The following is a 56,891-nucleotide window of genomic DNA, read 5'->3' on the forward strand; positions in this document are numbered from 1 at the left end:
CCGCGCGGATCGAGATCTTGGAGTCCTCGGCCTTGGTCTTCGCGACCTTGATGTAGTCGCGACGGCGCTCTTCGGTGAGGTCGGGGAAGTTCACCCGGATGATATTGCCGTCGTTGCTCGGGTTCACGCCGAGGTCGGAGTCGCGGATGGCCTGCTCGATGTTGCGCAGGGCCGTCTTGTCGAACGGCGTCACGACGGCCATCCGGGGCTCGGGCACCGAGAACGAGGCCAGCTGGTTGATCGGGGTCAGCGCGCCGTAGTAGTCGGCGACGATCTTGTTGAACATCGCCGGGTGCGCACGGCCGGTGCGGATCGCGGCGAAGTCCTCTTTCGCGACCACGACGGCCTTCTCCATCTTCTCCTCGGCCTCGAGGAGGGTTTCTTCGATCACCACGTGCTCCTGCGTGTCTTGAGTGGGCCCGGCGTGCTCGGGCCCGGCGGGTCCTGCGTCGCGTCCTCACCTGCACGGTGTCCGACCGGCAGGCCGTTGTCCATCCTTCGGGCCCCTACCGCGGGCCCCGGGAACCCACCGGGTCTCCCCGGCCGGGCCCCCCTGGTTCTCAGGCCCGGGTACTCCGGTCGCTCACGAGCGAACCGATCTTCTCACCCTTGACGGCACGGGCGATATTGCCCGCGGTCGTCAGCTCGAAGACGAGGATCGGCAGCTGGTTGTCACGGCAGAGCGTGATGGCGGTGGCGTCGGCGACCTTGAGGTCACGGGCGAGCACCTCGCTGTACTTCAGCGCGTCGAACTTCACCGCTCCGGGGTTGGTCTTCGGGTCGGAGTCGTAGACCCCGTCCACACCGTTCTTGCCCATCAGCAGCGCCTCGGCGTCGATCTCCAGGGCGCGCTGGGCCGCGGTGGTGTCGGTGGAGAAGTACGGCATGCCCATACCGGCGCCGAAGATGACGACGCGGCCCTTCTCCAGGTGCCGTACGGCGCGCAGCGGGATGTACGGCTCCGCGACCTGGCCCATGGTGATGGCGGTCTGGACGCGGGAGTCGATGCCTTCCTTCTCCAGGAAGTCCTGGAGTGCCAGGCAGTTCATGACCGTGCCGAGCATGCCCATGTAGTCGGACCGGGCCCGGTCCATACCGCGCTGCTGGAGCTCGGCGCCGCGGAAGAAGTTGCCGCCACCGATGACGATCGCGATTTCCGCGCCGTCCCGGACGACCGCCGCGATCTCGCGTGCGATGGCGTGCACGACGTCGGGGTCGACACCGAGACCCCCGCCGCCGGCGAACGCCTCTCCGGACAGCTTCAGCATGAAGCGTCCGGCCACCTTGCCGTCGTCGCGCCTGTGGTCACCTGTTGCGGCGTCCGCGCCCTTGTTCATGGAGATTCTCCTCGTGCACATACGAAGAAGGCCATTGCCGGTGGGTCCTGTGTCCCTCAGCGGCAATGGCCTCCTCGTCAGATCTGCGGTCGTACGGCGGTGTGCGGCCGTCGACTGCACCAGACCCTATCGGGGTCCACCGTTTTTCGCGGACGGACTCAGATGCCGACCTTGATGCGCGAGAAGCGCTTCAGGGTGACACCGGCCTCGTCCAGGACCTTCTGGACGGACTTCTTGTTGTCCAGCGCATACGGCTGGCCGAGGAGGGTGGCCTCCTTGAAGAAGCCGTTGACGCGACCCTCGACGATCTTCGGGAGCGCGGCCTCGGGCTTGCCCTCGGCGCGCGTGGTCTCCTCGGCGACACGACGCTCGGTCTCGACGATCTCGGCCGGGACGTCCTCGCGGGAGAGGTACTTCGGCGCGAAGGCGGCGATGTGCTGGGCAAGGCCCTTCGCCAGGTCGGCGTCGGCCTTGTCGAGCTCGACCAGGACACCGATCTGCGGCGGCAGGTCGGGCATGGTGCGGTGCATGTACACGGAGACGTAGGCGCCGGTGAACTGCTCGAAGCGGTCCAGGACGATCTTCTCACCGAGGTTGGCGTTGGCCTCGTCGACGTACGCCTGAACCGTCTTGCCGGCCTCGATCTCAGAGGCGAGCAGCGTGGTCAGGTCGGCCGGGGAGGTGGCGGCGACGTGCGCGGCCAGCGCGTTGGCGACAGCCTGGAACTTCTCGCCCTTGGCGACGAAGTCCGTCTCGCACTTCAGCTCGAGCAGGACGCCGGAGGTGTTGTCCTCGGAGATGAGGGAGACAACGGCGCCGTTCTCGGCAGAACGGCCCTCGCGCTTGGCGACGCCCTTCTGACCCTTGATACGAAGGGCCTCGACGGCACCTTCGACGCTGCCATCGGCCTCGTCGAGCGCCTTCTTGCAGTCCATCATGCCGGCGCCGGTGAGCTCACGGAGCTTCTTGACGTCAGCGGCGGTGTAGTTCGCCATGAGTCTGTATTTCTCTCTCGAAGTCTGAAAGATCTACGGGTGAACGGCGGGGGCGGTGCCTGTGTGGCACCGGCCCCCGCCGTCGTCAGCCGTGACGGGTGTCAGGCCTGCTCGCCGTCCGCGGCCGGGGCCTCGGCGGCGGGTGCCTCGACGGCCGGCGTCTCGGTGGCGGGCGCCTCAACGGCAGCCTCGGCGGCGGGCGCCTCAGCGGCAGCCTCGGCGGCGGGGGCCTCAGCGGCCTCCGCGTCCGCGACCTTCTCGGTCTCGGCGGAGGTCTGGACCTCGGCGTCGGCCTTCTTGTCGCCCTCGAGCAGGTCACGCTCCCACTCGGCGAGCGGCTCGCCGGCGGCCTTCTCGCCCGGCTTCGAGTCGCCGGTCGCAGCGCCGGAGCGGGCGATGAGGCCCTCGGCGACGGCGTCGGCGATCACGCGGGTGAGCAGGGTGACGGAGCGGATCGCGTCGTCGTTGCCCGGAATCTTGTAGTCGACCTCGTCGGGGTCGCAGTTGGTGTCGAGGATCGCGACGACCGGGATGTGGAGCTTGCGCGCCTCACCGACGGCGATGTGCTCCTTCTTGGTGTCGACGATCCAGACGGCGCTCGGCACCTTCTGCATCTCGCGGATACCACCGAGGGTCTTCTCCAGCTTGGCCTTCTCGCGGGAGAGGACCAGGAGCTCCTTCTTGGTGAGGCCGGAGGCGGCCACGTCCTCGAAGTCGATGAGCTCGAGCTCCTTCAGACGCTGAAGGCGCTTGTAGACGGTGGAGAAGTTGGTGAGCATGCCACCGAGCCAACGCTGGTTGACGTACGGCATGCCGACGCGCGTCGCCTGCTCGGCGATGGCCTCCTGGGCCTGCTTCTTCGTACCCACGAACATGATGGAGCCGCCGTGGGCGACGGTCTCCTTGACGAACTCGTAGGCGCGGTCGATGTACGACAGCGACTGGAGCAGGTCGATGATGTAGATGCCGTTGCGCTCCGTGAAGATGAAGCGCTTCATCTTCGGGTTCCAACGACGGGTCTGGTGACCGAAGTGGACGCCGCTTTCCAGCAGCTCCCGCATCGTGACGACGGCCATGGCCGTACTCCTTGAGGTACTCGGTTATCGCGACCGCAGGTTTGCTGTCGCGCCTGACGCCCCGACGCGCCGTGCCACGAGGGACCGAGGAGCGCGGCCACCTCCGTTGAGAGGGAGATGGCGGGGCGTGCGAAGTCGACCCGGTGACCCGGATCGCCAAAAGAAGTGTACGGGACCCGTCGAGTGCCGGGTGACGGCGCTGTCCACAACCGGCCGGTACTCCACAGATCCGGTCCATGATCCCCCGCGGACCGGGTCGCCGGGGGACGGTTGTGCCATGCGAATCACATCTGACCAGGACGGATCCCGGGTCCGGCCCGCAGGCCGCCGTGGACGGGGCGGTGCGCCGGGGCGTCCGGTGCGGGCGGTGTCGGCGGTGGCCGCAGCGGCGGTCCTCGCGGCGGCGCTTCTCGCGGCGGGGTGGTGGTGCGGGACGACGGCCGTCGCGGCGGACCGGTCGCCCGCACCCGTGACCGCGCCGGTGCCCGCGCCCGCCCCGGCCGATCCGCCGCCGGACCGCGCACGCGTCTGGCCGCTGGCCGGCCGGCCCGTGGTCGTACGGGGATGGGAGCCGCCCGCCACGGACTACGGACCGGGGCACCGCGGGGTGGACCTAGCCGCCGCACCGGGCACGGAGGTGCTCGCGGCCGCCTCCGGCCGGGTCTCGTTCGCGGGCGGGGTCGCGGGACGGGGGGTGCTGGCCATCGAGCTCGCGGGGACGGGCGATCCGCCGCTGCGGACCACGTACGAGCCGGTGCGCCCGATGGTCGCGAAGGGGGACGAGGTCACCGCGGGACAGGTGGTGGCGGTGATGGCGCCGGGGCCCTCCCACTGTGAGTCCGGCTGCCTGCACTGGGGGCTGCGCCGCGCGGCGGCGTACCTGGACCCGCTGTCGCTGCTGCCGCCCGCGCTGTTGCGGCGCGGGCCCTCCCGGCTGCTGCCGGTGACCGGCGTGCCCGAACCCGCACCGGCGCAGAGCGGGAATCCGGCGAAGCCGCAGGACGGCGGGGACCCAGTCATGCTGCCGGACGGCGGGGCGGCCGCCGCCCTGCTGACGGGTGTCGCGGTGATGCGCCGGGGTCAGGCCCGCGCGCCGGGGAGGCCCCGGACACCGCCCAGGACCATGGCGACCGCGGTGTCCGCGATCACGGACGGCTCCTCCGCCACGCTGAGTTCGATACGCCGGACCGCGGCGTCCACCGAGCCCTGCAGCAGCATCGCCGCCAGCCGGGGCTGCTCGTGGCCGAGGTCGCCGAGCGCCTCGACGATCATGGCGATCAGACCGCCGTGGGCCGCGCGGATCTTCTCCCGGGCGCCGGCGTCCAGCTCACTCGCGGAGATCGCGACGACGGCGCGGTGGCGCCGATCCCCCACGAGATCGAGCTGCCGTCGCACGTACGCCTCGATCTTCTCCTCCGGCGTCCCGGCCCGTTCCATCGCGTTCTCCACCTCGGCCGCCCAGACGGGGAAGTCGACGGTGCAGAGCTCCTCGACGACGGCGGCGCGGGAACGGAAGTACTCGTAGACGGAGGACCGGGCGAGGCCCGTGCGCTCGGCGAGGGCGGGGAAGGTCAGCGCCTCCGTGCCTCCCTCGGACAGCAGGGAACGCGCTGCGTCCAGGAGGGCGCCGCGCTGCATGGTCCGGTGCTCGGCCACGGAGGCCGCTCGAATCCTGGGCACGCCTCCACTGTACGGCGGCGGGTGCCCAGGAGGGAGCGGGTGGCCCCGATCGGTGGCCGAGGCGGCCGAGGGCGGTCTGCGCAGGGGGGCGCCGGCCGCCGCAGCAGGCGGTCTCAGCGCCCGGCGTCGGCCAGTTTCGCGCGCAGCTGCAGCACGGACTTCGTGTGGATCTGGCTGACCCGGCTCTCGGTGACCCCGAGGACGTTGCCGATCTCGGCGAGGGTGAGGCCCTCGTAGTAGTAGAGCGTGACAACCGTCTTCTCGCGGTCCGGGAGGGTGTTGATCGCCCGCGCGAGCAGCCTCCTGAGCTCACGCCCCTCGGCCACCTCCACCGGATTGTCGGCTGCGGTGTCCTCCAGCGTGTCCATCAGGCTCAGCCGGTCGCCGCCCTCGCCGCCCACATGGAGCAGCTCCTCCAGCGCGACCACGTTCGCCAGCGACAACTGGCTGAAAACCGCGTGCAGTTCCTCCAGTCCGATCTCCATCTCCGCGGCGACCTCCGCCTCCGACGGGGTGCGCCGCAGCCGCGCCTCCAACGTGGCGTAGGCGCGTTCCACCGCCCGCGCCTTCTGGCGCACGGAGCGGGGGATCCAGTCCAGGGCCCGGAGTTCGTCGATCATCGCGCCGCGAATGCGGGTGATCGCGTACGTCTCGAACTTGATCGCCCGCTCGATGTCGAACTTCTCGATCGCGTCGATCAGCCCGAACACCCCCGAGGAGACGAAGTCCGCCTGCTCGACGTTGGACGGCAGCCCCACACTCACCCGGCCGGCGACGTACTTCACCAGGGGCGAGTAGTGCAGGATCAGCTGCTCCCGCAGCCGCTCGTCGCCCGTCGTCTTGTACGAACGCCACAACTCGTCGAGCGAGGAGGGGGCGGGAGGGCGCACAGTGCCACGCGCAGCCGGTGGTACTGCCGCGCGGTCAGACCCGGAGGTGTGCTGGGGCATGTGGTGCCTTGAGCCGTTCTGCTGTGAAGTGCTGGGGGATGTGCGTTCTGGGGCGGGATCCTTGTGAGCGTAGCGTGACTGAAGTGTCGCGGTGCGCGCAGGATATGGGATCGGAGCCGTCCGCTTCCGGAGGAACGGACACGTCACCGGTCGCGGGGACGGACGGGGTTACGGACGGGGCCACGGCCACGCTGACGGACACCGCGGACACGACACCTGACGCGGCGCCGGAGACGGCCGCGCACGCGGACACGGACATGACTGGCGTCGGGGCCGACGCGTCGCGCGCCGGCCCCGGAGGCGCTGCCGAACCATCCGCCGGGGTCATCGCCATCACCTTTTCACCCGAATGCTCCAGGTCAAGTACCGCCTCGCCGCGCGTCGTCATTGCAAGTCGGCCGCCGCGTCAACTGCCATCCATCGCCATGACGTTCGACGAACCCCAGTGAGTGCAGTTCGTACAGCCTGGCGAGGGCCTCGTCGGCGCTCGTTCCGGCGGTGCGGGCCACCTCGCGGCCGCCGACGGCGCCACGGGCCGGCAGCGCGTCGAGAACCCGGGCGCAGCCGGCGTCCAGCAGGTCGCGCGGCAGCACCCGCCCGCGTCGGTACGGGGCGAGTTCCCCCATGTCACCGACCAGTTCGACGACTTCCGAGGCATCCGTCACCAGCACCCCCTCTCCCCGCAGGAGTTCATGGACGCCTGCCGACAGACCGCTGGTGGCGGGCCCGGGAACACCCATCGTGAAGCGGCCGAGCCGCTGGGCGCAGCGTGCCGTGACCAGTGAACCGCTGCGGTACTCGGCCTCCACCACGACGGTCCCCCTCGTCAACGCGGCGATCACCCGGTTCCGGAGGATGAACCGGGTGCGGGTGGGGTGTTCGGCCGGCGGCAGTTCACCGATGACGAGCCCCTGTTCGACCACGCGCCCGATCAGTTCGGCATGTCCGCGGGGGTACGCGACGTCCACCCCGCAGGCCAGCACCGCCGCCGTCGCCCCGCCCGCGGCGAGGGCTCCCCGGTGGGCGGCCCCGTCGACGCCGAACGCCGCACCCGATACGACCACCCACCCCCGCTCCGCGAGACCGCCACCGAGGCTCGCCGCCATGTGGGCGCCGTACGGGGTGCAGGCACGGGCCCCGACCACCGCGACCGAACGCAGCGCCCAGAGCCGCAGATCGGGCCTCCCCCGCACCCAGAGCCCGGTCGGCCGGCCGTCGCCCAGGTCGTCCAGCTGGCTCGGCCACTCGCGGTCGCCCGGACAGACGAAGCGCCCGCCGACCTCGGCCACCGCCGCCAGGTCCCGGGCGGGTTCGGCCGCCTCCGCCCGCAGCCGGTAGCCGGCCAGTCGCCTCGCCGTCATACCGCTCAGCCGCTCGGCCGATCCGTCGCGGGCCGTGATCCGCCGCAGCAGTTCTCCGGCGCCGCACTCCCGGAGCCAGCGGCCGCCCCGTTCGTCCCCCGGTTCCAGGACCCGGCTCAACGCGGCCCGCGCCAGCCGCTCCCCCTCACTCACCCCACCGGCAGCCCGCACCGGCCGCTCTCCGTCGTTCGCCCCACCGGATACACACACCCGCCGCTCTCCGTCGTTCGCCCCACCGGATACACACACCCGCCGCTCCACGCCATTCGCCCCCGCTGCCGGCGGTTGTCCCTCGGCGCGCGGGCCGTACGCGGCGCCCGCCGCCCAGTGGCTCGCCCCGGACCCGTGCCCCGTCATGCCGCACCCGCCGTCATCGGGGCCCCGCGCGGGATCCCGGTGCGCAGCTCGAGCGCCACCGCGATGTCCGAGGCGTCCGGCCGGCCCGCGCCCCGCAGATCCGCGAGGGTCCACGCCACCCGCAGGACCCGGTCCAGGCCGCGCGCGGTGAGCAGGCCCCGTTCCATGTCCCGTTCGGCCGCCAGCAGCGCCCCCGGCGCCGCGACCAGCCGGGTCCTCAGCTCGTGGCCGGGCACCTCGCTGTTGCTGGTCCAGGGGGTGCCTGCCAGCCGCTCCGCCGCGCGGGCCCGCGCCTCCCGCACCCGGGCGGCGACCGTCGCCGTCGACTCGCCTCGGCCGCCCTGCCCCATCAGGTCCGCGCGCCTGACCGGTTCGACGGTCACCCGCAGATCCACCCGGTCGAGCAGCGGGCCGGAGAGCCGGGCCTGATAGCGCCGGACCGAGGCGGGCGGGCATTCGCAGCCGGCCCCGTTCAGGGTGTGCCGCCCGCACGGGCAGGGGTTGGCGGCCAGCACCATCAGGAAGCGGGCGGGCAGCCGCACCACGCCGGCGCTGCGCGCCACCACCACGTGCCCCGACTCCAGCGGCTGCCGCAGCGCGTCCAGGGCCCGTACCGAGAACTCCGGCGCCTCGTCCAGGAAGAGGATGCCGCGATGGGCCAGCGACACCGCGCCCGGCCGTGGCAGCCCGTTGCCCCCGCCGACCAGCGACTGCATGGTCGCGGAGTGGTGCGGTGCGCAGTAGGGCGCCCGGGAGACGAGCGGCTCGCCCGGCGGCAGGATGCCCGCCACCGAGTGCACCGCGGTCACCTCCAGGGACTCCTGCCTGGTCAGGGCGGGCAGGATCGCGGGCAGCCGTTCGGCGAGCATGGTCTTGCCCGCGCCCGGCGGCCCGGACAGCAGGAGGTGGTGACCGCCCGCCGCGGCGACCTCCAGGGCCTTGCGCGGCCGCTCCTGGCCCGCGACGTCCGCCAGATCCGGCCGGTGTCCGTCGCCCTGTGCCGGGCCCCGGGCGATGCCGGTGCCCATTCCGGCGCCGGGCACCATGAGACCGGCCAGCATCGTGTCGGGGCGCCCCTGGTCGTGGGGCTCCTGCTCCTCGGGCACCGGCTCGTCGCGGAGCACGGCGATCAGCTGCCGCAGGCTCCGCACCCCGAGCACGGAGACCCCGGGCACCAGCGCCGCCTCCCCCGCCGTCTGCTCGGGGACGACCACCTGGCGGTAGCCGGCCTCCGCGGCGGCCAGCACGGCGGGCAGCACCCCGCGCACCGGCCGCACCCGGCCGTCGAGCCCCAGCTCCCCGATCATCACGACATCGGCGATCGAGGCGGGGTCGATCCGCTCGGCCGCACCGAGCACCGCGCACGCCACAGCGAGATCGAAGCCCGAACCGCTCTTGGGCACCGAGGCCGGGGACAGGCCCACCGTGAGCTTCTTCTGCGGCCACTCCGCCCCGGAGTTGACCACCGCCGCCCGTACCCGGTCACGGCTCTCCACCAGGCTCTTGTCGGGCAGCCCCACCAGGGTGAACGCCGCCACCCCGGGCTCCAGGTCCGCCTGGACCTCCACCACCACGCCCTCGACGCCGACCAGCGCCACCGAGCAGGCACGCGCGAACGCCATCACGCCACCCCCCGGGCGTGCTCGGCCAGCGGCGCACCGCGCCTGGGCAGCACCACGCCGACCAGGTCGATCCGCACGCCACCGGGCGGCGGACCGCCGTGCCGGTCGAGCCAGAGTTCGGCCAGCCGGCGCAGCCGGTCCGCCTTGGCCGGTGTCACGGCGGCCATCGGGTGCTCGAATCCACCCGCCCTGCGCGTCTTCACCTCGCAGATGACGAGCGCGTCGCCGTCCAGCGCGACGATGTCGATCTCGCCGGTGCGACAGCGCCAGTTCCGCTCCAGTACGGACATGCCGGCGTCGGTCAGCAGCCGCGCCGCCAGATCCTCGCCGTACCGCCCGAGTGCCCCCCGTGCGTTCATATCGGCACCACCTCCGGCACCGACTCTGACGCGTCCGCCCGCAGCTAGTGGATCTTGGTGGACAAGCGGGCGGATGTGGACAACTCAGCCACCCGGAAGTTCGAGATCGCTCTTGTTGAGCTCCTCGATGTTGACGTCCTTGAACGTCAGCACCCGGACCTGCTTGACGAACCGTGCCGGCCTGTACATGTCCCAGACCCAGGCATCCGCCATGGATACCTCGAAAAACACCTCGCCCTGGACCGAGTGCACCTGCATCTCGTAGTCGTTGGTGAGGTAGAAGCGCCGTTCGGTCTCGATCACATATTTGAACAGACCGACGACATCGCGGTACTCCCGGTAGAGCTTCAGCTCCATCTCGGTCTCGTACTTCTCGAGGTCCTCGGCGCTCATTGGCATGTTCCCCTTCAGCCGTGCGTGCCCCCATTGTGCGCCAGGCCCGGCGCCCGGACGCTCAGGCGATTTCGGGAGCCAGAACCAACGGCGTACGCGGGGGACCCTCGTCGAGCAGCGTGTGCAGCAGCCCGGCGAGTCTGGTCGGGTACACCGTCTCACGCGTCGCCGACAGTTCGGCGGAGGTCCACCACCTCAGGCCCGCGACACTGCGCCGTTCCAGCCCGGTCTGCCCGCTGGTGTCCGTCAGGGTCTGCTCCGTGCGGGCGAGGAAGTACCACTCGTCCTGCTCCCAGCGCCGGCCGTCGAACGGAAAGGAGCACATCCGCTTCCAGAGGAGCGGGCCCAGCTCGACATCCCTGATCCCGGTCTCCTCGGCCAGCTCGCGCAGCGCGGCCCGCTCCCGGGTCTCATCGCCTTCCAGCCCCCCGCCCGGGGTGAACCACCAGGTGCTCGCGGGGTCCTCCGGTTCGAAGCCGTGCATCAGCAGAATGCGGTCGTCCGGATCAAGGAGTACCAGCCGGGAGACCTTGCGCTGCTCAGCGGACACCGGCAGCCGCCTTCCCCTGCTTGTTCCGCTTCGACCGGGAGGACCGGGCCGCGAGCGGTCCGTACACGGAACCGCCCAGAATGAGCAGCAAGCCCGCGATCACCGCTGCGAGCTGGAGCTTGAGCGGTCCGGCGGACGACACACCGCCGGGCAGGGCGGCGAAGGCCCCGGGCCGTTCGACCATGCTGCCCAGCGGCCAGGCCACGGCGTCCACCCGGGCCGTCACGGCGCTGCGGGGCACCGAGCCCTGCCCGCCGTCCTCCAGATGGACCCGGGAGTCCAGCGAGACCTGGCGGTCGTCGCCCAGGAGGAAGAGCTGTCCCTTCGGCACCTCGGCCGCGAAGCCGTTCGCCGAAGCGGGGTCCGTCGACTGCAGATACGGTTCCGCGACGGGTATGCCGTTGATCGTGAGCCGGCCGTCCTTCTGGCAGCAGGCGACCTTGTCGCCGCCGATGCCGACGACCCTTTTCACCATCGGCATGTCGCCCCACGCCGGATCGGTGAAGACCACGACATCGCCCCGGCGCACTTCGCTGCCGTCCACCCGTTGCGCGAGGACCCGGTCCCCGGCGTTCACCGTCGGGGTCATCGACTCCGTCGGCACCGTGTACGGCCGGTACACCACGGCGGCCCAGGCGAACCCGCCGAGGAAGAGCACACAGCCGACGGCCACCGCCAGCCCCGACAGCTTGCTGCCGAGCCGGCCGCGGCCGTCATCCGTACGTCCTGTTCCACTCATCCCAGCGTCCCCCATCGGAGATCGACAATCGCTGATCCGAGTCGGCACCCTACCCGGCGGTACGCCCGCCGGTCAGCCTCCGCCTGCGCAGAAGCACGATCGGCAGGGCGCCGGCGATGCCGAGCGCGCCGGGAGCCAGCGCGGCCGCGGTGTTGATCCCCGGCTGGTCGAAGGTGTCCGGGACCGACAGGGTCGCCCAGCGGTTGACCGGCCACGCGACCACGATGGCCCGGCCCACGACGTCGTCCACCGGCACGAAGCCCTTGTTCACGTCGTTCATGTGATAACGCGAGTCCGCGGAGTCCTGGCGGTGGTCGCCCATCACCCAGATCTTGCCGTCGGGCACCTTGAACGGACCGAAGGGCATGTCGTCACAGGCCGTGCCGCCGGGGAAGATGTACGGCTCGTCGAGCGGCTTGCCGTTGACGACGACCGGGCCGCCCTTCTTGCACGACACGGTGTCGCCGCCGACCGCGATCGTCCGCTTGATCAGGTCCTTCTCCTGCGACGAGGGCATCAGGCCGATGAAGCTGAGGAAGGTCTGCACCGCGTTCGACTCGGGCGTCGGCTCGCCGTCCAGCCAGCCGCTCGGGTCGTGGAAGACGACGACCTCGCCGCGCTCCGGCTCCGAACCGAACCACGGGGTCAGCTTGTCGACCAGCACCCGGTCACCCCGCTGAAGGGTGTTCTGCATCGAATCCGACGGAATCGAGAACGCCTGCACCAGAAACGTCTTGATCAGCAGCGCCAGAACCAGCGCGATACCGATGAGGAGCGGCAGCTCCTTCCAGAGGGGGCGGGGCTTCTTCGCCCGCTTGCCGCCCTGTTCCGGGATGCGCGCGGCCTCCGGCGCGGCCGGACCCGGTGTCCCTTCCACCGGGTCGAAGGCAGCGTCGGCAGGCTGCTCAACCCTCTCCGTGGACTGCCCGTGTCCGGATCGCGCTCCGCCTGCCACGTCGCTCACATTCATTCCTCACTCTGCGCCAACGGCCGCCCACCCGGGCCTGCCGATCACAAACCCACCCCCCGCACAACGAGCGGGGGTTCCCCGGGCTACTTCTGCCGCGCCGCCGCGGTCCTGCTCCGCCTGCGCCAGAGCACGAGGGGCAGCGCACCGGCGAAGCCGAGCGCACCGGGAGCCAGCCCGGCCGCAGCGTTGATCCCCGGCTGGTCGAAGGTCTTCGGCACGGGCAGGGTCGACCAGCGGTTGACCGGCCACGCGACCACGATGGCCCGGCCCACGACTTCGTCGTTGGAGACGGTGCCGCCACCCGGCAGCCCCTGGTGGTAGCGGGAGTCGAGGGAGTTCTGACGGTGGTCGCCCATCACCCAGATACGGCCCTTGGGCACCTTGACCGGGCCGAACGGCTCGTCGTTGCAGGCGGTGTTCCCCTTGAAGATGAACGACTTGTCGTCCAGCGCCTTGCCATTGACCTCGACCGGGCCGTTCGTCTTGCACTCCACCGTGTCACCGCCGACCGCGATGACCCGCTTGATCAGGTCCTTCTCCTCGGCGGACGGCATCAGCCCGATGAAGCTCAGGAACTTCTGCACCGCGTTCGGGTCGGCCGTCGGAGTGTTCTCCAGCCAGCCTCCCGGGTCGTGGAAGACGACGACCTCGCCGCGCTCCGGCTCCGAACCGAACCACGGGGTCAGCTTGTCGACCAGCACCCGGTCACCCCGCTGAAGGGTGTTCTGCATCGAATCCGACGGAATCGAGAACGCCTGCACCAGAAACGTCTTGATCAGCAGCGCCAGAACCAGCGCGATACCGATGAGGAGCGGCAGCTCCTTCCAGAATGAACGGGGCTTCTTCCGGTCCGTACTGCCACTGTCCGGGGCGTCGCCGTCACTCTCCGCCCGGTCCGCCGTCGTCCCGGCCGGCTCGGCGTTCTCCGGAATGTCCGGCCGGTCCTCGGGTTCGTCGTGTCCGGATCGTGCGCCCACCGCCAAATCCCCCACATCTGCTCCTTATTCCGTACCACCGCCTGCGCCCCAGCCGGTGCAGGCCAACCACTCCCATAACGAGCGGGAGTTCCGCAGGGGTCGGGAGCCGGATCATTCCGTTGGGATCCGGGGACACACTATTCGACGGTCCGGGGGCGGCCGCCGTCCCGGCGCGCGGGTCCGGGACCGAGGAGAACGCGGGACGTTCCTCCAGCTTCGACCAGTGCCCGAAGGGCCAGGCGATCACCACGGCCCGTCCCACTACGGCATCTTCGGAAACCGTGCCGTCGGCCGTCTTGTCCAGGTGGAAACGTGAATCGGCGGAATTGGAGCGATGGTCACCCATCACGAAGATTCGTCCGGCTGGAACCTTTACCTCGAATTTGATCGTGGAAGGGGGATTACCGGGATAGAGATAGGGCTCGTCGACCGCCTGGCCGTTGACCATGAGACGGCCGTCCGTGTCACAGCACTTCACCGTGTCGCCGCCGACGGCGACCACCCGTTTGATCAGGTCCTGTTCGTCGGCGGACGGCAGCAGCCCGATGAACGTCAGCGCCTCCTTCACCTGCTTGATGACGACAGGTGACTCCTTCGCCGCCACCGGATTCGGCGGCGGCCAGTCGGAGGGGTTCTTGAACACGACGACATCGCCGCGCTGCGGCCGCGAACCGAACCACGGGGTCAGCTTGTCCACGAGGACGCGGTCGCCGATCCGGATGGTCTGTTCCATCGATCCCGACGGGATGACGAAGGCCTGCACCAGGAACGTCTTGAGGACCAGCGCGATCACCACCGCCACGGTGATGAGGAGGGGTATCTCCTGGACGGCCGATCTGCGCCGCTTCCGCTTCACCTTGCGGGCCAGCCTGCGCCGCTCCGCCCGGGTGGGCAGCGAGCGGGACACCGGCCCGCCGCCGTCCGGCACCCCGGGATCGGCGGCGTCCTGCCGCCGCCCGTGGTTACCCACGCGTCGCCCCCGGCGCCGGTATGCCGTCGAAGGCCGCGGTGTCCGGGAGCGAGGCCACCCGCCCCAGCGGCCAGCCGATCCAGTCCACCCGGCCGATCACCTTGTCGACGGGCACCATGCCGCCGCCCGGTTCGCCCAGGTGGTCGCGGGAGTCCCGGGAGCGGCTGCGGTGATCGCCCATCATCCAGAGCGTGCCGTCCGGCACGACGATGTCGAACGGGGCCCTGGACGGCGCGTCACCCGCGAACAGGTAGCCCTCGTCCAGCGGCCGGCCGTTCACCTGGATCCTCCCCCGCTTGTCGCAGCAGACCACCCGGTCGCCCCCCACACCCACCACCCGTTTCACGAAGTCGGTCTCGGCGGGTTCCACGAGCCCCAGCGAAGCCGCCGCGCCGTGCAGCAGTCCGGTGACGGGGTTCACCGGCGGCGCCTCCTGCATGAACGAGCCGGTGCCGTCGAAGACCACCACGTCACCGCGGCGGGGTTCGGAGCCGAAACGGTACGCCAGTTTGTTGACCAGCACCCGGTCCCCGATCCGCAGCGTGGACTCCATCGAGCCGCTGGGAATCAGGAAGGGCTGCACCACGAAGATGCTGAAGAGCAGTACGAAGACCGAGCAGACGGCGCCGAGCGCGACCGTGCGCCGCCACGACATCGAAGCGGCGAAACGGTGCGTGATACGCGAAAAGCGCGACCCCTCCTCCGGCCCCGTGGGGGCTGCGGAGGAGCGGTCGCGCTCCGTGGTTCCTGCTTCCGTGTCCATCGGGGCCAGAGCTTATCCGGCCGTGCTGTGGACCTGGGAGTCAGCTCAGCGGTCGCGCTTCTCCTTGATCTTCGCGGCCTTGCCGCGCAGCTCACGGAGGAAGTACAGCTTGGCGCGACGGACGTCACCGCGGGTGACGAGCTCGATCTTCTCGAAGATCGGGCTGTGCACCGGGAAAGTGCGCTCGACGCCGACGCTGAAGGAGACCTTGCGGACCGTGAAGGTCTCGCTGATGCCCGCGCCCTGGCGGCGGATGACGATGCCCTTGAACTGCTGGATACGGGAGCGGTTGCCCTCGATCACGCGGACGTGAACGTTGACGGTGTCACCGGCGCGGAACGCCGGGAGGTCGCTGCGCAGCGAGGCGGCGTTGACGCCATCGAGCAGGGAAGTCATGATGTCTGCTTTCTTCGCCGATGCCACAGGTCATCGACGGGAGAGTGATGAGTTCGGGGTGCTGATCGCGTCGGGCGGGCGTCTTTCCCCCTGTGGCAGGGGCGCGCGTCGGACGTACAGCAGCGGCCTATTCTTCCACGTCCTCGGGCCTGCGCCAAAATCGGCCCCCCGGCTCGGGTGACCAGCCGAGGATCGAGAGCATCTCGCGGTCCTTCTTGTCGAAGCCCGCCGCCTCGCAACGCTCGATCAGATCGGGCCGGTTGAGCGCGGTACGGCGGAAGGCCTCGTCCCGGCGCCAGCGCGCGATCCGGCCGTGGTGGCCGCTGAGCAGCACGTCCGGGATCCCCCGGCCGCGCCACTCGGGCGGCTTGGTGTAGACGGGCCCCTCCAGCAGATCGGCCATCGCGCCGGGGGCGAAGGAGTCGTCCCGGTGCGATTCGGCGTTGCCGAGCACGCCGGGCAGCAGCCGGGCCACCGCCTCCGTGATCACCAGCACCGCGGCTTCCCCGCCGGCCAGCACGTAGTCACCGATGGACACCTCGACGACCGGCATCCGGGTGGCGTACTCCTCGGTCACCCGCCGGTCGATGCCCTCGTAGCGGGCCGGGGCGAAGATCAGCCAGGGCCGCCCGGACAGCTCGACGGCGAGCTCCTGGGTGAACGGCCGGCCGCTCGGCGTCGGCACCACCAGAACCGGGGAGTGCGCACCGGACTCGTATCCGCCGGCCAGGGCGTCGTCCAGGGCGTCGCCCCACGGCTCGGTCTTCATGACCATGCCGGGGCCGCCGCCGTAGGGGGTGTCGTCGACCGTGTTGTGGCGGTCGTACGTCCACTCCCGCAGATCGTGCACGTGCACGTCGAGCCTGCCGCGGGCGCGGGCCTTGCCGACGAGCGAGACGTTCAGCGGTTCGAGGTACTCGGGGAAGATCGTGACGACGTCGAGGCGCATCAGTCGTCCTTCCCGCCCTCGGCGGTCTCCGCCGGCTCCTCGTCACGCGAGGAGGCCACGACCGCCTCGCTCTCGTCGATCAGGCCGGGCGGGGGCGTGATCACCGCGCGCTGCTCCTCCAGGTCGATCTCGGAGACGATCTCCTCGACGAACGGGATCATCACCTCGGTGCCGTCGGGGCGCTCCACGATGAAGAGGTCCTGGGACGGCAGGTGCGTGATCTCGGTGATCCGGCCGATCTCGGTGCCGTCGGCGAGCACCACGTCCAGGTCCATCAGCTGATGGTCGTAGAACTCCTCGGGGTCCTCCGGGAGCTCCTCCGGGTCGACCTCGGAGATCAGCAGCGTATTACGCAGCGCCTCGGCGGCCGTACGGTCCCGTACGCCCTCGAAACGCAGCAGCAGCCTTCCGCTGTGCACCCGGCCGGCCTCGATCGTCAGCGGTCCCGTCGAAGCCGGCTCGGTGGCCAGTACCGCACCGGGTCCGAGCCGGAGTTCCGGCTCGTCCGTGCGTACCTCGACGGTGACCTCGCCCTTGATGCCGTGGGCGCGACCGATCCGCGCGACTACCAACTGCACCTTGTGTCTCTCCTGTCATACGACGACGGGCCGGGGCGGGCGCATGGCCCTCCCCGGCCCGTGCCGGTGTTCAACTCTGTCAGCGAACCTGATCCACATCGACGAGGTCGACGCGGATACCACGGCCGCCGATGGCTCCGACGACGGTACGCAGCGCGCGTGCGGTGCGGCCGTTGCGGCCGATCACCTTGCCGAGGTCATCGGGGTGGACCCGGACCTCGAGCACACGGCCGCGACGCAGGGTGCGCGAGGCGACCTGCACGTCCTCGGGGTTGTCGACGATGCCTTTCACGAGGTGCTCGAGAGCCTCCTCGAGCACGCTCAGGCCTCGGTCGACTCGGCGGGCGCAGCTGCGTCAGCAGCCTCGTCCGCCTTCTTGTCGGCCTTCTTCGCCTTCTGCGTGATGGCCTCGCCCTTGGACTCCTCAGCGGTGTCCTTGGTCAGGGCCTCGAACAGGGCGCGCTTGTCAGCCTTGGGCTCCGGCTGCAGAAGCGGCGCGGGGGCGGGAAGGCCCTTGTGGGCCTGCCAGTCACCGGTGAGCTTCAGGATCGCGAGAACCGGCTCGGTCGGCTGGGCGCCGACGGACAGCCAGTACTGCGCGCGCTCTGCGTTGACCTCGATGCGCGAGGGGTTCTGTACCGGGTGGTACAGGCCGATCTCCTCGATGGCCCGGCCATCACGGCGGGTACGGGAGTCGGCGACGACGATGCGGTAGTGAGGCGAACGGATCTTGCCCAGACGCTTCAGCTTGATCTTGACTGCCACGGAAGTGGTGTCTCCTGGTCTATGACGTGGTTGGGCACAACGAAGATGCCACGTGGGGTTGCGGTACTCGGGTGCCCGATGGACGCGTCAGCCGGAGGAGAGAGGGGTCCTATGCGACTGTCGAGTACAGCTAGCCATTGTGCCACACCACATCGGTTCACCCCACCGCGACCACTGCTTCCGGGATCCGGAACGGCTTTCCGCAGCCGCCGCAGACGATCGGGGCCTGCGCGAGGACCGAGGGGACGACGCGCACGTTGCGACCGCAGTCGCAGACGGCCTTGACCCGCACGCCCCCTCCGGAGGAGCCGTGCCGGGCGGCCGGGCCGCGGAAGGAGCGCTTGGTGTCGGCGGCGGTGGCCACGGTGTGCGCCTTGAGGGCGCGCTGCAGCCGTTCCATCGTGGGCCGGTACCGGCGCTTGGCCTCGGGGTTGAGCGTGACCAGCGAGAAGCCACTGCTGGGGTGGGGCTCCTCGGCGTGATCGAGGCCCAGCTCCTCGGCGATCGCGAGGAATCGACGGTTGTGGTAACGGCCGGCGCGCGAGGTGTCTCGGACACCTCGTGCGGCGGCGATGCCATGGACTGCCTCATGGAGCAGCCGTTCGAAGGAGAGTTCGGCGCCACAGGCGGACGAGGACTCTCCGATCAGGGACTCGGGCGCGGCAAGATCGGGCAGCTCGGGGTGGTACCGCTGAATGTCGGCCCACGCCTGTGCCAGCTCTGCGGCAAGTACAGGTGGTGTCGTGCTCACGTCGTGACAACGAGCGCGGGTGCCCCGGTGTTCCGATTCCGGGCCATCCCAAATAATTTGCACGTACCAGTCAGTTGCCGTTGATGCGTCCTGACGAGGGCGGGTGCGCTGATCTGCGGAGAACTCTCACAGCTCGCACCAAGGTGGTACGTAGCGACGTGTACGCCCGAGCGCGTAAACCGCGCGTACGCCCCCGGGACTCGCACCACCCGGACACCCGGAACCTCGACGGGCGCGTAACGAGGAAACCGACAGTACCGGGGGCCCGTCCCGCCCCGCCCACCCCCTCCCCCGAGCGCTCGACGTGCCCGGCCCCGCCCGCCGGGTGAGACTGGACCGGCGGGCGGCACCGGAGACAACCATTGCCCGTAGACCCCTGGACGCGGCGGCGGATGCGCAGTTCTCTGGCATACGGGGGAAGCGCGGCCGCAGGCACGGGGAAATCGTCCATTCGGACACGACCGACCGGCACCACTGTCATCACCGGCATCTCGGCGGATTGGGGCGCATTCCATGACACCAACGCTCGTCCGGCACCACAGGCACGCGGAGTCGTCCGCTCCGGAGGACACCGGGTCCCGGGCCCGTGACTGGGCCGAGATCCAGGAACGGATGCTCGCGCCGCTGTACGAGGCGGTGTACCGGCGGCTGGAAGTGGGGGCCGCCACCCGAATGCTCTCGCTCGGCTGCGGCTCCGGGCTCGCGCTGCTGATCGCGGCCGGCCGCGGAGCCCACGTCACCGGAATCGACGCCGACCGGAAGCGCCTCGCGCTCGCCCGCACCCGGCTGCGGCCGGAGACCGTGGGCGACGCCGGGACCACGGCCGCCGGGCCCCTGCTGCTGGACGGCGTTCCGGCCGTCGGGACCGGCCACCAGCCGTACGGCCTGATCACCGCCTTCACCCCGATCGGCTGCTCGGCCGACGACGCGGAGGAGCTGGTGGGCTCACTCGGTGCGGCGGTGCCGCTGGCGGCCCGGAACAGCACGGTCGTCCTGACCGGCTGGGGCCCGCCCGAGCGGTGCGCCACGGCGGCGGTGCTGCGGGTGGCGGCCCGGCTCGCGGAGGGGACGGGCTCCCCCGGCGCGGGCGGCTGGCTGGGCGCGCAGCGCGACGACCTGGAGGACGTGGCACTGCGGACCGGGCTGAAGCCGGACGGCTCAGGGCGGGTGGCGTGCCCGTTCGGCTACGCGGACCTGGACAGCGCGGTCCGGGGCCTGCTGTCGACCCGGCTGTTCGACACCGCGGTGCGGGCGACGGACCGGACCCAGGTGGAGAAGGAGGTGGCGGAGGCCCTGCACCCGCACCTGCGCCGGGACGGCACCGTCTGGATGCCCAACGTGTTCCGCTACCTCGTCTGCACGACGTAGCGGCCCGGCCGCGGCGAGCCCGGCGGACGCCGTCGGCCGGGCTGCGCGCGACCTGTGACGGCGGGGAGCCGTCGGCCGGACGTCCTACGGCTTGTCCAGCCGGGTGATGCCGGCGGCCCGGTAGGCGGCCACCTCGTCCAGCGTCTCGTGCTCCAGCAGCGCCCCGGCCAGCGAGTCCAGCCGGTCCCGGTTGTCCGCCAGGAGCCGGCACGCCTCCTCGTAGCACTCGTCCACGATGCGCCGCATCTCGCCGTCCACCGCGTCCAGCGTCGAGGGCGCCGCGCTCAGGCCGTACGCCTGCTGGGCGTCGGCCGGGATCGCCGTCAGCCTGCCCACCTTGTGACTCATGCCCCAGCGGCCCACCATGCCGCGGGCCAGACCGGTGACCTGCTCCAGATCGCTCTCCGCGCCGGTGGTGACGACGCCGAAGACCACCTGCTCGGCCGCCATCCCGCCGAGCGCTCCGATGATCCGGCCGCGCAGGTACTCCTCGGTGTACGCGTACTTGTCGGCGTCCGGCGTGGAGAGCGTGACCCCGAGCGCCCGGCCGCGCGGCACGATGGTGACCTTGCGGACCGGGTCGGCGCCGGGCTGGAGCATGCCCAGGAGTGCGTGTCCGCTCTCGTGGAAGGCGGTCCGGCGCCGGTCCTCGTCCGACATCACGAGCGCGCGTTCCGCGCCCAGCTGGACCTTCTCCAGGGCGTCCGAGAGATCGGCGCCGTTGACCTGCGGCTGCCCCCGCCTGACGGCGAGCAGCGCGGCCTCGTTGGCGAGGTTGGCCAGATCGGCGCCGGTCATCCCCGGGGTCGTCCGGGCCACCTGGCCCAGGTCCACGTCGTCGGACATCGGGATCTGCCGGGTGTGGATCTCCAGGATCGCCTCGCGGCCGCTCTTGTCCGGCGGGCTGACCTGGACGATCCGGTCGAAGCGGCCGGGCCGGGTGAGCGCCGGGTCGAGGACGTCGGCGCGGTTGGTGGCGGCGAGCACGATCACGCCCTCCGAGCCGGAGAAGCCGTCCATCTCGGTGAGGATCTGGTTCAGCGTCTGCTCGCGCTCGTCGTGCCCGCCCATGCCGGAGCCGCCGCCCCGGACCCGTCCGATGGTGTCGATCTCGTCGATGAAGACGATGGCCGGGGCGACCTTGCGCGCCTCCGCGAACAGCTCGCGGACCCGTCCCGCGCCGACGCCGACGATCATCTCGATGAACTCGGAGGCCGAGGCCGAGAAGAACGGCACCCCGGCCTCTCCGGCGACCGCCCGCGCCAGCAGCGTCTTGCCGGTGCCGGGAGGACCGGCGAGGAGGACTCCCCCGGGCATCCTGGCGCCCATCTTCCGGTAGGCGTCGGGGTTCTTCAGGAAGTCCACCACGTCGTCGAGCTCGCCCTCGACCTCGTCGATGCCGGCCACGTCGTCGAAGGTGGTGCGCCGGCCGCCCTCCAGCTCGACCGGCTTGGGCGGGGCCTTGCGGCCGAAGCCGCCCATCCCGCCGCCCATGCCGCCCCGCGACATCCGCCGGGCGATGAAGATCCAGAGGACGACCAGCAGCAGCATCGGCGCCAGCGAGATCAGCAGGTTGGCCAGGAAGCTGCGTTCCTTGACGACCGGTTCGGCCGTGACCGTGACGTCGTCCTTGACCAGCTCGGCCCAGAGGTTGTCGTCGGCGAAGGCGGGCCGCTGGGTGACGAACTTGGTGTACTTGTCGTCCTTCTTGCCCGGGACCTTCGCCTCCTTCTTGAGCTGCCCCTGGATGGCATCGCCCTTGGAGTAGATCTTGGAGACGTTGCCCGAGGTGACCTGCTTGCTGAACTCCGTGTACGCGATCGTCGGCTCCTCCTCCCCGTTGAAGAAGGAGAGCACCAGGTTGGCGATCAGGTAGACGGCCAGCGCGGTCAGCAGCAGTCCGCCCCGGCCCCCGGGCATCTTCCGGCGGGGCGGCGGGGGCGGTGGGGCGCCCTCGGAGCGCCAGGGCTGGTCGGTGCGGTCGCGGGGAGGTACCGGACTGGTCACGCGCGCTCCTCTGCCGACAGCCGTTGAGCCGACATTAAGGGAGAAACGCGGACGAAGCCCTCGGAGCGGTGGTCCGCTGGGCCCATGGAGGGAAGCCACCGCCCCGCACACGCCCGAGGGGGCGCCCGCCGTGAAGCGGGCGCCCCCTCGGGGACGTACATCGGGAGACCGCTGGTCAGCCCATGAACTTCTTGAACTCGGCCGGCAGCTCGAAGTCCTCGGCCGGCTTGCCGTCCTGACCGGCCGGCAGACCGAGCGCGCCGCCCTGCGCCGCCTGCTCGCGGCGGGCGGCCTCGGCCGCCTCCTCCGCCTTGCGCTTCATCGGGTTACCGCTCTTGCGCTTGCCCTTGGCCTGCTTGACCTGCTTCTTCTGCCGGCCGGGGCCGCCACCCATGCCCGGCATCCCGGGCATCCCCGGCATGCCGCCGCCCTGCGCCATCTTCGACATCATCTTGCGTGCCTCGAAGAACCGCTCGACGAGGCCCTTGACGGCGGAGACCTCGGAGCCGGAGCCCTTGGCGATACGGGCTCGGCGCGAGCCGTTGATGAGCGTCGGCTCGGCGCGTTCCTTCGGGGTCATCGACTTGATGATCGCGGCCATCCGGTCCACGTCACGCTCGTCGATGTTGGCGATCTGGTCCTTGATCTGCCCCATGCCGGGCAGCATCCCGAGCAGCTTGGAGATGGAGCCCATCTTGCGGACCTGCTCCATCTGGGCGAGGAAGTCGTCGAGCGTGAAGTCCTTGCCCTTGCTGGACGCCAGCTTGGAGGCCATCTTGGCGGCCTCGTCCTGGCTGAAGGTCTTCTCCGCCTGCTCGATCAGGGTGAGCAGGTCACCCATGTCGAGGATGCGCGAGGCCATCCGGTCCGGGTGGAACGCGTCGAAGTCCTCGAGCTTCTCACCGTTCGACGCGAAGATGATCTGCTTGCCGGTGACGTGGGCGATCGACAGGGCCGCACCACCGCGGGCGTCACCGTCGAGCTTGGAGAGCACCACACCGTCGAAGCCGACGCCGTCGCGGAAGGCCTCGGCGGTGTTGACCGCGTCCTGGCCGATCATCGCGTCGACGACGAAGAGGATCTCGTCGGGGCTGACGGCGTCGCGGATGTCCGCGGCCTGCTGCATCAGCTCCTGGTCGATACCGAGGCGGCCGGCGGTGTCGACGACCACCACGTCGTACTGCTTGGCGCGGGCGTGCTCGATCGAGTCCTTGGCGACCTGGACCGGGTCACCGACGCCGTTGCCCGGCTCCGGCGCGTACACCGCGACACCGGCGCGGTCCGCGACCACGCTCAGCTGGTTGACGGCGTTGGGGCGCTGGAGGTCACAGGCGACGAGCAGCGGGGAGTGGCCCTGGCCCTTGAGCCACAGGCCGAGCTTTCCGGCGAGGGTCGTCTTACCGGCGCCCTGGAGACCGGCGAGCATGATCACGGTCGGCGGGTTCTTGGCGAACCGCAGCCGGCGGGTCTCGCCACCGAGGATGGAGACGAGCTCCTCGTTGACGATCTTGATCATCTGCTGCGCGGGATTCAGCGCCTGGGAGACCTCGACGCCGCGCGCCCGCTCCTTGACGTTGGCGATGAAGGACCGGACGACGGGCAGGGCGACATCGGCCTCGAGCAGGGCGATACGGATCTCGCGAGCCGTGGCGTCGATGTCCGCCTCGGACAAGCGGCCCTTGCCCCTGAGGTTCTTGAAAGTCGCGGCAAGGCGGTCGGAGAGAGTATCGAACACGGCGCTCGTCGGTCCTCAGGGTCGGGGGCGGGATGGGTCAGTCGTTCCCCAGGGTATCCGGACGCCGTGGAACGCAAAGCCCTCGCCCGGTTCTCGTGACGGACGAGGGCTCCCGCACCCGGCGAAAGCGCTCAGCCGAGCGCCTTCTCGACCTCCTGGGCCAGTTCCCCGGCGCGGTCGGGGGACAGCGGCCGCCCGTCCGCGTCCGTGACGTAGAACGCGTCCACGGCGTTGGCCCCCAGCGTCGACACATGCGCGCTGCGCACCCGTACCGCGCTCTGCTCCAGCGCCCGGCCGATCCGGTGCAGCAGCCCCGGGGCGTCCTGGGCGCGCACCTCGATCACCGTGGCCAGCTGCGAGCCGGCCGCCGCGACCTTCACCCTCGGCGGCGGGGCCTTCACCCCGCGGCGGCGCGGGTAGGCCGCCTCCCGCTCGGCGAGGCGGGAGCGGATGTCCAGGGAGCCGTCCAGGGCGCGTACGAGGTCGGCGCGCAGCCGGGCGGCCTGGGGCAGGGACCCGTACTCGGCGGCGACCCGCCAGCTGAGCAGCAGCACCTCGGCGCTCTCGCCCAGTTCGGTGGGGAGCTCGACGGCCCGCAGGTCCGCCGCGCGGACGGTGAGCCGGTGCAGGGCCAGGACCCCGGCGGCGGCGGGCAGGACCCCGGGCCGGTCCGGGAGGGCGATGAGGAGTTCGACGCCGACCGGTTCGGGGGCGTCCTCCTCCTGCGGGGCCTCGGTCTGGGCGTGCAGGGCGAGGACCGGTTCGCCGGTGCGCAGGGCCTCGATGGCCAGCCGTTCCTGTTCGGCGCTCGGGGCCTCGGGCTCGGGCTCCTCGGGTGCCTCGCCGGCCAGGACCGCCGCGACGCGCTTGACCAGGTCGGTGACGAGGGAGGCGCGCCAGGTGGACCAGGCGGCGGGCCCGGTGGCGAGCGCGTCGGCCTCGGTGAGCGCGTGCAGCAGTTCCAGGGTGGAGGCGGTGGAGACGGCGGTGGCGACGGAGCGGACGGTCGCCGGGTCGTCGAGGTCGCGGCGGGTGGCGGTCTCGATGAGCAGGAGGTGGTGGCGTACGAGGGTGGCGATGACGCCGACATCGTGCGGGTCGAAGCCGATCCGGGCGGCCATGTCACGGGCGATGACCTCGCCGGCGACGGAGTGGTCGCCGGGCCAGCCCTTGCCGATGTCGTGCAGCAGCGCGGCGACGAGCAGCAGGTCGGGGCGGCCGACGCGGCGCGTGAGCGAGGAGGCGCGGACGGCCGTCTCGACGAGGTGGCGGTCGACGGTCCAGGTGTGGACGGGGTTGCGCTGGGGGCGGCAGTGGACCCGTTCCCAGTCGGGCAGCAGCCGGGTGATCAGCCCCTCCGCCTCGAGGGCCTCCCAGACGGGCACGGTGGCCTCACCCGCGCCGAGCAGGGTGACGAGCTCCTCGCGGGCTTCGGCCGGCCACGGCACCGGCAGCGGTTTGGCGGTGCCGGCGAGGTGGCGTACGACGTGGCGGGAGAGCGGGAGTTCGGACTGGGCGGCCGCCGCTGCGGCGCGCAGCACGAGCACCGGGTCGCGTTCGGGCCGGGCGGTGCGGGCGAGCACCACCTCGCCGTCGGCCTCGACGACGCCGTCCGCGAGGGGGCTGCGGTCGACGGCCGGGGCCCTGCCGCCGCCGAGCATGGCGCGCAGCCTGGGGCGGACCGAGCGGGCGCGCAGCACCCGGTTGACCTCGCGCCAGGTGACGTCGGTGGCGTAGGAGACGGTGCGGGCGGCCTCGTAGACCTGGCGCAGCAGGGCGTCGGCGTCCAGGAGGCCGAGGGCGCCGGCGACCTGGTCCTGTTCCTGGAGGGCGAGGCGGTCGGTGGCGCGGCCGGTCGTCAGGTGCAGGGCGTCGCGGGCGTCCAGCAGGACGCGGCGGGCCTCGGCGAGGCCTTCACGGGGCGCGTCGGCGACCCAGGAGGCGGCGACGGCGCGCAGGGCCGTGGCGTCGCGCAGTCCGCCGCGGGCCTCCTTGAGGTCGGGTTCCAGGAGGAACTGGAGCTCGCCCTGGCGCTCGGCCCGTTCGCGGCAGAGTTCGTCGAGCGCGGGCAGCCGCTTGGGGGCCTGGTTGCGCCAGTCGGCGAGGATCGCGGTGCGCAGGGTGGCGACGAGGCCGAGGTCACCGGCGACGGGCCTGGCGTCCAGGAGGCCGAGCTGCACCTTGAGGTCCTCGCCCGCCGTCTTGCGGGCCTCCGCCGGGGTGCGTACGGAGTGGTCGAGGGCGAGGCCGAGGTCCCAGACGGGGTACCAGATGCGGTCGGCCAGGGTGGCGACGGCTCCGGCGTCGGCGCTGCCGTCGTGCAGGAGCAGCAGGTCGAGGTCGCTGCGCGGGGAGAGTTCGCCGCGTCCGTAGCCGCCGACGGCGACGAGGGCGGCACCTCGGACACCCGCGTGTTCGGCCGCCGAGGCGAAGAGGGCGCTCAGCCAGTCGTCGGTGAGCGAGGCGAGGGCCGCACGGCGCGGCGGCCCGGACCGGGCCTTCTCCTGGAGAAGGCTCAGCCGGGCCGCCGCATAGCCGCTGGGTCCCGAGTCCTCGGATTCGGTGGTCACTTCGGTACTCGTCACCCAGCTGCCTTTCCGTTCACGGAATCGTCGGTCAGAGTGCGTCGGGGCCGCGTTCGCCGGTGCGGACCCGGACGGCGGTCTCGACCGGCACGCTCCAGACCTTGCCGTCACCGATCTTGCCGGTCCGGGCCGCCTTGACGACGACCTCGATGAGCTGTTCGGCGTCCTCGTCCTCGACGAGGACCTCGATGCGGATCTTCGGGACGAGGTCGACGGTGTACTCGGCGCCCCGGTAGACCTCGGTGTGGCCGCGCTGGCGCCCGTAGCCGCTGGCCTCCGTGACCGTGAGGCCCTGGACGCCGAAGGCCTGGAGGGCCTCCTTGATCTCGTCAAGCCGGTGGGGCTTCACGACTGCGGTGATGAGCTTCATGCGTCCACCTTCTTGTTCGTCGGGGCTGCCGTGGTGCCGGGCGCGGGAGGCGTGGAGCGGGAGGACAGACCGCCGCCGGCACCGCTGAAGTCGTACGCGGTCTCGGCGTGCTCGACCTGGTCGATGCCGGAGACCTCGTCGTCCTCCTCGACCCGCATCCCGATCGTCCTGTCGAGCAGGAAGGCGAGGATCGCGGAGACGACCAGAGAGTACGCGAGGACGGCGAAGACACCGACGGCCTGCTTGCCGAGCTGGTCGAGACCGCCTCCGTAGAAGAGGCCCTTGGCATCGGACTGGACCCCGCCGGTGGCGAAGAATCCGATGAGCAGGGAGCCCGCGACACCGCCGACGAGGTGGACGCCGACGACGTCCAGGGAGTCGTCGTAGCCGAACTTGTACTTCAGGCCGACGGCCATGGCGCACAGCACACCGGCGATGGCACCGACCGCGATGGCGCCGAGCGGGCTGACCGCGCCGCCCGCCGGGGTGATGGCGACGAGTCCGGCGACGGCGCCGGAGGCGGCGCCGAGGGTGGTGAAGGAGCCGTGCCGGAGCTTCTCGTAGCCGAGCCAGGCGAGCATCGCGGCGGCGGTGGCGACCTGTGTGTTGACGAACATGACCGCGCCGACGCCGTCGTCGTTGCCGAGCCACGAGCCGGCGTTGAAGCCGAACCAGCCGAACCAGAGCAGTCCGGCGCCGAGCATCACGAGCGGCAGGCTGTGCGGCCGCATCGGGTCCTTCTTGAAGCCGACCCGCTTGCCGATGACGAGGATCACGCCGAGGGCCGCGGCACCGGCGTTGATGTGGACGGCGGTACCGCCGGCGAAGTCGATGACGCCGAGCTCGAAGAGCCAGCCGCCCGCGCCCCAGACCCAGTGCGCGACCGGGAAGTAGACGACGGTGACCCAGAGGGTGATGAACAGCGCCCAGGAGGTGAATTTGACCCGGTCCGCGAGCGCACCGCTTATCAGCGCGGGGGTGAGGACGGCGAACATCAGCTGGAACACGGCGAAGACGTAGACCGGGATGGTGTAGCCGTCCCAGAGTTCCGTGACGCCGATCCCGCTGAGGCCGGCGAAGTCGGAGCTCCAGCCGATGAAGGACCCGATGTCGGAGCCGAAGGCGAGGCTGAATCCGTACAGCACCCACAGGATCGTGACGATCCCGAGGCTGATGAAGCTCATCATCAGCATGTTGAGGGTGCTCTTGACGCGGACCATGCCTCCGTAGAAGAAGGCCAGGGCCGGGGTCATGACCATCACGAGGGCGGAGCAGATGAGCATGAATCCGGTATTGGCGGCAGACAGCGTCGGGGCGTCTGCTGCGAACGTCGTGATGCCTGGGGGCATCGGCGTCTCCTCGTCGTCATTGCGGCCGCGTGCGGGCGATTGGGGGCACAACCACGTGCGGAACCACGGGGGAAAAGGTGCGTCCTTATGCGCCATGAGATTCGCTCAGCGCCGTTTCCGTGGATGCCGCGCGGTGTTTCGCCGCAGTGACGAAGGCGAGCGACGTGTTACGTCCCCATGAACCGCCCGCGCCGTTGCCGCGCTCGCACCTACTCTGCGGCCGTGGCCGCATACGGTGCGGTTACGACGCTCCGGTACGGGAACGACCACACGAACCGGCCACGGCGACCACCCACTGACCTGGCAATCGGGGGAGCCGAAGTCGGTCTGTGCGGGGTGGCCGTCGTGGCCGGGGCAGAGGGTGCCGTCAGACCGCTTCGGCGGTCTCGGGCAGCTGTTCGGTGAGGAGATCGGTGAGCCGGGCGACCTCGGGGATGTCCCCGAAGTCCCTGGCGGCGGTGTCGACCGTCTTGCGCAGCCGGGTGTTGACGCGCTCGGAGCGGACCTTCTTGGCCACGCGCAGCGCCTTCTCGGCCAGCACGGTGGACTCCTCGGGCTCGCGCTTGAGGAGGTGGACCGTGGCGAGGCCGATGAGGTTGAGGGCGTACGAGCGCTGGTGCTCGTCGTCCTCGCCGAAGAGGTGGACCGCCTTCTGCATGACGGGTTCGGCCAGCGAGGCGTACGTGGGGCTGCGGCCGGCCACGTAGGCCAGGTCGCGGTAGGAGTGGGAGTTCTCGCCGTTCAGCTCGGCGTCGGAGAAGAACCGGATCCAGTCGGGCTCGGGCTCGCCGTCCATCCCCGCGTCGAGGAAGGTGTCCTCGGCCATCCGGACGGCACGCTTGCACTTGCTGGGCTGGCCCATGTTGGCGTAGGCGCGGGCCTCCATCGCATACAGCATCGCCTGGGTCCGCGCGGTGGCGCAGTCGCGGCTGCCGTACTGGGCGAGGTGGATCAGTTCGAGCGCGTCGTCGGGGCGGCCGAGGTGGATCATCTGACGGCTCATGCTGGACAGGACGTACGAGCCGAGCGGCTTGTCGCCGGCCTCCTTGGAGGCGTGCAGGGCGAGGACGAAGTACTTCTGGGCGGTGGGCTGGAGGCCCACGTCGTAACTCATCCAGCCCGCGAGCTCGGCCAGTTCGGCGGCGCAGCGGAACAGTCGCTTGGCGGTGGCGGACGGCTGCGGCTCCTGGAGCAGGTCGGTGACCTCGTGGAGCTGGCCGACGACGGCCTTGCGGCGCAGTCCGCCGCCGCACTGCGCGTCCCACTGGCGGAACATCGCGGTGGTGGATTCCAGCAGGTCCAGCTCGGGGCCGGAGAGCCGGGAGGGCCGGCGGGCTGCGGCCGGGTCCGGCTCGGCGGCCGCGGCGGCGGTGACGGGCACCAGCCAGCGCTGCATGGGTTCGATGAGGGCGGGACCGGCGGCCAGGGCGAGGGAGCTGCCGAGGAATCCCCGGCGGGCGAGCATCAGGTCGCTGCGGGAGAACTCGCTGAGCAGGGCGACGGTCTGCGGTCCGGCCCAGGGGAGGTCGACACCGGCCACCGACGGGGCCTGGTGCGCGGCGCGTAACCCGAGGTCCTCGACGGCGACGACGCTGCCGAAGCGTTCCGAGAACAGCTCGGACAGGATGCGCGGGATCGGTTCGCGCGGCTGCTCGCCGTCCAGCCAGCGCCGCACCCGTGAGGTGTCGGTGCTGATGTGGTGGGCGCCCATCTGGCGTGCCCTGCGGTTCACCTGGCGGGCCAGCTCGCCCTTCGACCAGCCGCTGCGCACGAACCATGATCCCAATTGCCCGTTGGGGCGCTTACCGGCATTCGAATCGCCTGCGCCGCTGCCACTCACTGGAACGCCCCCATCCCGCCGAATACCCTCCGCCGCGAACCACTCTCAGAATGCCGTGATCCGATCCTGTCCATCCTGTCCGTACGCAAGTTGCACACCATCGAACAGAGAATCGGGTTGCCTCCGGCATACCCATGGGCGCACATACTTCCATGGTTCGTGTACCGACGGTAATCCTACGATCACCCCCTCGGGGAGGGTGATTGCGGAAACGCCACCATTCGCCACCCCTTCGGATGAACGCCACCACAGTCGAGCGCGATTCACTTGACAGGCGACGATCGGCAGTAGGCGCAAAGGTGCATTCAGGGGCGTGCGAATGAGCTCGGACACTCCGTTGTGCCCCCCGCGTCCGGCCGGATCAGCAGGAACGGCGGAGTGTCACGATCGGACTCCGTTCCGTAACCACCGGCGAGTTGGACCCGTTGGAGGGGGCATGGGCTTCACGATCGGCGGCATCCGCGAATTACGATCCGGCTCACGGCGCCGCGGCCGTGCGACCGAGGCCACCGCGGTGGCCGAGTACACGGGGCTGTGGGGCTGGGCCGTCGCACCGGGTGCGCGGGCGGCGGACGGCACCTGCTCGTGCGGGGCGGCCGACTGCCCCTCCCCCGGAGCGCATCCGCTGGACTTCGCGCGGGAGGTGCCCGCCGGAGCGACGCTCGACACCGCGGCGCGTGCGTGGGCCGAGGTGCCCGGCGCCTCGATGCTGCTGCCGGTGGGCCGCGGCTTCGACGTCCTCGATGTCGCCGAACAGTCCGGGCGCAGGGCGCTGGTACGGATGGAGCGGATGGGGCTGCCACTGGGCCCGGTGGCGGTGACCCCGGCCGGGCGGGCGCAGTTCTTCGTGGCACCGGGCGCGGCCGCCGGGCTCCCCCAGCTGCTGTACCGGATGGGCTGGGACGACGCGGGGCTGGACCTCAGGGCGCTCGGGCTCGGCTCCCACATCACCGCGCCCCCTTCCGACGAGGGCGGTCTCGGCCCGGTCCGCTGGCTCCGGCCGCCGGCCCTGGACACCGCGGCGGCGCCGCCGGAGGCCCGGCTGCTGCTGGGCACGCTGGCCTACGTCTGCCACCGGTGGGCCCTCTGCGGCTGAGCCGCCCGGGAGACCGCCGCGCAGCGAAAAGCCCGGCCGCACGGAGGTCCACGCGGCCGGGCTTATCCATGTCCGCCGGTCTCAGTCCCCGATCAGGGCGTCCACGAACGCCTCCGGCTCGAAGGGGGCAAGGTCGTCCGGCCCCTCGCCGAGCCCGATCAGCTTCACCGGGACGCCCAGCTCGCGCTGGACGGCGATGACGATGCCGCCCTTGGCGGTGCCGTCGAGCTTGGTGAGGACGATGCCGGTGATGTCGACGACCTCCGCGAAGACCCGGGCCTGCACCAGGCCGTTCTGCCCGGTGGTGGCGTCCAGGACGAGCAGGATCTCGTCGAGCGGTCCGTGCTTCTCGACCACCCGCTTGACCTTGCCGAGCTCGTCCATCAGACCGGTCTTGGTGTGCAGCCGGCCCGCCGTGTCGATCAGTACGACGTCGGCGCCCTCGGCGATGCCCTCCTTCACCGCGTCGAAGGCGATCGACGCCGGGTCGCCGCCCTCGGGTCCGCGTACGGTGCGGGCACCGACGCGTTCGCCCCAGGTCTGGAGCTGATCGGCGGCGGCGGCCCGGAAGGTGTCGGCCGCGCCGAGTACGACGCTGCGGCCGTCGGCCACCAGGACCCGGGCGAGCTTTCCGGTGGTGGTGGTCTTGCCGGTGCCGTTGACACCGACGACCATGACGACGCCGGGCGTGTCCACACCGCTCTCCGTCTTGACCGCACGGTCGAAGTCGGTGCCGAGCAGGGTGACGAGCTCCTCGCGCAGGAGCGTGCGCAGGTCCTCCGGGGTGCGGGTGCCGAGGACCCGGACGCGCTCGCGGAGCCGTTCCACCAGTTCCTGGGTGGGGGCGACGCCCACGTCGGCGGTGAGGAGGGTGTCCTCGATCTCCTCCCAGGTGTCCTCGTCGAGGTTGTCCCGGGACAGGAGCGTGAGCAGCCCCTTGCCGAGGGAGTTCTGCGAGCGGGCGAGGCGGGCCCGCAGCCGCACGAGACGGCCGGCCGTGGGCTCGGGAACGTCGAGCGCGGGGGGCGCGACGGTCTCCGGGGCCGCCTCGTCGGCGGCCTCGGCGGGCGGGAGCCCTACTTCCTCGATGGTGCGGCGCGATTCGTCGCGCGGCGTCTCGGCCTCCTCGCCGACATGGGGCTCGGCGGGAGGAGTGATGGTCGGCGTGCTCGACGGTGCCGGGGGCAGCTGCTTCTTCTTGCGGCTGCTGACCACGAGCCCGCTGATCACGCCGACCGCGACCAGGGCGATGACTACAGCAAGGATGACGAATTCCATAACCCACCCAGTATCAGTCACGAAAGGCGGGGAACCGCAGAAGGTACGAAGCCGTGACCGTGCGCGTACGGGAAATCACGGGCCCCTTGCGCCCGTCCGGGGCAGTCGCCCGCGCATTGCGTCTCCCGGCCGGTCGAGAGGGACCGCGCGAGCCTATGGAGATTCCGGTTCAGCACGGGCCCGCGCGCACAGCCACGCCGCGACGTCCCTGACGACAGCCACGTCCACGTGCTGGGCGGCCAGGTATCCGGCGGGCGTCGACGGACCGGTCCCCGGGAAGAAGAGGTGGTCGTCGGCTTCGTGGATCCGGATGGTGACGTCCGGGCGGTTGGCCAGCCCCGCACGCCAGAGGGACAGGTCGTGCTCGACGGTGACTTGGTAGTCCCGACCGCCCTGGAGGATCAACAGCGGACGGTCCAGGGCGGCGGCGGTGGCGACCGGATCGTAGGAGAGCAGGTCGAGCCAGTACGCGGCGGGAAGCCCGAAGAGCAGGTCCGCCCGGGGCGTGCGGAGGGACAGGGAGGTCTCGATGGTCGCGGCCTGGCGGAGGATCTGCGCGACGGCCGCGTCGGAGTGCGGGCCGGGGTCGAGCGTCGCGAGGTGGCGCACGACCCGGACAGCGGCGCGGTGCATGGGCTCCGCGTCCCCCGCCAGGATCACGACACCCGCGAGGGACGGATCGGCCTCGGCGACCCGTGGAGCGACCTTGCCGCCCATGCTGTGCCCAGCGACGAACACCCGGCCGGGGTCGACGGCCGGCTCGGCCCGGAGCAGACGGGCGGCGGTGACGGCATGGGGGACGTACTCGCGCGTCATCGTGAAGTCGTCCGCGGCAGCCACCTCGGCCGCGTGGGTGAAGGTCACCTTGTCGTGGCGCAGCACCGCCACGCCCCGGCTCGCCAGGCCCCAGGCGAGATCCTTGAGCGGTTTGTTCGGTCCGCTGGTCCCGTCCCGGTCGAACGGTCCTCCGCCGCTCAGCAGCACGACTCCGGGCCACGGGCCGCTGCCGCGCGGAACGGTGACGGTGCCGGCCACGGCGAGAGCACCGGATCCGACCGTGACCTCGTGCTCCTCGAAGGCGTCCGGATTCGCGTAGGGAGGCGGCGTCCAGGGGTCGGAGGGGGGTGCGAGGCGCAGCCCGTTCAGCAGACCGACGGAGTCGACCGACATGACAACGGTGAACCGTCCCCGCTCGCACGCCACGGGGACGCCGACGCGGATCAGGTCCGGCCGCAAAGGTTCGCTCGACGGTTCACCGAGTCCGGTGACCGGACCGGCGGCCGCGGTGTGGGCAAGCCAGGCCGCCTGGAGCGCCCCTGCCGTCAGCGCGGCCCGCAGGGGCGGCGCGAACAGTGCCGCGATCTCCTCGAAACGGCCGGCACGCGCGCACTCGACCACCCGTACCGCGGTCTCCTCCGATGTCCGCATCCCTCACCTTTCTCAAATTTCGAGAAAGGTAGCACGCATGAGAATATTGGGGCATGGACACCCTGGAGCTCCTGGCGCACCCCATACGCCTCCGCGTCGTCCACGCGCTGCGCGGCGGGCGAATCCTCACCACCGGGCAGCTGTGTGCGCTGATCCCGGATGTGTCCAAGGCGACGGTCTACCGGCACGTCGACCTGCTCGCCTCGGGCGGCGTACTCGACGTCGCCGACGAGCGGCGCGTGCGCGGTGCGGTCGAACGCCGGTACCGGCTACGGCACGATCGTGCGGGTATCGACGCGGAGACCGCGCGTGCGCTCACCCCGCGGGACCACGAGCGGGCATTCGCCGCCGCCATGGCCACCCTGGTCGCGGAGTTCGGCGCCTACCTGGACCGCGACGGCAGCGATCCGGTGGACGACCTCGTCGGCTACCGGCAACACGCGATCTGGCTCAGCGAGGACGAACTCACCGGGCTGATCAGCGCGATGCGGGCGGCCATCACCCCGCTCCTCGCCAACGAACCCGCGCCGGAACGCGCCCGCTACCTCCTCAGCCCGATCCTGTTCCCGGCCGAACAGCGAGAAGACCCTTCCTCCTGACCGGCACCGGCCGGGAGTGCGCCGGGCCGCGGGTGCGGAACCTCTGGATTCGCCTGATCGATATAGGCGGTATGCCGGTAAAGGTACGATTCCGCCCGTGGAGACCCGTGGCCTGGAACCCGTGCCCGACGGCGAGCGCACCGGCCGGGCCCGGAGTCTCTTCCCCACCTGGGCCGCCGCCAACACGACCGTGCTGCTGCTCACCCTGGGTGCGGGCCTCGTCGTCTTCGACGCGCTGAACCTCTGGCAGGTGCTGATCGTCGCGACGGCCGCCCCCGTCCTCTCGTACGGCATGGTCGGGCTGGTCTCCGTCGCGGGGAAGTCCGGCGGCGCCCCCGGCATGGCGCTCTCCCGGGCCGTCTTCGGGCAGCGAGGGAATCTGGCGCCCGGTGCGCTGATCTGGGTCGCCCGCTGGGGCTGGGAGACGGTGAACGCGGTCACCGGTGCGTACGCCGTGCTGGCCGTGCTCGATCTGCTCTTCGGGGTCCGGAGCACCACGGCCCTGATCATGGTGACGCTGACGGCGTTCGTGGCGGCGGGTTTCCTGCTGTCGGGGCTGGGGGCACGGGCACTGCGGGTGTGCTCGACCTGGTCCGCGTGCCTCTTCGGCGGATTCAGCGTCCTCGTACTGGTGCATCTGGCCGGTACGACGCCATGGCGGGCCGTTCTGGACCAGCCGGCCGGACCGGCGCCGGTGGTGGTCGCGGGCATTGGCACTCTGGCCGCCGGCGGCATCAGCTGGGCCCCCGCCGGCCCGGACTTCGCCCGCTACCTGCCGCGCACCGTGTCCGGCCGGGCGGTGGTCGCGGCGACCGTGGGCGGCGCGGCAGTCGTGTCCCTGCCGATGGTGATGATGGGGGCGGTGATGGCGGTCGGTACGCCGGGACTGGCCGCCACCCGGGATCCGGTCTCCTTCATCGGCGCGTCACTGCCGGACTGGCTCTCGGTGCCGTATCTGTTCGTCGCCGTGCTCGGCATGGTGCTGATCAATGCCATGTCGATGTATTCGGCGGGATTCACCGCACAGACGCTGGGGTTCCGTGTCCCGCGCGCCTGGGCGGTCGGGGCGAATGCCGCGATCAGCCTGTTCCTGGGAGCGCTGCTGATGCTGGTGGCGAGCAGTTTCATCGATTCCTTCGTCTCCTTTCTGAACCTGCTGGCGGTGACGTTCTCGGCCTGGCTCGGCGTCTTCGGCATGGACCGGCTGAGGGGGCGCGCCTACGATCCGGCGGCGCTCATGGACACCACCCCGAGCAGTGCCTACTGGTACACGGGCGGCTTCGCGTGGCCGGCTCTGGCGGCCTGGGCCACGGGCCTGGCGGCCGGGCTGCTGTTCACCGGCGTGGAGTGGTTCAGCGGACCGCTCGCCGCCACCTGGGCCGGGCGCAACGGGCTCGGCTGGGCGATCACCGTCCTCGTCTCCGGCGTCCTGTACGCGGCGCTGCCGCGCCCCGGCGCGGGGCGGCACGGCAGACCCCTACACTTCTGACGCTGCGTCAGCTACTGTCCGGCCTCGCCCAGCCCGCCCGGCGAAGGGGACAGTGTCATGGCCTTCACAGTCGTCAGGTTCAACCTCGTCGATCCAGCCGCCACGCCCGCGTCGCTCTCGGCCCGCTACCGCGCGGCCCTGGACATGGCCGCGTACGCCGACGAGCACGGCGTCGACACCGTACAGACCGAGGAGCACCACGGCGCCGCCAACTCCTGGCTGCCCTCGCCCTTCACCTTCGCGGGGGCCGTCTTCGGGGCCACCGGCCGGATCGCCGTCACGGTCTCCGCGGTGATCGGGCCGCTGCACGACCCGTTGCGGCTGGCGGAGGACATCGCGGTGCTCGACCTGCTGAGCGCGGGCCGGCTGGTCACGGTCGCGGGGATCGGCTACCGGCCCGAGGAGTACGAGCGGGCGGGCGTCGAGTGGGGCAGGCGCGGCCGGATCCAGGACGAGCTGCTGGAGACGCTGCTGCTGGCGTGGACCGGGGAGCCGTTCGAGTTCCGGGGCCGCACGGTCACGGTGACGCCCCGCCCGTTCACCCGGCCGCACCCGCTGCTGCTGGTCGGCGGCAGCTCCCGGGCGGCGGCGCGGCGGGCGGCGCGGCTGGGGCTGCCGCTGTTCCCGAGCGCGCATCTGCCGGAGCTGGAGGCGTACTACCAGGAGCAGCGCGCGGAGCACGGCACCGAGGGCTTCTGCATGATGCCGGCGGCCGAGACGCCGTTGCTGCACGTGTCCGAGGACCCGGACCGGACCTGGGCCGAGTACGGGGAGCACTTCCTGCACGAGGCCCGTACGTACGCCTCCTGGCAGTCCAAGGACATCCGCTCGGCCGTCCGTTCGGCGGCCACGACGGTGGCGGAGCTGCGCGAGGAGGGCGTCTACCGGATCGTCACCCCTCAGGCCTGCGCGGAACTGGGCCGGGAGCTGGACAGCCTGGTGCTGCATCCGCTGTGCGGCGGGATGCCGGTCGAGGAGGGGTGGCGCAGTCTGCGGCTGTTCTGCGAGGCGACCGGCGGCTGACGGAACCGGCCGCACGGCCCGAGCCGCGCGGGTCAGCCCATCTCCTCCAGGGCCTTGCCCTTGGTCTCCTTGACGAACTTGATGACGAAGGGGATCGAGAGCGTCGCGAAGCAGGCGTAGATGATGTACGTGCCCGACAGGTTCCAGTCGGCCAGGCTCGGGAAGCTCGCGGTGATCGCCCAGTTGGCGATCCACTGCGCGGACGCGGCGACACCGAGGGCGGCGGCACGGATCCGGTTCGGGAACATCTCACCGAGGAAGACCCAGACCACCACACCCCACGACAGGGCGAAGAACAGCACGAAGACGTGGGCGGCGACGAGCGCGACCACGCCCTGGGTGTTGGGCAGCTTGCCGTCGACCAGGTTGGCGGAGAAGGCCCAGGCCTCGAAGGCGAGCGCGACGGCCATACCGCAGGAGCCGACCAGAGCCAGCGGGCGACGGCCCACCCGGTCCACCAGGACCATCGCGATCACCGTACCGATGATGTTGATGATCGACGTGGTGAAGGAGTAGAAGAACGAGTCGGTCGGGTCGATGCCGACGGACTGCCACAGCGTCGCCGAGTAGTAGAACGCGACGTTGATGCCGACGAGCTGCTGGAAGACCGACAGGCCGATACCGACCCAGACGATGGGCAGGAAGCCGAAGCGGCTGCCCAGCAGATCCTTGAAGGTCGACTTGTGCTCGCGGTGCATCGCGGTCTCGATCTCGGCCACCCGGGCGTCGAGGTCGACCCCCTTGCTCTCGACCTCCGCCAGGATCTGGCGGGCCCGCTCCTTCTTGCCGACCGAGATCAGGTACCGGGGCGACTCGGGGATCGCGAAGGACAGCACCCCGTACAGAACGGCGGGCACGACCATCACGCCGAGCATCCACTGCCAGGCTTCCAGGCCGCCGATCTTGCCGCGCTGGTCGCCGTCGGCGATCTGCAGGATGCCGTAGTTGACCAGCTGGGAGATGGCGATGCCGATGACGATCGCCGCCTGCTGGAAGGAGCCGAGACGGCCTCGGTAGGCGGGCGGCGAGACCTCCGCGATGTACGCCGGGCCGATCACCGAGGCCATGCCGATGGCGAAGCCGCCGATGATGCGCCACATCGCCAGGTCCCAGAGCGCGAACGGGAGCGCCGATCCGACGGCGCTGATGGTGAACAGGACCGAGGAGATCTGCATGCATCGGATACGGCCGATCCGGTCGGCGATACGGCCCGCGGTGGCCGCGCCGATCGCACAGCCGATCAGGGCGATCGCGATGACCTGGGCCAGCGTGCCGGAGCCGATGTCGTACCGGCTGCGGATCGCCTCGACGGCCCCGTTGATCACGGAACTGTCGTAACCGAAGAGGAAACCGCCCATCGCAGCGGCTGCCGTGATGAAGATGACATGGCCGAGGTGGTCCGGGTGGGCCGCTCTGGCTCCGGACTCTGGTCCCTGCGATGTGCTGGTCACGTGAACTCCTGGTGCCTGGCCGCAGACGCAGGCGTGGGGGGCGAGCTGTTCCCAGTGGCGCATACGTTCACCGCCGCCACCACTTGGAGGTGAACGCGTCGTCACCGGGAACACCTGCCCGCTTTTCGCGGCCTGAAGAGGGCTCAGCGCAGCCGCTGGCTGATCACCTTGGAGACGCCGTCGCCCTGCATCGAGACGCCGTAGAGCGCGTCGGCGACTTCCATCGTGCGCTTCTGGTGCGTGATCACGATGAGCTGGGAGCTCTCCTGGAGTTCCACCATGATCCGGATCAGCCGCTGGAGGTTGGTGTCGTCGAGCGCTGCCTCGACCTCGTCCATCACATAGAACGGGCTCGGCCTGGCCTTGAAGATCGAGACGAGCAACGCCACTGCCGTCAGCGACCGTTCACCGCCGGACAGCAGCGACAGCCGCTTCACCTTCTTCCCCGGCGGGCGCGCCTCGACGTCCACACCGGTCGTGAGCATGTTGTCCGGATCGGTCAGGATGAGCCGGCCCTCACCGCCCGGGAAGAGACGCGAGAAGACGCCCTCGAACTCGCGGGCGGTGTCCCGGTAGGCCTCGGTGAAGACCTGCTCGACGCGCTCGTCGACCTCCTTGATGACCTGCATCAGATCGGCCCGGGTCTTCTTCAGGTCCTCCAACTGCTCGGAGAGGAACTTGTGCCGCTCCTCCAGCGCGGAGAACTCCTCGAGGGCGAGCGGATTCACCTTCCCGAGTTGCTGGTACGCCCGTTCGGCCGACTTCAGCCGCTTCTCCTGCTCGGCCCTGACGAACGGCTTCGGCTGGTTGCGCGGATGCTCCGGGTCCTCGGGCAGTTCCTCGCCCTCCGCGGCCGGGGACGGTGGCACGAGCTGGTCGGGCCCGTACTCGGCGGCCAGCCCGGCCGGCTCCACGCCCAGCTCCTCCAGGGCCTTCGCCTCCAGCTGCTCTATCCGCAGCCGCTTCTCGGCCCCGAGCACCTCGCCCCGATGGACCGAGTCGGTCAGCTTGTCCAGCTCGTCCTTGAGCGCCCGGCCCCGCACGCGCTCCGCCGCCAGCTCCCGTTCCCGCTCGGCCTTGGAGGCCTCCGCGGCGACCCGCTCCTGCTCCGCCCGTACGACGGACACCTCGACGTGGGCCAGCAGCTGACGGGCGCCGGACGCCACGGCGGAGGCCACCTCGGCCTCATGGCGCAGCCGCGCCCTGCGCTGCTCGACGCGGGCCCGCGCCTCCCGCTCCGCACGGGCGCCCCGGTCCAGGGAGTCGGCGCGGCCGGCCAGCGCCTTGACGCGTTCCTCGTGAGTACGGACCTGGAGGCGGGCCTCCATCTCGGTCTGGCGGGCGTTGGCACCGTCGGCGGCGAGCCGGTCGCGGACCGCGCTGTCCGGCTCCTCGTCCCCGCCGTCCTGCGCGGCCTCCTCGGCGACGAGCAGCCGCTCGGCGAGCTCCTCCGCGTCCTGGGTCGCGCGCTCCAGCGCCTCCTGCGCCCGGGCGGCGGAGGCGGCCATCCGGTCGGCCTCACCGGCCGCGCCCCGTGCCTGGCCGGCCAGCCGACCGAGCTGCTGGGCCACCCCGGACTTCTCCCGCTCGGCGGCCCGGCGCCGCTCCCCCAGCTCCTCGACGAGCGCCGAGACGGTGGAGCGCCGCTGGGCGGCGAGCTGCTGCGCCTCGGCGAGCTCCGTGCACCGCACCGCCAGGTCGGCCAGCTCGGCGGCTGCCTCGTCCACGGACGCCTGGACTTCGAGGAGGCTGGGCGCACCGGCGGAACCGCCGTGCGCGAAGTGCGCCGAGAGCACGTCCCCCTCGCCGGTCACCGCCGTCAGCTCCGGGCGGGCGGCGACCAGGTCCTCGGCGTCCTCCAGCGTTCCGACGACCACCATGTCCCGCACCAGCCTGCGCACCGCGGCCACCAGTTCGACGGGACCGGTGACGAGGTCGGCGACAGCGGGGTTCCGCAGGCCGTCGGGGACGGGCGCGGCGGGCCGGCCGGCCGGAGCCGTTCCGGTTCCGGCCGCGCCCCGCAGCACCGGAAGCCGCTCCGCCCCCTGGCCCGGGACGTGAACGGTCTCGCCCCGGGGCGCGGGGTCCGCCTCGCCCCGGAGCGCGGCATCCGTCTCGCCCCGGGGCGCGGGATCCGTCTCGCCCTGGGCGAAAACCGCGGCCGCGTGGTCCGCCTCCCCACGGGGGAAAGCTGCGGGCGCGGGGTCCGCCTCCGTGCTCTGCCCGGGTACGTGAGCGCCTGCCCCGCCGCCGCCCAGCAGCAGCGCGGCCCGGCCCGCGTCCAGTTTCCGCAGCAGCCGGATCGCCTCGGCCGCCGTGGCCGGGTCCGTCACCGCCACCGCGTCCGCCGCCGCGCCCAGTGCGGCGGCCACCGCGACCTCGTGGCCCGGGGCCACCGTGAGCAGTTCCGCGGCCGGTCCGAGCAGGCCGGTCAGCCGGTCCCGGGCACCGAGCAGCACCCCCGTACCGTCCTTGCGGCGCAGCCCGAGGGCCAGCGCGTCATGGCGGGCCGCGACGGCGGCGCGCTTGCGTTCGGCGGCGGTGGCGGCCTCCCGGGCGGCGGAGAGCGAGGCCTCCGCCTCCTTCAGCTCGCTCCGGGCGGCCTCGTGCCGCTCACCGAGCTCGGCGTCGCCGGCGTCCAGGCCGTCGACCTCCGCCTTGAGCTGCTCGTACTCCTCCTGAGCGGCGACCGCCCGCTCCCGCGCCTCGTCGCGCGAGGCGGCCAGCCGGTCGATCTCCGACTGTGCCGAACCGGCCCGGCTGCGGGCCGCGTTGACCTGGCCGCTGAGCCGGGCGAGTCCTTCGCGGCGGTCCGCCAGGGCGCGGGCGGCGTCCTTGAGGCGGCGCTCCTCGGCCGCCAACTCCCTCTCCAGCTCGGACCGGTGGGATGCGGTGTCCTCCAGCGCGTGTTCGGCGGCCTCCAGCGCGGCGGTCAGCTCGGCCTCCTGCTCGCGGATCCGGGCGGCCTCGCGCTCCATGTCCTCCGGGTCGCGGCCGCGCCGCTCCTCCTCCGGCGGGGCGGTGGCGCTCTTCACCCGGGCGTCGGCCAGCGAGATCGTGCCGCGCACCCGTTCGGCCAGCTGCGACAGCTCGTACCAGGTCTGCTGGGCGCGCTGGAGCCTCGGCGTGAGCCGACGTACCTCGTCCTCGAGTTCGGCCTCACGCCCCAGCGCCGCCTTGAGCTCCGCCTCGGCCGTCTCCCGCCGCTGTTTCAGGGCCGCCTCGTCGGCGATCTCGCCGCGCAGCGCGGTGTGCAGCCGGACCAGGTCGTCCGCGAGCAACCGCAGCCGGGCGTCGCGCAGATCGGCCTGGATGACGGCGGCGCGGCGGGCGACCGCCGCCTGCCGGCCGAGCGGCTTCAGCTGTCGCCGCAGTTCGTCGGTGAGGTCCTGGACCCTGGCCAGGTTCGCCCCCATCGCGTCCAGCTTCCGCAGCGCCTTCTCCTTGCGCTTGCGGTGCTTCAGTACGCCCGCGGCCTCCTCGATGAACGCCCGGCGCCCCATCGGATCGGCGTGGAGCACTGAGTCCAGCTGGCCCTGGCCGACGATGACATGCATCTCGCGGCCGATGCCGGAGTCCGAGAGGAGTTCCTGGATGTCCAGCAGCCGGCAGGTGTCGCCATTGATCTGGTACTCGCTGCCGCCATTACGGAACATGATCCGAGTGATCGTCACTTCGGCGTACTCGATGGGCAGCGCGCCGTCGGAGTTGTCGATGGTCAGTGACACCTCCGCCCTGCCGAGCGGGGGCCGCCCGGTGGTACCGGCGAAGATCACGTCCTCCATCTTGCCGCCACGCAGGGATTTGGCACCCTGCTCCCCCATGACCCAGGAAAGCGCGTCCACCACATTGGACTTGCCCGACCCATTGGGACCGACCACGCAGGTGATCCCGGGTTCGAACCGCAGGGTCGTGGCGGAGGCGAACGATTTGAAACCACGCAGGGTCAGGGCCTTGAGGTGCACGCCGCCGGACTCTACCTTTCGCTCTCGGTTTCGCTGATGAAGGTGCAGGGCACATCAGACGGTAAGGGAAGGGGTGTACGTCCGGGGCGGGACGGGCGCGGTTCGGAGGGGAAAAGAAAGAAGGGACGCCGAAGCGTCCCCGGTAAATCTTGTGCATTGTTAAGTCGACGGATCCGGGCGTCTCCGTGGAGACGCGCGTGCCGGATCAATGACATGCAGATGAAGACGCAGATCAAACGCGTTCGATGAGCAAGCGATGATCAGGCGCAATCGATCTTCAATGATCCGGTGACGATCCGGCGAGAAATCCGTGCGGCTGACGCGTGCAGCCCGACCGGCCCTGGGGCCATGGGGTCAGGTCAGCGCCGGCTCCGCCTGAGGTACGTCGATGTCGATGCTGTCGAGCAGCGACTCTTGGTGCTGAGCGGCGGCGTTGAGCGCGTCGTTCTCGTCCTGAATCCGTACGATCTCGGATTCAAGATCCTGGACGCGCTGCTGGAGCCGTCGCATCTCGGCGAGGAGTCGCGGGTCGGAACCGCCGACGTAACCGAGAAGCGCCTTTGCCATGAGGATGGTCCTCCACACTGAGTGACCGACCGATGCGGTGTGGGTCGTGAGGGAATCGCACCCGCGGTGCTCGGCAGTGCTCTGTGTTCACTGCTGTTCTGCTGCCAAACAGCTCTGCCGAACAGCTAAGGTGCGCGGGGTTTTCAGCGTCTCACCAAAAAGTTTGACGGTCAACACGATCACACCCCGTATAGAAGGGCGTCCCGGGGGCGCGCGGCCTGGCGATCATGCGGCGCGACTCTCCTGCGGGGCCCTCAGGGGCACGGAGATCATCCTTCTCGCCGCAGCCTCGCACGGCAACCGATCCTTGGCAACCACCGGGTCATTCCGCAGGTCATTTCATGTGTACGGACAACGACGGCCCTCGCCGTCACCCCGCGCGGCACCTCGAACACAGCCCGAACACGGGACTTCTTCCGCGCCCCCGCGAGCACCGGATCAACGGATCGCGAACCCCTCGTATCCGCCCCTCGGGGTGTCCCAGATCTCAGTGACTCCGTCAACGCGGCCGGGTGTGTCGTCCGAACGCAGCCAATCCAGCAGACGGTGGCAATTCTCACGCCGTCCCTCGGCCACCACCTGCACCCTGCCGTCGTCGAGATTGAGGGCGAATCCGGTGAGGTCTCCGATCTCCAGAGCGTTTGCCCTGGTGAACCAGCGAAACCCTACTTGCTGTACTCGGCCGCGTACCCAGGCGGTGAGCCGTACATCTTCGTTCATGCCCGAACGCTAACTGCCCAATTGCACTCGGAGCACTTCTCGGCGAAAGCCCATGGCGTACAGTCCCCTCGCAAAAGCTTCACTCGATCGGGTGAGCCATGGTGGCGTCGAAAACGGCGTCCAGGTCGTCAGAAGGGCACAGCAGATGGGACGCCATCGACGCTCCGCCGCAGCTCCCACCGCTGAAGCAACCGCGGAACGGGACGCGGGCCAGAGCCGGGGAGAGCGCCGCAGGAAGCGGTCGGGTCTGCCGGTGCGTACAGGACTGCTCGGTGTCTCGGCGGCCATGGCCGTCGGGGCCGTCGCCGTCGCCTCCGGTCTGGTGCCCGGTGGGGACAACTACCTGAGCGGCGGTTCGGCCGCCGACCAGGTCCGCTCCCAGGGCGCCCCGGACCTGCTGACCCAGGGCGGCTCCACGACCCCGCCGGCCGACCGGGGAACCGTCTCCGACACGGCCAGCCGGGGCACCGGCCGCGCCGACGGTCCGACTAAGTCGAGCCCCTCCGCGGACGGCAAGCCCTCCTCCTCCCCTTCCAGTCCGTCCGGACCCGCGAAGGAAGCCGGGAAGAAGGCAGCGGAGAAGACCGAGGCCGCGAAGACGGAGCCGTCCCGGAAGGCCTCCGCCTCCAAGGCCCCGGCGGCCCGCGCCACGAAGAGCGCCACCGCGCCCGCGAGCCCCTCCAAGTCGGCTCCGGCCCCCTCGACCTCCGCACCGGCCGCCCCCCGGACCACGGCTCCGCCGGCCGGTACCTCGGCCCAGGCCGCCGTGCTCTCCCTGGTCAACCAGGAGCGCGCCAAGGTGGGCTGCAGCCCGGTCACGGCGAGCGGTCCGCTGACCTCGCTGGCCCAGGACTTCAGCGACGACATGGCGGCCCGCGGCTTCTTCGACCACACCGACCCCGACGGCAAGACCCCCTGGGACCGTGCCGCCAAGGCCGGCGTGGACGGGCTCGGCGGCGAGAACATCGCCCGCGGCCAGGCCGACGCGCAAGCCGTGATGGCTGCCTGGATGGACAGCGACGGCCACCGCGCGAACATTCTCAACTGCGACTACAAGACGCTCGGCGTGGGTGTCCACTTCGGCGCCGGCGGTCCCTGGTGGACCCAGGACTTCGGCTTCTGAGGTCTGCCCGCCCGGACACCCGCCCGCATCACCACCCGCACCGACCTCGTACGCCCCACCCGCTCACCCATGGATTGCGCGATCCCATGGAGAGCGCTGTGCGGGCGTACGCTGGTTTCCATGGACGAGAACGGCGGCAGCGGGACGGACGACTGTCCGGGCGACGAGTGGCTTTTCGACGTGTTCTCCAAACGGTGCCCCTCACGCGCCACGCTGGAGCACGCCACCGGCCGCTGGGGAAGCCTGACGCTCGGCGCGCTGTACGAGGGCAGCCTCCGCTTCAACGCGCTGCGCCGCCGGGTCGACGGGGTCAGCGAGAAGATGCTCTCCCAGACGCTGCACGCGCTGGAGCGGGACGGGCTGGTGCACCGCGAGGCGCAGCCGACCAACCCGCCCCGTGTCGACTACGAGCTCACGCCTCTCGGGCGGCAGGTCGCCGAGCGGCTGCTCGCGCTGATCGGCCTCGTCGAGAACCGGATGTCCGAGGTCATGACGGCCCGCGAACGTTACGACGAGACCCACGCGGCCCAGGCGTCCAGGTAGGACTGGCCTCGCCCGACGGCTTCTGCCGTGCCGGGCCGGGTTCTCAGCCGGCGGCGCGCGGCGGGCGCTGGCAGCGGGGGCAGAAGTAACTGGACCGGTTCATCCAGGCGCGGCGCCTCATCGGCGTACCGCAGCGGTGGCACGGCTCGTCCTCGCGCCCGTAGGCGTCGAGCGACCGGTCGAAATAGCCCGACTCGCCGTTCACGTTGACGTAGAGGCTGTCGAAGCTGGTGCCGCCCTGTTCCAGTGCCGCGTTCATCACATCGCGGACGTGACCGAGCAGCTCGGCCGACTTGGGGCGGGTCAGGGTCGCGGTCGGCCGGTCGTAGTGCAGCTTCGCGCGCCACAGCGCCTCGTCCGCGTAGATGTTGCCGACACCGCTGATCAGCGACTGGTCGAGCAGGGCGCGCTTGACCGTGGTGCGGCGCAGTCGCAGCGCGGTGTGGAACGCGGCGTCGTCGAACTCCGGGTCCAGCGGATCGCGGGCGATGTGCGCGATGGTGTCGGGCACGCCCTCGGGGTTGTTGTCGTGGAGCGAGAGGCCGCCGAAGGTCCGCTGGTCGACGAAGCGGAGTTCGGTGCCGATCGAGTCGTCGAACCGGATCCTGATCCGCAGGTGCTTCTCGTCGGCGGCGTCCTGCGGCTGCACGAGCAGCTGACCGCTCATGCCGAGGTGGCCGAGGAGCGAGCCGGCCGTGTCGTCCAGCGGCACCCACAGGTACTTGCCCCGGCGCATCGCCGGCCCGAACCGGGTGCCGCCGAGCCGGGCGGCGAAGTCCACGCCCCCCGCGAGATGGCGGCGGACCGCACGCGGGTGCAGTACCTCGACCTCACCGACCGTGCGCCCGGTCACCCAGCGCTGGAGACCGCGCCGTACGACTTCGACCTCGGGCAGCTCGGGCACGGTGTCGCTCCTGTATCTGGAAAGGATCCGGATCTGACGTCCGGACAGAGAGAACCCCCCGGTGCACAGGGCACCGAGGGGTCTCGGGTCAGGCCGGAGCGACGTCCGTGGACGGCGGCGGGTCGGCAGGGGTGTCGGCGGCCCCTCCGTCGGCGGCGGCCTTGTCGGCCACAGCTTCCCGCGCCTCCGCGGCGGCGCTGATCTCGCGCCAGGCGGATTCCGCCGCCTGTTGCTCCGCTTCCTTCTTGCTACGGCCGGTGCCGGTGCCGTACGAGACACCACCGACGCGAGCGGCAGCAGTAAAGGTCTTCTCGTGGTCCGGGCCGGTCTCCGTGACGAGGTACTCGGGCACGCCGAGGCTCTCGCTCGCGGTGAGCTCCTGGAGACTGGTCTTCCAGTCCAGGCCGGCGCCGAGGTTGGAGGACCTGTCGATCAGCGGGTCGAAGAGCCGGTGAACCAGCTCCGAGGCCGCGCCGAGGCCCTGATCGAGATAGACCGCGCCGAGCACCGCTTCAAGGGTGTCGGCGAGGATGGACGCCTTGTCCCGGCCACCCGTGCCCTCTTCACCGCGGCCGAGCCGGATGAAGGAGCCGAGTTCGAGGCCGCGGCCCACTTCCGCAAGCGCACGCGAGTTGACCACCGCGGCCCGCAATTTGGCCAGCTGGCCTTCAGGCAGGTCGGGGTGAGTGCGGTACAGCGTGTCCGTGACCACCAGGCCGAGCACCGAGTCCCCGAGGAACTCCAGCCGCTCGTTGGTGGGCAGACCGCCGTTCTCGTACGCGTACGAACGGTGGGTCAGCGCACGCACCAGAAGGGCGGACTCGAGGTGGTACCCGAGCCGCCCTTCCAGAAGCGTGTGGGACGAGGCTGTGTTGACGTTGTCTGCCTGCTTCTTGGCGTGGGACAACTCAGACATCGGGCCTCTCACCAGCCGCTCAGACCTCGAGGACCTGGCGCTTGTTGTACGTGCCGCAGCTGGGGCACGCGATGTGCTGCAGCTTCGGCTCCTGGCAACGCTCGCACGAAACCAGGGTGGGGACCGCAGCCTTCCACTGCGACCGGCGGTGGCGCGTGTTGCTGCGCGACATCTTCCGCTTCGGAACAGCCACGGCTACTTCTCCTGCTTCTCGTCGACGCCAGGTTCGGCGCCGCCCATGTTGTCCTTCTCGCCGTCCTGAACGGTCTCGGCGAGTCCTTGCAATGCCGCCCAACGGATGTCGAGGGCTTCGTGGTGGTGACCGGGGTTCTCGTCCAGCCTGACTCCGCATTCGGAGCACAGACCGGCGCAGGTCTCCCGGCACACCGGCTGCATCGGCAGTGCGAGCACCACCGCATCACGCAGCACTGACTCGAGGTCGAACAAGCCGTCCTCGAGGAAGAACCTGTCCTCGTCGTCCTCGGCGTCGTCGACCGGGTCCGCCGTCTTGCTGCGGTTCCGGTCATCGGCGTCAGGGTACGAGAACATCTCCTGGAAGTCCGCCTCGACCTCAAGGCTCAGCGGCTCCAGACACCTTACGCACTCCCCCTCGGCCGATGCACGGGCGGTGCCTGTGACAAGCACACCTTCCATGACCGATTCGAGGCGGACCTCCAGCTCCACGGGTGCGCCTTCCGGCACACCGACGACTCCGTCGATACCGAAGTCCTTGGGGGCGTCCACCGGGCGGGTCAGCCGCTTCATGGCACCCGGACGCCGACCCAGCTCGTGCGTATCGAACACGAGAGGGTTTCGGTGGTCGAGGTGGCCGTTCAGGGCTTTTCCTGCTTTCGAATCATGCGCATCACGCGTGGTGGGGAAGGGCCGACCGGCTCCGGAGTCGAAGCGGGCAGCCTGGATCGCGGACATACGCGCGACCGAAGAACCAGGATACTTGACGCGCCGCCCAGCTCCCAATCCGGCCTTCACCCCGCACGACCCGGCGTCCGATCCGGCGCCGGATCAAGGGCCCCCGCCGGTCAGCGCTCCTGTTCGTACCGGCGGAGCTGGTCCAGGTCGATCATGCTGGTGTCGAACAGGCTGGTCTCGTCCAGAGCGCCCTCACCGTGCTGCTGGAGGGGCTGCTGCTGCGCCTGGGCGGGCTGCTGCTGCTGCTGCCAGGAGGTGTCGTAGCCCTGGGCGGGCAACGGGACCTGGTTCTGGTCGTAGCCCTGCTGCTGGTACCCAGCGTAGGGGTCCGGCTGCTGCTGGTAGCCGTACACGTCCTGCTGGGGCTGGTCCTGGTACGCGTAGGTCTGCGCGTACTGGGGCTCCGGCTGCACGGGGTACTGGGACTCCGGCTGCACCGGGTACTGCGGATCGCCCTGCTCCGGGTACTGCGGATCGGCCTGCCGGGGCACCTGCTGCGGCTGCGGGGTGGCGATCTCGGCCAGTCCCGCCCAGTGGTCCTCGTCGCTGGTGTGGCCCTGGCCGCCCGCGGCGTCCTGGGCGGCCATGTGCGCGCCGAGGTCGTCGGTGGCGACCCGGCCGTGCAGCTTCTGCCGGCCCCGGCCCACCGCCTCCAGGGTCTTGGCGAGCACCGCCTCGAAGGCGCCGAGCTTGGTGTCCACGTACTCGTCGGCCCGGCGCTGGAGCGTGGCCGGGTCGGTACTGCGCTCGGGGGCCTCGGCGAAGTCCGGGTCCTCGTAGCCCTGCTCGTCGAAGCCCTGGCCCCGGCCGAGGAGCTTCTCGCGGCCGCGGTCGACGGAGCCGATGGTCTTGGTGAGGACGACCTCGAAGTTGGCGAGCTTGCTGTCGACGTACTCGTCGGCCTCGGCGCGGATCTCGTCGGCGTCCTTGCGGGCCTCACCGAGGATCCGGTCGGCCTCGGCCTGGGAGCGCCGGGCGATCTCGGTGTCCGAGACCAGCGAGCCGCGCTCGGCGTGGGCGGTCTCGATGATCCGGCCCGCCTCCTGCCGGGCCTGCTGGACCAGCTGCTCGTGGCCGCCGATCAGCTCGGCGGCCTGTGCGAGCGAGCCGGGCAGGGCCTCGCGCACCTCTTCGAGCATCGCGAGCAGGTCGGCGCGGTTGACCACGCAGGACGCCGACATGGGCATCGACCGGGCGCTCCCGACCGCTTCGACGATCTCGTCGAGCTTCTTCTGCACGTCCACCGTGTGCTCGCCACTCTCTACTGCCGATTGGAGACGGACGGAACGACTGTAAGGCCAGTCGGCTCCCGCCCGACACCTGGTGACGGACTGTCAGCGCCTCACTGCTGAGCGAGGCGTTCGGTCAGGGCCTCCCGGACCAGCGGGGGCAGCAAGTGCGAGACGTCTCCGCCCCAGGTCGCCACCTCCTTGACCAGGGAGGACGACAGGAAACTGTAGGTCGGGTTGGTCGGCACGAAGAGCGTTTCGACGCCCGAGAGCCCGTTGTTCATCTGGGCCATCTGGAGCTCGTAGTCGAAGTCGCTGACGGCCCGCAGACCCTTCACGATCGCCGGGATGTCGCGCTGCTTGCAGAAGTCGACCAGCAGTCCGTGGAAGGACTCGACCTGCACGTTGCCGAAGTCCGCGGTGACCCGGCGGATCATGTCGATCCGCTCGTCGACCGTGAACAGACCCTTCTTGGACTGGTTGATCATCACCGCGACATGTACGACGTCGTACAGCTTCGAGGCGCGGCCGATGATGTCGAGATGTCCATTGGTGATGGGGTCGAACGACCCCGGGCAGACGGCGCGGCGCAACTTGATTCCCTCGCTCTCCGGTCCGGTCATCGTGCGTCTTCGCACGTAGCGGCGGCGCGACCGTACCAAAGCGTTCCCTCGCCGTAGCGACGGGCCCGCAGTGGCTCGAATCCCTTGGGCCAGCTGAATTCTCCGCCTCTGGTGCTGCGCTCCACGGTGACGAGCGCATCGCCGGAGAGCCACCCCTGGGAACGGAGTGTGACCAGTATCTCGCCAAGATCGTCGTCGGTGACGGCGTACGGAGGATCCAGGAAGATCACGTCGTACGGCTGCGCCGGCGCCGGTCCTGTCACGATCTGCTCGGCTTTGCCCGCCCGGACCTCGGCGCCGGGCAGGCCCAGGGTGCGGACGTTGTCCCGGACGGTGCGGACCGCCTTGGCGTCGGCCTCGACGAGCAGGGCGTGGGCCGCTCCCCGGGAGAGCGCTTCGAGGCCGACCGCGCCGGAGCCCGCGTAGAGATCGGCGATCCGGATGCCGTCGAGGGTGCCGAGGAGCGCCTGCCAGGTGGAGAACAGGCCCTCGCGCGCGCGGTCGGAGGTGGGGCGGGTGCCGGTACCGGGCGGGACGGCCAGGCGGCGTCCGCCGGCCGAGCCGGCGATCACGCGGGTCATGGGTGTCTGATCCTCGGGTCGGGGCGGCGCGCAGGGTGCTGCGGGCGCCGTGCCACCCACGATATGGCGTCGGCGCGGCCGGGGCTCCCCGGGGCGGACACCCCCGTCCTCACCCCTTGTCGAGGTACTCCTCGCGGTCCTTGTCGAGCAGCGCGTCGAGTACGAGGCGCAGCTCGGGCAGGTGTTCCAGCTCCGGGTCGGCGGCGACGACCTCGACGGCCTCCGCGCGGGCGGCGGCGATGACCTCCTCGTCGTCGATGACACTGAGGACCCGCAGCGAGGAGCGGACGCCGGACTGGGCCTGGCCGAGGACGTCGCCCTCGCGGCGCTCCTCCAGGTCGATCCGGGACAGTTCGAAGCCGTCGAGGGTGGCGGCGACGGCGGCGAGCCGGCCGCGGGCGGGGCTCGCCTCGTGGGCCTCGCTGACCAGCAGGCAGAGCCCGGGGGCGGAGCCCCGGCCGACCCGGCCGCGGAGCTGGTGGAGCTGGGAGACGCCGAACCGGTCGGCGTCCATGATCACCATCGCGGTGGCGTTGGGGACGTTGACCCCGACCTCGATGACCGTCGTGGCCACCAGGACGTCGGCCTGGCCGGCGGCGAAGCGGCGCATCACGTCGTCCTTCTCGTCGGGGTGCATCCTGCCGTGCAGCACCTCGACGCGCAGACCGGTCAGCGGGCCCTTGGCGAGCTGCTCCGCGATCTCCAGCACGGCCAGCGGCGGGCGCTTCTCCCCATCCTCCTCGGCCGCCTTCTTCCCCTTCTTCGCGGCCGCCTCGTCCTCGTCGTCACCGATCCGGGGGCAGACCACGTACGCCTGGTGCCCGTTCTCCACCTCTTCGCGGACCCGTTCCCAGGCGCGGCTGAGGAAGTGCGGCTTGTCCTTGGCGGGGACGACGTGGCTGGCGATCGGGGAACGGCCGGCCGGCAGCTGGTCCAGGACGGAGGTCTCCAGGTCTCCGAAGACGGTCATGGCGACCGTACGGGGAATGGGGGTGGCGGTCATGACGAGCAGGTGCGGCGGCTGCTTTCCCTTGGATCGAAGGGCGTCGCGCTGCTCGACCCCGAAGCGGTGCTGCTCGTCGACGACGACCAGCCCCAGCTCGTGGAACTTGACCTTGTCCTCGATCAGCGCGTGGGTGCCGATGACGATCCCGGCCTCGCCCGTGACCAGGTCCAGGAGTGCCTGGCGGCGGGCGGGCATGCCCATGGAGCCGGTGAGCAGGACCACCTTGGTGCCCAGCTCGGCGCCGCCCAGCATTCCGCCCTCGGCGAGTTCGCCCATCATCTCGGTGATGGACCGGTGGTGCTGCTGGGCGAGGACTTCGGTGGGCGCGAGCATGGCGGCCTGTCCGCCGGCGTCCACGGTGGTGAGCATGGCGCGCAGCGCGACCATCGTCTTTCCCGATCCGACCTCGCCCTGGAGCAGCCGGTGCATCGGGTGCTCGGTCGCCAGGTCGTCGAAGATCTCCCTGGAGACCTTGAGCTGGCCGTCGGTGAGGGTGAAGGGCAGCTTGGCGTCGAAGGCGTCGAGGAGTCCGCCGGGCACCGGGCGGCGGGCGACGGCCGGCAACTGGGTGTCCGCGTACCTGCGGCGGGCCAGGGCGACCTGGAGGACGAAGGCCTCGTCCCATTTGAGCCGGTCCCTGGCCGCCGCGACGTCGGCCTTGGTCTGCGGGCGGTGGATCTTCAGCAGCGCCTCGGGCAGCGCGGTGAAGCCCCGGCCCTCGCGCAGTGCGGGCGGCAGCGGGTCGACGGCCTCCTGGGCGCTGGGCAGCACCGCGTCGACCGCTTTGGCGATCCGCCAGGAGTCGAGCTGCTTGCAGGCCGGGTAGATCGGGAGCAGCTTGCCGGCGAAGGCGTCCACGGCCTCACTCGCCCCGGCCTCGTCGGTGAGCTCGGCGTCCAGGAGCTGGTAGGTGGGGTGGGCCAGCTGCATCTTGCGGTTGAAGACGGAGACCTTGCCGGCGAACATGGCGCGCCGGCCAGGCAGCAGCTCCTTGTGCGGCTTGTGGACGCCGTGGCCGAAGAAGACCAGCTGGAGCCGTCCGTGGCCGTCGGTGAGGGTGACTTCGAGGCGCTTGCCTCGGCCGCCGTTGAACGCCATCACGCGTGCGTCCGAGACCTGGGCGACGACCGTCACGTGCTCGTCCAGCGGGAGGTCGGTCAGCGCCGTGAGGCGGCCGCGCTCCTCGTACCGCCGCGGGTAGTGGTGCAGCAGATCACCGACCGTGTGCAGGTCGAGGTGTTCGGCCATCACCTTCGCGGTGGCGCCGCCGAGCAGCTTCTTGAGGGGTTCGTCGAACGCAGACACGCGATCCATTGCACACCACGCCACTGACAGTTGTCCGAGGGGCACCACCGGAGCCCGGGAATCTCGTGGCCGGAATGGTGCCCGCGACCCTGGGATCGGCTCCCACGCTTCTCGTTCGCGATCGCCTCGCCAGGGGTCGCCCGACCCGCGCTGTCGCAAGTCCCCCCGCCGGCGCTGCGACGATGACATCTGAGACCTCAGCGAATTCCGCGTCCACCGAGTCCGCCGCCGTCCAGGAACCGCACACCTTCCAGGTGGATCTGCGCGGACTGGTCGACCTCCTCTCCCATCACCTCTACTCCTCGCCCCGCGTCTGTCTGCGCGAACTGCTGCAGAACGCCGTGGACGCCGTCACCGCCAGGCGCGCCGGGCAGCCGGACGCGCCCGCCCTGGTGCGGCTGTACGCCGAGGACGGCCGGCTGCGCGTCGAGGACAGCGGCATCGGTCTGACCGAGACGGATGTGCACAGCCTGCTCGCCACGATCGGCCGCAGCTCCAAGCGTGAGGGGGCGGCGGGGCTCGCCTCGGCGCGTGCGGACTTCCTCGGCCAGTTCGGGATCGGGCTGCTGGCCTGCTTCGTCGTCGCGGCGGAGATCCGGGTGGTGAGCCGCTCCGCGCGGACGCCCGGTGCCCCGCCGGTCGAGTGGTGCGCCCGTGACGACGGTTCGTACACCGTCCGTACGCTCCCCGCCAGTGCGCGCCCCGAGCCCGGCACCACCGTGTATCTGACGGCGCGCCGGGGCAGCGCCCAGTGGCTCGCCGAGGAGCGGGTCCTCGCGCTGGCCCGGGACTTCGGTTCGCTGCTGCCCTACGACGTACGGGTCGGCGAGGCGGCCGTCACCGATCTGCCGGCGCCGTGGGACCGGTCGTACCCGAGTCCGGCGGGCCGGCGGGTGGCGCTGGCCCGCCACTGCCACGAGCTGTTCGGCTTCACCCCGCTGGACACGATCGATCTCGATCTGCCGCTCGCCGGGATCCGCGGGGTGGCCCATGTCCTGCCGTCCGCGGTCAGTCCGGCGCAGCGCTCGGGTCCGACACTGCTCGCCCACGCGTGCGAGGGCGAGCCCGGCGAGGCCGAGGACGATCCGGCGCGGATCGCGTACGAGGAGGCGCTCGGGTACGTGGAGCGGGCGTCGGCGGCCTTCGACGAGGCCGGCCCCGGCCACCTCGGCCGGCGCACGGCCGCCGGCCTGATGGCCGGCTGGCTGCAGGCGGGCCTGGGCCGGGCGGACGCGGCGCTGAGGCGGGCCGCGGAGGTCCTCGCGGCGTACGAGGGGGTGCCGGCGGGCACGGACGGCGCGGCGGACGAGCGGCGGTCGGAGGCGGAGTCGCTGCGGAGGTACGTGGCTCCGGCGGCCGCGGGAGCGTAGCGCCGGGAGGTGGCCCGGTGCGGCGCCGCTGCTGAGCGCCGCCGCTACTCGACGCCGATCAGCAGCGGGGCGCACTGGTGGCCGCCGCGGTAGACCACCGTGTCCACCGCCAGGTAGCCCTCGCGGACGTGTTCCTCCAGGGTGTCCGCCAGTGCGTCGGGGATGTCCTCGCCCAGGACCAGGGTGACCAGTTCGCCGCCGGCCGCCAGCATCCGGTCCAGCACGCTGCGGGCGGTCTCCGGGACGTCCTGGCCGATGACGGCGACATCGCCGTCGATGAGGCCCAGGATGTCGCCGGCCTGGCAGATCCCGGCCATGGTCCAGGACTGCCGCTCGGCGACGGCCAGTTCGGCGTAGCGGGTGGCGCCGGCCGCCGCGGTCATGGCGACCACGTCCTCGTCGAAGCTGCGGTCCGCCTCGTGGACGGCCAGCGCCGCGATGCCCTGGACCGCGGCCCTGGTCGGGATGAGGGCGACCCGGATGCCCTCGGCGCGGGCCTGCTCGGCGGCGGCCGCCGCGGTGTGGCGCAGGTCCGCGTCGTTGGGCAGGAGCACCACCTCGCGGGCGTGGGCGCGACGGATCGCGTCGACCAGTTCGCCGCTGGCGGGCGGCTCCCCGGGGCGGGCGAGGACCGTCGTGGCCCCGGCCTCCGCGCACAGGCCGCCGAGCCCGTCGCCGGGGACGACCACGACGACGGCGCGCTGGGCGGGTTCGGGGCGGGCGTGCGTCCGGTCCGCGGCGAAGTGGGTGATCCGGATGCGGTACGGCCGTCCGGCCTCGACCCCGGCCTCGACCGCCGCACCGGCGTCGTCGACGTGGACGTGGACGTTCCAGAGCCCGTCGCCGCCCACCACGACCAGGGAGTCGCCGAGGGCGTCGAGCCGGGTGCGCAGCCGCTCCACGGCGTCGTTCCCGGCCTCCAGCAGGTAGATGACCTCGAAGGCGGGCCCGTCCTGCGGGTCATCGGGCGCGGGGCAGTCCCCGATCGCGGCGGCGAGCGGGGCGGGTGCGGCCGGTGCCTGGTACATCCGCTCGGGGGTCCGGCCCGAGACCGCCTCGACCAGCGCCCCCAGGACCGCGACCAGTCCCCGGCCGCCGGCGTCCACGACCCCGGCCCGGCCGAGCACGGCGAGCTGTCCGGGGGTCGCTTCCAGGGCGGTGCGCGCCCCTTCGTACGCGGCTCGCGCCACCGCGCCCGTTCCGGCACCGGCTGCCGTGCGCCCCGCGGCTTCGGCGGCGGCGGTGGCCACGGTCAGGACCGTGCCCTCGACGGGGTGTGCGACGGCCTCGCGCGCCGAGGCCGCGGCCCGGGTCAGGGCGAGCCGCAGCCGGTCCGCGCCGGTCCGCTCGCCGGGTTCGCCGGCCAGCACCCCGGCCATGCCGCGCAGCAACTGCGCCAGGATCGTGCCGGAGTTGCCCCGGGCGCCGATCAGCGCCCCGTGCGCCATGGCCCGTACCGCGTCGGCGGTGGAGGGGGCCGAGGTGCCGGTCTCGTGGGCGGCGAACACCGCCTCGACGGCCGCCGCCGCGGATTCCGCGGTCAGGTAGAGGTTGGTGCCGGTGTCCCCGTCGGCGACGGGATAGACGTTGATCGCGTCGATCGCCTCGCGCTCCCGGCCGAGTGCGTCCAGCGCCAGTGAGCACCAGGTACGCACCGCGACGGCGTCCAGGTCGTCGGCGGTCTGCGGCACCTGATGGTCCTCCTCGGAACGGGGCCTGGGGCGGCGGGCTGCACCGCAGGGTAGCCCCGGCCGGTGGCCCCCGGCGGGGTCAGGGGCGGGGCGGGCAGCTGTGGATCCCATGGTAGTTTCGTATCTCCGACGCAGCCGTTGTATGCTGCTTCGGTTGCCCGACGAGAGTCGGGACATTCCCCCGGTACCGCCACTTCAGTCAATGAATCCGGCGTGCCGGAATTCACTGTAAGTGCATCTGAAGTTTTGGAGTGACCCGTGGCTGCCAACTGCGACGTTTGCGGCAAGGGGCCGAGCTTCGGCAACAGCATTTCGCACTCGCACCGCCGTACGTCCCGTCGCTGGAATCCCAACATCCAGCGCGTGCGTGCCGTGGTCGGGCGGACGCCGAAGCGGCTCAACGTCTGCACCTCGTGCATCAAGGCCGGCAAGGTCGCGCGCTGACGTTCCCGTCGTAGCGCAGCCCTACCGGTTGCCCAAAAAGCCGGTCCACCTCGGTGGACCGGCTTTTTGCTGTGCCCGTACGGGCGGGGGCGGTCAGCCGGCGTTCCGCAGCTGCCAGCCGTGGTCGACCGGGCCGATGCCCGCGCCCAGCTCGAAGCCCGCCGCGATGGCCCCGGTCACGTAGGACTTCGCTCCGCGTACCGCTGTGGGCACGTCCTGGCCCCGGGCCAGTCCGCAGGCGATCGCGGAGGCGAGGGTGCAGCCCGTGCCGTGCGTGTGGCGGTTGTCGTGGCGGGGGGCGCGCAGCCAGTGCTCCTCGGAGCCGTCCGTCAGCAGGTCCACCGGATCGCCCGGCAGATGCCCGCCCTTGATCACCACCCAGCGGGGCCCGAAGCCGAGCATCTCGGCGGCGGCCCTTCGCATCCCGGCCTCGTCGGTGACCCGCACGCCCGTGATCTGCGCCACCTCGTCGAGGTTCGGGGTCGCCACGGTCGCGACGGGCAGCAGCTTCGTGCGGACCGAGTCGAGCGCCTCGGCGGCGAGCAGCGGGTCGCCGTGCTTGGAGACGCCGACCGGGTCCACGACGGCCGGGGCGTCCGTCGCGGCGATCAGTGCGGCGACGGTCTCGACGAGGCCGGCGCTGGACAGCATCCCGGTCTTGACCGCGTTCACGCCGATGTCGTCCACGACGCTGCGGTACTGGGCGCGCACGGCCTCGGCCGGCAGCTCCCAGGCGCCCTGTACGCCGAGCGAGTTCTGTGCCGTGACGGCGGTCAGCACGCTCATGCCGTGCACACCGAGCGCCAGCATCGTCTTCA

At 71.3% G+C, this 56,891-nt stretch carries 52 protein-coding genes and 2 pseudogenes (2 of these 54 cut by a window edge); 10 read left to right on the forward strand and 44 right to left on the reverse strand.

The genetic code is table 11. The annotated features are described in order from the left end of the window. The 4 genes from frr to rpsB form a co-directional block, all read right to left on the reverse strand. Positions 1-391: the 5' portion of a ribosome recycling factor gene (gene frr / locus ACGFU6_RS29450; RefSeq protein WP_024488459.1), read on the reverse strand. 167 nt of this gene lie to the left of the window's left edge; the window shows 391 of its 558 coding nt (coding positions 1-391); the start codon lies at positions 389-391; the stop codon falls past the left edge of the window. Positions 392-560: 169 nt separating this feature from the next. Then, on the reverse strand, positions 561-1,337 hold the full coding sequence (pyrH, locus tag ACGFU6_RS29455) for a UMP kinase (RefSeq protein WP_393615297.1): 777 nt from the start codon (positions 1,335-1,337) through the stop codon (positions 561-563). 158 nt (positions 1,338-1,495) lie between these two features. Beyond that, on the reverse strand, positions 1,496-2,332 hold the full coding sequence (gene tsf, locus ACGFU6_RS29460) for a translation elongation factor Ts (protein ID WP_393615298.1): 837 nt from the start codon (positions 2,330-2,332) through the stop codon (positions 1,496-1,498). Positions 2,333-2,433: 101 nt separating this feature from the next. Next, entirely contained in the window at positions 2,434-3,408 is a 975-nt protein-coding gene (gene rpsB / locus ACGFU6_RS29465) for a 30S ribosomal protein S2 (protein WP_393615300.1), read from the reverse strand. Between the two features lie 277 nt (positions 3,409-3,685). Here rpsB and ACGFU6_RS29470 point away from each other — a divergent pair. Further along, positions 3,686-4,237 (forward strand): annotated as a pseudogene (locus tag ACGFU6_RS29470) (peptidoglycan DD-metalloendopeptidase family protein); the annotation flags it as partial. A gap of 251 nt (positions 4,238-4,488) precedes the next feature. On the opposite strand, the gene ACGFU6_RS29475 reads toward ACGFU6_RS29470, so the two are convergent. The 18 genes from ACGFU6_RS29475 to ACGFU6_RS29560 all read right to left on the reverse strand — a co-directional run bounded on the left by ACGFU6_RS29475 (position 4,489) and on the right by ACGFU6_RS29560 (position 18,538). Further along, positions 4,489-5,064, reverse strand: coding sequence for a TetR/AcrR family transcriptional regulator (locus tag ACGFU6_RS29475; protein WP_393615384.1), 576 nt, complete (start codon positions 5,062-5,064; stop codon positions 4,489-4,491). A 137-nt stretch (positions 5,065-5,201) separates the two neighbouring features. Further along, positions 5,202-6,038: an RNA polymerase sigma factor WhiG gene (gene whiG / locus ACGFU6_RS29480; protein WP_073739112.1), complete on the reverse strand. Its 837-nt coding sequence runs from the start codon at positions 6,036-6,038 to the stop codon at positions 5,202-5,204. A gap of 359 nt (positions 6,039-6,397) precedes the next feature. Beyond that, entirely contained in the window at positions 6,398-7,756 is a 1,359-nt protein-coding gene (gene dprA / locus ACGFU6_RS29485; protein WP_393615301.1) for a DNA-processing protein DprA, read from the reverse strand. After that, on the reverse strand, positions 7,753-9,378 hold the full coding sequence (locus ACGFU6_RS29490; protein WP_393615303.1) for a YifB family Mg chelatase-like AAA ATPase: 1,626 nt from the start codon (positions 9,376-9,378) through the stop codon (positions 7,753-7,755). The genes dprA and ACGFU6_RS29490 overlap by 4 nt, the downstream gene beginning before the upstream one ends. Further along, entirely contained in the window at positions 9,378-9,737 is a 360-nt protein-coding gene (locus tag ACGFU6_RS29495; protein ID WP_123461953.1) for a YraN family protein, read from the reverse strand. The genes ACGFU6_RS29490 and ACGFU6_RS29495 overlap by 1 nt, the downstream gene beginning before the upstream one ends. 84 nt (positions 9,738-9,821) lie before the next feature. Further along, positions 9,822-10,130: a DUF2469 domain-containing protein gene (locus ACGFU6_RS29500; RefSeq protein ID WP_003965949.1), complete on the reverse strand. Its 309-nt coding sequence runs from the start codon at positions 10,128-10,130 to the stop codon at positions 9,822-9,824. 61 nt (positions 10,131-10,191) lie between these two features. After that, positions 10,192-10,680, reverse strand: coding sequence for an NUDIX hydrolase (locus ACGFU6_RS29505; protein ID WP_393615305.1), 489 nt, complete (start codon positions 10,678-10,680; stop codon positions 10,192-10,194). Continuing rightward, positions 10,670-11,419 carry a signal peptidase I gene (gene lepB / locus ACGFU6_RS29510; RefSeq protein ID WP_393615307.1) on the reverse strand — a complete coding sequence of 250 codons (750 nt, stop codon included), beginning with the start codon at positions 11,417-11,419 and terminating at the stop codon, positions 10,670-10,672. The genes ACGFU6_RS29505 and lepB (ACGFU6_RS29510) overlap by 11 nt, the downstream gene beginning before the upstream one ends. 49 nt (positions 11,420-11,468) lie before the next feature. Continuing rightward, positions 11,469-12,389 (reverse strand): signal peptidase I, encoded by a 921-nt coding sequence (gene lepB, locus ACGFU6_RS29515; RefSeq protein ID WP_393615309.1) that lies wholly within the window; start codon positions 12,387-12,389, stop codon positions 11,469-11,471. Between the two features lie 83 nt (positions 12,390-12,472). Beyond that, the gene (gene lepB / locus ACGFU6_RS29520) at positions 12,473-13,372 is read right to left on the reverse strand and encodes a signal peptidase I (protein ID WP_393615385.1); all 900 of its coding nucleotides are present in this window, start codon (positions 13,370-13,372) and stop codon (positions 12,473-12,475) included. Then, on the reverse strand, positions 13,269-14,336 hold the full coding sequence (lepB, locus tag ACGFU6_RS29525; protein ID WP_393615310.1) for a signal peptidase I: 1,068 nt from the start codon (positions 14,334-14,336) through the stop codon (positions 13,269-13,271). Before lepB (ACGFU6_RS29525) ends, lepB (ACGFU6_RS29520) begins: the two co-directional genes overlap by 104 nt. Further along, positions 14,329-15,099, reverse strand: a complete 771-nt coding sequence (lepB, locus tag ACGFU6_RS29530; RefSeq protein ID WP_393615312.1) for a signal peptidase I — start codon at positions 15,097-15,099, stop codon at positions 14,329-14,331. Before lepB (ACGFU6_RS29530) ends, lepB (ACGFU6_RS29525) begins: the two co-directional genes overlap by 8 nt. A 45-nt stretch (positions 15,100-15,144) precedes the next feature. After that, positions 15,145-15,495 (reverse strand): 50S ribosomal protein L19, encoded by a 351-nt coding sequence (gene rplS / locus ACGFU6_RS29535; protein ID WP_123523281.1) that lies wholly within the window; start codon positions 15,493-15,495, stop codon positions 15,145-15,147. A 127-nt stretch (positions 15,496-15,622) separates the two neighbouring features. Then, positions 15,623-16,444, reverse strand: coding sequence for a tRNA (guanosine(37)-N1)-methyltransferase TrmD (trmD, locus tag ACGFU6_RS29540; protein WP_393615314.1), 822 nt, complete (start codon positions 16,442-16,444; stop codon positions 15,623-15,625). Further along, on the reverse strand, positions 16,444-17,022 hold the full coding sequence (gene rimM / locus ACGFU6_RS29545; RefSeq protein ID WP_393615316.1) for a ribosome maturation factor RimM: 579 nt from the start codon (positions 17,020-17,022) through the stop codon (positions 16,444-16,446). Before rimM ends, trmD begins: the two co-directional genes overlap by 1 nt. Before the next feature lie 79 nt (positions 17,023-17,101). Beyond that, complete coding sequence (locus ACGFU6_RS29550; RefSeq protein ID WP_024492228.1) at positions 17,102-17,341, reverse strand: RNA-binding protein; 240 nt, start codon at positions 17,339-17,341, stop codon at positions 17,102-17,104. Between the two features lie 2 nt (positions 17,342-17,343). Continuing rightward, entirely contained in the window at positions 17,344-17,787 is a 444-nt protein-coding gene (gene rpsP / locus ACGFU6_RS29555; RefSeq protein WP_073739096.1) for a 30S ribosomal protein S16, read from the reverse strand. Between the two features lie 157 nt (positions 17,788-17,944). Further along, positions 17,945-18,538 (reverse strand): hypothetical protein, encoded by a 594-nt coding sequence (locus tag ACGFU6_RS29560; protein WP_073739095.1) that lies wholly within the window; start codon positions 18,536-18,538, stop codon positions 17,945-17,947. A 513-nt stretch (positions 18,539-19,051) separates the two neighbouring features. Between ACGFU6_RS29560 and ACGFU6_RS29565 the strand changes: the two genes are divergently transcribed. Further along, positions 19,052-19,906 (forward strand): class I SAM-dependent methyltransferase, encoded by an 855-nt coding sequence (locus tag ACGFU6_RS29565; protein WP_393615317.1) that lies wholly within the window; start codon positions 19,052-19,054, stop codon positions 19,904-19,906. An 84-nt stretch (positions 19,907-19,990) separates the two neighbouring features. On the opposite strand, the gene ftsH is transcribed toward ACGFU6_RS29565, so the two are convergent. The 6 genes from ftsH to ACGFU6_RS29595 all read right to left on the reverse strand — a co-directional run bounded on the left by ftsH (position 19,991) and on the right by ACGFU6_RS29595 (position 29,792). Next, positions 19,991-21,913, reverse strand: a complete 1,923-nt coding sequence (gene ftsH / locus ACGFU6_RS29570) for an ATP-dependent zinc metalloprotease FtsH (RefSeq protein ID WP_393615319.1) — start codon at positions 21,911-21,913, stop codon at positions 19,991-19,993. Between the two features lie 175 nt (positions 21,914-22,088). Further along, the gene (ffh, locus tag ACGFU6_RS29575; protein WP_393615321.1) at positions 22,089-23,648 is read right to left on the reverse strand and encodes a signal recognition particle protein; all 1,560 of its coding nucleotides are present in this window, start codon (positions 23,646-23,648) and stop codon (positions 22,089-22,091) included. Between the two features lie 131 nt (positions 23,649-23,779). Then, complete coding sequence (locus ACGFU6_RS29580; RefSeq protein ID WP_393615323.1) at positions 23,780-26,233, reverse strand: [protein-PII] uridylyltransferase; 2,454 nt, start codon at positions 26,231-26,233, stop codon at positions 23,780-23,782. 31 nt (positions 26,234-26,264) lie between these two features. Continuing rightward, positions 26,265-26,603 (reverse strand): P-II family nitrogen regulator, encoded by a 339-nt coding sequence (locus tag ACGFU6_RS29585; RefSeq protein WP_003965965.1) that lies wholly within the window; start codon positions 26,601-26,603, stop codon positions 26,265-26,267. Then, entirely contained in the window at positions 26,600-27,952 is a 1,353-nt protein-coding gene (locus tag ACGFU6_RS29590) for an ammonium transporter (RefSeq protein ID WP_393615325.1), read from the reverse strand. The genes ACGFU6_RS29585 and ACGFU6_RS29590 overlap by 4 nt, the downstream gene beginning before the upstream one ends. Positions 27,953-28,319: 367 nt before the next feature. Next, positions 28,320-29,792, reverse strand: a complete 1,473-nt coding sequence (locus ACGFU6_RS29595; protein ID WP_393615326.1) for a hypothetical protein — start codon at positions 29,790-29,792, stop codon at positions 28,320-28,322. A gap of 436 nt (positions 29,793-30,228) precedes the next feature. Between ACGFU6_RS29595 and ACGFU6_RS29600 the strand changes: the two genes are divergently transcribed. Further along, positions 30,229-30,888: a bifunctional DNA primase/polymerase gene (locus tag ACGFU6_RS29600; protein WP_393615328.1), complete on the forward strand. Its 660-nt coding sequence runs from the start codon at positions 30,229-30,231 to the stop codon at positions 30,886-30,888. A gap of 81 nt (positions 30,889-30,969) precedes the next feature. Here the strand turns inward: ACGFU6_RS29600 and ftsY are convergent, their stop codons facing one another. Then, positions 30,970-32,166, reverse strand: coding sequence for a signal recognition particle-docking protein FtsY (ftsY, locus tag ACGFU6_RS29605; RefSeq protein ID WP_393615330.1), 1,197 nt, complete (start codon positions 32,164-32,166; stop codon positions 30,970-30,972). Between the two features lie 153 nt (positions 32,167-32,319). After that, positions 32,320-33,594, reverse strand: a complete 1,275-nt coding sequence (locus ACGFU6_RS29610) for an alpha/beta hydrolase family protein (RefSeq protein ID WP_393615332.1) — start codon at positions 33,592-33,594, stop codon at positions 32,320-32,322. A gap of 53 nt (positions 33,595-33,647) precedes the next feature. On the opposite strand from ACGFU6_RS29610, the gene ACGFU6_RS29615 reads away from it, so the two are divergent. From ACGFU6_RS29615 to ACGFU6_RS29625, 3 genes are all read left to right on the forward strand, one after another. After that, the gene (locus ACGFU6_RS29615; RefSeq protein WP_393615333.1) at positions 33,648-34,193 is read left to right on the forward strand and encodes a helix-turn-helix domain-containing protein; all 546 of its coding nucleotides are present in this window, start codon (positions 33,648-33,650) and stop codon (positions 34,191-34,193) included. 97 nt (positions 34,194-34,290) lie between these two features. After that, positions 34,291-35,682 carry a purine-cytosine permease family protein gene (locus ACGFU6_RS29620; RefSeq protein ID WP_393615335.1) on the forward strand — a complete coding sequence of 464 codons (1,392 nt, stop codon included), beginning with the start codon at positions 34,291-34,293 and terminating at the stop codon, positions 35,680-35,682. A gap of 57 nt (positions 35,683-35,739) precedes the next feature. Continuing rightward, on the forward strand, positions 35,740-36,705 hold the full coding sequence (locus tag ACGFU6_RS29625) for an LLM class flavin-dependent oxidoreductase (protein ID WP_393615336.1): 966 nt from the start codon (positions 35,740-35,742) through the stop codon (positions 36,703-36,705). Between the two features lie 32 nt (positions 36,706-36,737). Here ACGFU6_RS29625 and ACGFU6_RS29630 read toward each other — a convergent pair whose 3' ends face one another. The 4 genes from ACGFU6_RS29630 to ACGFU6_RS29645 form a co-directional block, all read right to left on the reverse strand. Further along, positions 36,738-38,156 (reverse strand): sugar porter family MFS transporter, encoded by a 1,419-nt coding sequence (locus tag ACGFU6_RS29630; protein ID WP_393615338.1) that lies wholly within the window; start codon positions 38,154-38,156, stop codon positions 36,738-36,740. A gap of 143 nt (positions 38,157-38,299) precedes the next feature. Then, on the reverse strand, positions 38,300-42,121 hold the full coding sequence (locus tag ACGFU6_RS29635) for an AAA family ATPase (RefSeq protein WP_393615340.1): 3,822 nt from the start codon (positions 42,119-42,121) through the stop codon (positions 38,300-38,302). A 354-nt stretch (positions 42,122-42,475) separates the two neighbouring features. Further along, positions 42,476-42,688 (reverse strand): hypothetical protein, encoded by a 213-nt coding sequence (locus ACGFU6_RS29640; RefSeq protein WP_024494492.1) that lies wholly within the window; start codon positions 42,686-42,688, stop codon positions 42,476-42,478. A 438-nt stretch (positions 42,689-43,126) separates the two neighbouring features. Continuing rightward, positions 43,127-43,408, reverse strand: coding sequence for an acylphosphatase (locus ACGFU6_RS29645; RefSeq protein WP_073739083.1), 282 nt, complete (start codon positions 43,406-43,408; stop codon positions 43,127-43,129). Between the two features lie 145 nt (positions 43,409-43,553). On the opposite strand from ACGFU6_RS29645, the gene ACGFU6_RS29650 reads away from it, so the two are divergent. Further along, positions 43,554-44,531, forward strand: a complete 978-nt coding sequence (locus ACGFU6_RS29650) for a CAP domain-containing protein (protein ID WP_393615342.1) — start codon at positions 43,554-43,556, stop codon at positions 44,529-44,531. A 120-nt stretch (positions 44,532-44,651) separates the two neighbouring features. Next, positions 44,652-45,074 carry a winged helix-turn-helix transcriptional regulator gene (locus tag ACGFU6_RS29655; RefSeq protein WP_393615344.1) on the forward strand — a complete coding sequence of 141 codons (423 nt, stop codon included), beginning with the start codon at positions 44,652-44,654 and terminating at the stop codon, positions 45,072-45,074. 43 nt (positions 45,075-45,117) lie between these two features. On the opposite strand, the gene mutM is transcribed toward ACGFU6_RS29655, so the two are convergent. From mutM to recG, 8 genes are all read right to left on the reverse strand, one after another. Then, entirely contained in the window at positions 45,118-45,978 is an 861-nt protein-coding gene (mutM, locus tag ACGFU6_RS29660) for a bifunctional DNA-formamidopyrimidine glycosylase/DNA-(apurinic or apyrimidinic site) lyase (RefSeq protein ID WP_393615346.1), read from the reverse strand. A gap of 88 nt (positions 45,979-46,066) precedes the next feature. After that, a complete protein-coding gene (gene rnc / locus ACGFU6_RS29665) occupies positions 46,067-46,894 on the reverse strand; it encodes a ribonuclease III (protein WP_123523300.1) in 828 nt (275 codons plus the stop codon). Positions 46,895-46,913: 19 nt separating this feature from the next. After that, complete coding sequence (gene rpmF / locus ACGFU6_RS29670; protein ID WP_003965982.1) at positions 46,914-47,087, reverse strand: 50S ribosomal protein L32; 174 nt, start codon at positions 47,085-47,087, stop codon at positions 46,914-46,916. Positions 47,088-47,089: 2 nt separating this feature from the next. Further along, a complete protein-coding gene (locus tag ACGFU6_RS29675; RefSeq protein ID WP_393615387.1) occupies positions 47,090-47,698 on the reverse strand; it encodes a YceD family protein in 609 nt (202 codons plus the stop codon). A 236-nt stretch (positions 47,699-47,934) separates the two neighbouring features. Next, complete coding sequence (locus ACGFU6_RS29680; RefSeq protein ID WP_393615347.1) at positions 47,935-49,068, reverse strand: cell division initiation protein; 1,134 nt, start codon at positions 49,066-49,068, stop codon at positions 47,935-47,937. A 98-nt stretch (positions 49,069-49,166) separates the two neighbouring features. Continuing rightward, on the reverse strand, positions 49,167-49,646 hold the full coding sequence (gene coaD / locus ACGFU6_RS29685) for a pantetheine-phosphate adenylyltransferase (protein ID WP_393615389.1): 480 nt from the start codon (positions 49,644-49,646) through the stop codon (positions 49,167-49,169). Positions 49,647-49,672: 26 nt separating this feature from the next. After that, positions 49,673-50,257 carry a 16S rRNA (guanine(966)-N(2))-methyltransferase RsmD gene (rsmD, locus tag ACGFU6_RS29690; protein ID WP_393615349.1) on the reverse strand — a complete coding sequence of 195 codons (585 nt, stop codon included), beginning with the start codon at positions 50,255-50,257 and terminating at the stop codon, positions 49,673-49,675. 109 nt (positions 50,258-50,366) lie between these two features. Next, positions 50,367-52,577: an ATP-dependent DNA helicase RecG gene (recG, locus tag ACGFU6_RS29695; protein ID WP_393615350.1), complete on the reverse strand. Its 2,211-nt coding sequence runs from the start codon at positions 52,575-52,577 to the stop codon at positions 50,367-50,369. 173 nt (positions 52,578-52,750) lie between these two features. Here recG and ACGFU6_RS29700 point away from each other — a divergent pair. Beyond that, positions 52,751-53,599 (forward strand): annotated as a pseudogene (locus tag ACGFU6_RS29700) (ATP-binding protein); the annotation flags it as partial. Between the two features lie 383 nt (positions 53,600-53,982). Here ACGFU6_RS29700 and ACGFU6_RS29705 read toward each other — a convergent pair. Further along, the gene (locus ACGFU6_RS29705) at positions 53,983-55,629 is read right to left on the reverse strand and encodes a DAK2 domain-containing protein (RefSeq protein WP_393615351.1); all 1,647 of its coding nucleotides are present in this window, start codon (positions 55,627-55,629) and stop codon (positions 53,983-53,985) included. A 258-nt stretch (positions 55,630-55,887) separates the two neighbouring features. Here ACGFU6_RS29705 and rpmB point away from each other — a divergent pair, with 258 nt between their 5' ends. Beyond that, positions 55,888-56,073, forward strand: coding sequence for a 50S ribosomal protein L28 (gene rpmB, locus ACGFU6_RS29710; RefSeq protein ID WP_003965989.1), 186 nt, complete (start codon positions 55,888-55,890; stop codon positions 56,071-56,073). A 93-nt stretch (positions 56,074-56,166) separates the two neighbouring features. Here the strand turns inward: rpmB and thiD are convergent, their stop codons facing one another. Next, positions 56,167-56,891 carry the 3' portion of a bifunctional hydroxymethylpyrimidine kinase/phosphomethylpyrimidine kinase gene (gene thiD, locus ACGFU6_RS29715; RefSeq protein WP_393615352.1) on the reverse strand. 85 nt of this gene lie beyond the right edge of the window, so only the last 725 of its 810 coding nucleotides appear in the window; its start codon lies beyond the right edge, outside the window; the stop codon is at positions 56,167-56,169.

This window comes from Streptomyces sp. NPDC048462, assembly GCF_043200175.1.
Classification (GTDB): Bacteria; Actinomycetota; Actinomycetes; order Streptomycetales; family Streptomycetaceae; genus Streptomyces.

What these genes read in the sequence shown, in the direction of transcription:
- pyrH (WP_393615297.1), bottom strand. Translation starts at nt 1,337, where the DNA reads ATGAACAAGGGCGCGGACGCCGCAACAGGTGACCACAGGCGCGACGAC.
- rnc (WP_123523300.1), bottom strand. Translation starts at nt 46,894, where the DNA reads ATGTCTGAGTTGTCCCACGCCAAGAAGCAGGCAGACAACGTCAACACA.
- ACGFU6_RS29495 (WP_123461953.1), bottom strand. Translation starts at nt 9,737, where the DNA reads ATGAACGCACGGGGGGCACTCGGGCGGTACGGCGAGGATCTGGCGGCG.
- rplS (WP_123523281.1), bottom strand. Translation starts at nt 15,495, where the DNA reads ATGACTTCCCTGCTCGATGGCGTCAACGCCGCCTCGCTGCGCAGCGAC.
- ACGFU6_RS29585 (WP_003965965.1), bottom strand. Translation starts at nt 26,603, where the DNA reads ATGAAGCTCATCACCGCAGTCGTGAAGCCCCACCGGCTTGACGAGATC.
- ACGFU6_RS29650 (WP_393615342.1), top strand. Translation starts at nt 43,554, where the DNA reads ATGGGACGCCATCGACGCTCCGCCGCAGCTCCCACCGCTGAAGCAACC.
- ACGFU6_RS29625 (WP_393615336.1), top strand. Translation starts at nt 35,740, where the DNA reads ATGGCCTTCACAGTCGTCAGGTTCAACCTCGTCGATCCAGCCGCCACG.
- trmD (WP_393615314.1), bottom strand. Translation starts at nt 16,444, where the DNA reads ATGCGCCTCGACGTCGTCACGATCTTCCCCGAGTACCTCGAACCGCTG.
- ACGFU6_RS29645 (WP_073739083.1), bottom strand. Translation starts at nt 43,408, where the DNA reads ATGAACGAAGATGTACGGCTCACCGCCTGGGTACGCGGCCGAGTACAG.
- rpsB (WP_393615300.1), bottom strand. Translation starts at nt 3,408, where the DNA reads ATGGCCGTCGTCACGATGCGGGAGCTGCTGGAAAGCGGCGTCCACTTC.
- ACGFU6_RS29615 (WP_393615333.1), top strand. Translation starts at nt 33,648, where the DNA reads ATGGACACCCTGGAGCTCCTGGCGCACCCCATACGCCTCCGCGTCGTC.
- lepB (WP_393615307.1), bottom strand. Translation starts at nt 11,419, where the DNA reads ATGAGTGGAACAGGACGTACGGATGACGGCCGCGGCCGGCTCGGCAGC.
- lepB (WP_393615312.1), bottom strand. Translation starts at nt 15,099, where the DNA reads ATGGACACGGAAGCAGGAACCACGGAGCGCGACCGCTCCTCCGCAGCC.
- ACGFU6_RS29500 (WP_003965949.1), bottom strand. Translation starts at nt 10,130, where the DNA reads ATGAGCGCCGAGGACCTCGAGAAGTACGAGACCGAGATGGAGCTGAAG.
- tsf (WP_393615298.1), bottom strand. Translation starts at nt 2,332, where the DNA reads ATGGCGAACTACACCGCCGCTGACGTCAAGAAGCTCCGTGAGCTCACC.
- recG (WP_393615350.1), bottom strand. Translation starts at nt 52,577, where the DNA reads ATGGATCGCGTGTCTGCGTTCGACGAACCCCTCAAGAAGCTGCTCGGC.
- ACGFU6_RS29600 (WP_393615328.1), top strand. Translation starts at nt 30,229, where the DNA reads ATGGGCTTCACGATCGGCGGCATCCGCGAATTACGATCCGGCTCACGG.
- ACGFU6_RS29490 (WP_393615303.1), bottom strand. Translation starts at nt 9,378, where the DNA reads ATGGCGTTCGCGCGTGCCTGCTCGGTGGCGCTGGTCGGCGTCGAGGGC.
- ACGFU6_RS29590 (WP_393615325.1), bottom strand. Translation starts at nt 27,952, where the DNA reads ATGCCCCCAGGCATCACGACGTTCGCAGCAGACGCCCCGACGCTGTCT.
- ftsY (WP_393615330.1), bottom strand. Translation starts at nt 32,166, where the DNA reads ATGGAATTCGTCATCCTTGCTGTAGTCATCGCCCTGGTCGCGGTCGGC.
- whiG (WP_073739112.1), bottom strand. Translation starts at nt 6,038, where the DNA reads ATGCCCCAGCACACCTCCGGGTCTGACCGCGCGGCAGTACCACCGGCT.
- ACGFU6_RS29640 (WP_024494492.1), bottom strand. Translation starts at nt 42,688, where the DNA reads ATGGCAAAGGCGCTTCTCGGTTACGTCGGCGGTTCCGACCCGCGACTC.
- rsmD (WP_393615349.1), bottom strand. Translation starts at nt 50,257, where the DNA reads ATGACCCGCGTGATCGCCGGCTCGGCCGGCGGACGCCGCCTGGCCGTC.
- lepB (WP_393615309.1), bottom strand. Translation starts at nt 12,389, where the DNA reads ATGAATGTGAGCGACGTGGCAGGCGGAGCGCGATCCGGACACGGGCAG.
- dprA (WP_393615301.1), bottom strand. Translation starts at nt 7,756, where the DNA reads ATGACGGGGCACGGGTCCGGGGCGAGCCACTGGGCGGCGGGCGCCGCG.
- ACGFU6_RS29565 (WP_393615317.1), top strand. Translation starts at nt 19,052, where the DNA reads ATGACACCAACGCTCGTCCGGCACCACAGGCACGCGGAGTCGTCCGCT.
- ACGFU6_RS29610 (WP_393615332.1), bottom strand. Translation starts at nt 33,594, where the DNA reads ATGCGGACATCGGAGGAGACCGCGGTACGGGTGGTCGAGTGCGCGCGT.
- ACGFU6_RS29655 (WP_393615344.1), top strand. Translation starts at nt 44,652, where the DNA reads ATGGACGAGAACGGCGGCAGCGGGACGGACGACTGTCCGGGCGACGAG.